The organism is Polaromonas sp. CG_9.11 (genome assembly GCF_015752225.1).
Taxonomy (GTDB): domain Bacteria; phylum Pseudomonadota; class Gammaproteobacteria; order Burkholderiales; family Burkholderiaceae_C; genus Polaromonas.
Genome location: NZ_JADOVE010000001.1, coordinates 224,771 through 281,465, shown reverse-complemented (window position 1 = coordinate 281,465; position 56,695 = coordinate 224,771). Strand labels below are relative to the sequence as shown.

Annotated in this window: 53 protein-coding genes (1 of these 53 only partly in view); 28 read left to right on the top strand and 25 right to left on the bottom strand. The window is 62.0% G+C overall.

The genetic code is table 11. From position 1 onward, the window contains the following. Both IWX85_RS01385 and IWX85_RS01380 read right to left on the bottom strand, forming a co-directional pair. On the bottom strand, window positions 1-693 hold the 5' portion of the coding sequence (locus tag IWX85_RS01385; protein ID WP_196868482.1) for a bifunctional (p)ppGpp synthetase/guanosine-3',5'-bis(diphosphate) 3'-pyrophosphohydrolase. The gene continues 1,578 nt to the left of window position 1, outside the view; only the first 693 of its 2,271 coding nucleotides appear in the window; its start codon is at window positions 691-693; its stop codon lies off the left edge, out of view. A gap of 28 nt (window positions 694-721) precedes the next feature. Continuing rightward, window positions 722-1,645, bottom strand: coding sequence for an alpha/beta fold hydrolase (locus tag IWX85_RS01380; RefSeq protein ID WP_196868481.1), 924 nt, complete (start codon window positions 1,643-1,645; stop codon window positions 722-724). A 124-nt stretch (window positions 1,646-1,769) separates the two neighbouring features. On the opposite strand from IWX85_RS01380, the gene IWX85_RS01375 reads away from it, so the two are divergent. Further along, a complete protein-coding gene (locus IWX85_RS01375) occupies window positions 1,770-2,552 on the top strand; it encodes a 3-hydroxybutyrate dehydrogenase (protein ID WP_196868480.1) in 783 nt (260 codons plus the stop codon). 115 nt (window positions 2,553-2,667) lie between these two features. Here the strand turns inward: IWX85_RS01375 and IWX85_RS01370 are convergent, their stop codons facing one another. From IWX85_RS01370 to IWX85_RS01360, 3 genes are all read right to left on the bottom strand, one after another. Then, a complete protein-coding gene (locus IWX85_RS01370) occupies window positions 2,668-3,771 on the bottom strand; it encodes an NAD(P)/FAD-dependent oxidoreductase (protein ID WP_196868479.1) in 1,104 nt (367 codons plus the stop codon). Further along, the gene (locus IWX85_RS01365; protein WP_196868478.1) at window positions 3,771-4,817 is read right to left on the bottom strand and encodes a histone deacetylase family protein; all 1,047 of its coding nucleotides are present in this window, start codon (window positions 4,815-4,817) and stop codon (window positions 3,771-3,773) included. The genes IWX85_RS01370 and IWX85_RS01365 overlap by 1 nt, the downstream gene beginning before the upstream one ends. A 73-nt stretch (window positions 4,818-4,890) precedes the next feature. Continuing rightward, window positions 4,891-5,736 carry an N-formylglutamate amidohydrolase gene (locus IWX85_RS01360; protein WP_036810776.1) on the bottom strand — a complete coding sequence of 282 codons (846 nt, stop codon included), beginning with the start codon at window positions 5,734-5,736 and terminating at the stop codon, window positions 4,891-4,893. 248 nt (window positions 5,737-5,984) lie between these two features. Between IWX85_RS01360 and IWX85_RS01355 the strand changes: the two genes are divergently transcribed. Next, window positions 5,985-6,575 (top strand): outer membrane beta-barrel protein, encoded by a 591-nt coding sequence (locus tag IWX85_RS01355; RefSeq protein ID WP_196868477.1) that lies wholly within the window; start codon window positions 5,985-5,987, stop codon window positions 6,573-6,575. A gap of 355 nt (window positions 6,576-6,930) precedes the next feature. Next, window positions 6,931-7,380 (top strand): multidrug/biocide efflux PACE transporter, encoded by a 450-nt coding sequence (locus IWX85_RS01350; protein WP_036810770.1) that lies wholly within the window; start codon window positions 6,931-6,933, stop codon window positions 7,378-7,380. 7 nt (window positions 7,381-7,387) lie between these two features. On the opposite strand, the gene IWX85_RS01345 is transcribed toward IWX85_RS01350, so the two are convergent. The 3 genes from IWX85_RS01345 to IWX85_RS01335 form a co-directional block, all read right to left on the bottom strand. Continuing rightward, window positions 7,388-8,209, bottom strand: a complete 822-nt coding sequence (locus IWX85_RS01345) for a metallophosphoesterase (protein ID WP_036810766.1) — start codon at window positions 8,207-8,209, stop codon at window positions 7,388-7,390. A 25-nt stretch (window positions 8,210-8,234) separates the two neighbouring features. Beyond that, window positions 8,235-9,194 carry a diacylglycerol kinase family protein gene (locus tag IWX85_RS01340; RefSeq protein WP_196868476.1) on the bottom strand — a complete coding sequence of 320 codons (960 nt, stop codon included), beginning with the start codon at window positions 9,192-9,194 and terminating at the stop codon, window positions 8,235-8,237. A gap of 89 nt (window positions 9,195-9,283) precedes the next feature. Continuing rightward, window positions 9,284-10,012, bottom strand: a complete 729-nt coding sequence (locus IWX85_RS01335) for an SIMPL domain-containing protein (protein ID WP_196868475.1) — start codon at window positions 10,010-10,012, stop codon at window positions 9,284-9,286. Window positions 10,013-10,398: 386 nt separating this feature from the next. On the opposite strand from IWX85_RS01335, the gene ompR reads away from it, so the two are divergent. Together ompR and IWX85_RS01325 are read left to right on the top strand one after the other, a co-directional pair. Next, complete coding sequence (ompR, locus tag IWX85_RS01330; RefSeq protein ID WP_036810756.1) at window positions 10,399-11,136, top strand: two-component system response regulator OmpR; 738 nt, start codon at window positions 10,399-10,401, stop codon at window positions 11,134-11,136. A 156-nt stretch (window positions 11,137-11,292) separates the two neighbouring features. Further along, window positions 11,293-12,669: an ATP-binding protein gene (locus IWX85_RS01325; protein ID WP_036810753.1), complete on the top strand. Its 1,377-nt coding sequence runs from the start codon at window positions 11,293-11,295 to the stop codon at window positions 12,667-12,669. A gap of 79 nt (window positions 12,670-12,748) precedes the next feature. Here IWX85_RS01325 and ispF read toward each other — a convergent pair whose 3' ends face one another. Together ispF and ispD are read right to left on the bottom strand one after the other, a co-directional pair. Beyond that, entirely contained in the window at window positions 12,749-13,249 is a 501-nt protein-coding gene (gene ispF, locus IWX85_RS01320; RefSeq protein ID WP_036810750.1) for a 2-C-methyl-D-erythritol 2,4-cyclodiphosphate synthase, read from the bottom strand. A gap of 57 nt (window positions 13,250-13,306) precedes the next feature. Beyond that, the gene (gene ispD / locus IWX85_RS01315; RefSeq protein ID WP_196868536.1) at window positions 13,307-14,035 is read right to left on the bottom strand and encodes a 2-C-methyl-D-erythritol 4-phosphate cytidylyltransferase; all 729 of its coding nucleotides are present in this window, start codon (window positions 14,033-14,035) and stop codon (window positions 13,307-13,309) included. Between the two features lie 33 nt (window positions 14,036-14,068). Between ispD and mfd the strand changes: the two genes are divergently transcribed. The 9 genes from mfd (at window position 14,069) to IWX85_RS01270 (ending at window position 27,250) form a co-directional block, all read left to right on the top strand. Continuing rightward, on the top strand, window positions 14,069-17,560 hold the full coding sequence (gene mfd, locus IWX85_RS01310; protein WP_196868474.1) for a transcription-repair coupling factor: 3,492 nt from the start codon (window positions 14,069-14,071) through the stop codon (window positions 17,558-17,560). After that, window positions 17,557-18,642, top strand: a complete 1,086-nt coding sequence (locus IWX85_RS01305) for a YhcG family protein (protein ID WP_196868473.1) — start codon at window positions 17,557-17,559, stop codon at window positions 18,640-18,642. The genes mfd and IWX85_RS01305 overlap by 4 nt, the downstream gene beginning before the upstream one ends. A gap of 101 nt (window positions 18,643-18,743) precedes the next feature. Next, window positions 18,744-18,938 (top strand): hypothetical protein, encoded by a 195-nt coding sequence (locus IWX85_RS01300; protein WP_196868472.1) that lies wholly within the window; start codon window positions 18,744-18,746, stop codon window positions 18,936-18,938. A gap of 39 nt (window positions 18,939-18,977) precedes the next feature. Continuing rightward, window positions 18,978-20,774 carry a site-specific DNA-methyltransferase gene (locus tag IWX85_RS01295; RefSeq protein ID WP_196868471.1) on the top strand — a complete coding sequence of 599 codons (1,797 nt, stop codon included), beginning with the start codon at window positions 18,978-18,980 and terminating at the stop codon, window positions 20,772-20,774. A gap of 39 nt (window positions 20,775-20,813) precedes the next feature. Then, on the top strand, window positions 20,814-21,104 hold the full coding sequence (locus tag IWX85_RS01290) for a nucleotidyltransferase family protein (RefSeq protein ID WP_036810747.1): 291 nt from the start codon (window positions 20,814-20,816) through the stop codon (window positions 21,102-21,104). Next, window positions 21,101-21,502 carry a DUF86 domain-containing protein gene (locus tag IWX85_RS01285; protein WP_196868470.1) on the top strand — a complete coding sequence of 134 codons (402 nt, stop codon included), beginning with the start codon at window positions 21,101-21,103 and terminating at the stop codon, window positions 21,500-21,502. The genes IWX85_RS01290 and IWX85_RS01285 overlap by 4 nt, the downstream gene beginning before the upstream one ends. 104 nt (window positions 21,503-21,606) lie before the next feature. Then, on the top strand, window positions 21,607-24,597 hold the full coding sequence (locus tag IWX85_RS01280) for a DEAD/DEAH box helicase family protein (protein WP_196868469.1): 2,991 nt from the start codon (window positions 21,607-21,609) through the stop codon (window positions 24,595-24,597). Window positions 24,598-24,655: 58 nt separating this feature from the next. Then, window positions 24,656-25,366, top strand: a complete 711-nt coding sequence (gene serB / locus IWX85_RS01275) for a phosphoserine phosphatase SerB (protein WP_196868468.1) — start codon at window positions 24,656-24,658, stop codon at window positions 25,364-25,366. Between the two features lie 39 nt (window positions 25,367-25,405). After that, window positions 25,406-27,250 carry an ABC transporter ATP-binding protein gene (locus IWX85_RS01270; protein ID WP_036810738.1) on the top strand — a complete coding sequence of 615 codons (1,845 nt, stop codon included), beginning with the start codon at window positions 25,406-25,408 and terminating at the stop codon, window positions 27,248-27,250. Between the two features lie 10 nt (window positions 27,251-27,260). On the opposite strand, the gene IWX85_RS01265 is transcribed toward IWX85_RS01270, so the two are convergent. Both IWX85_RS01265 and IWX85_RS01260 read right to left on the bottom strand, forming a co-directional pair. Next, the gene (locus IWX85_RS01265) at window positions 27,261-28,610 is read right to left on the bottom strand and encodes a DUF3422 family protein (RefSeq protein ID WP_196868467.1); all 1,350 of its coding nucleotides are present in this window, start codon (window positions 28,608-28,610) and stop codon (window positions 27,261-27,263) included. A gap of 19 nt (window positions 28,611-28,629) precedes the next feature. Next, window positions 28,630-29,001, bottom strand: coding sequence for an HNH endonuclease signature motif containing protein (locus IWX85_RS01260; protein WP_196868466.1), 372 nt, complete (start codon window positions 28,999-29,001; stop codon window positions 28,630-28,632). Window positions 29,002-29,133: 132 nt separating this feature from the next. On the opposite strand from IWX85_RS01260, the gene bfr reads away from it, so the two are divergent. The 8 genes from bfr to hemP all read left to right on the top strand — a co-directional run bounded on the left by bfr (window position 29,134) and on the right by hemP (window position 35,721). After that, window positions 29,134-29,610 (top strand): bacterioferritin, encoded by a 477-nt coding sequence (bfr, locus tag IWX85_RS01255; protein ID WP_196868465.1) that lies wholly within the window; start codon window positions 29,134-29,136, stop codon window positions 29,608-29,610. 276 nt (window positions 29,611-29,886) lie between these two features. After that, a complete protein-coding gene (locus IWX85_RS01250; protein ID WP_196868464.1) occupies window positions 29,887-32,175 on the top strand; it encodes a TonB-dependent siderophore receptor in 2,289 nt (762 codons plus the stop codon). A gap of 86 nt (window positions 32,176-32,261) precedes the next feature. After that, a complete protein-coding gene (locus IWX85_RS01245) occupies window positions 32,262-32,975 on the top strand; it encodes a Fe2+-dependent dioxygenase (protein ID WP_196868463.1) in 714 nt (237 codons plus the stop codon). Between the two features lie 219 nt (window positions 32,976-33,194). After that, window positions 33,195-33,428 (top strand): bacterioferritin-associated ferredoxin, encoded by a 234-nt coding sequence (locus IWX85_RS01240; RefSeq protein WP_036810726.1) that lies wholly within the window; start codon window positions 33,195-33,197, stop codon window positions 33,426-33,428. A gap of 144 nt (window positions 33,429-33,572) precedes the next feature. After that, window positions 33,573-34,319: an energy transducer TonB gene (locus IWX85_RS01235; protein ID WP_196868462.1), complete on the top strand. Its 747-nt coding sequence runs from the start codon at window positions 33,573-33,575 to the stop codon at window positions 34,317-34,319. A gap of 29 nt (window positions 34,320-34,348) precedes the next feature. Next, window positions 34,349-35,077, top strand: a complete 729-nt coding sequence (locus IWX85_RS01230; RefSeq protein ID WP_196868461.1) for a MotA/TolQ/ExbB proton channel family protein — start codon at window positions 34,349-34,351, stop codon at window positions 35,075-35,077. A 2-nt stretch (window positions 35,078-35,079) separates the two neighbouring features. Continuing rightward, a complete protein-coding gene (locus IWX85_RS01225) occupies window positions 35,080-35,490 on the top strand; it encodes a biopolymer transporter ExbD (RefSeq protein ID WP_196868460.1) in 411 nt (136 codons plus the stop codon). A 15-nt stretch (window positions 35,491-35,505) separates the two neighbouring features. After that, the gene (gene hemP, locus IWX85_RS01220; protein WP_196868459.1) at window positions 35,506-35,721 is read left to right on the top strand and encodes a hemin uptake protein HemP; all 216 of its coding nucleotides are present in this window, start codon (window positions 35,506-35,508) and stop codon (window positions 35,719-35,721) included. A 233-nt stretch (window positions 35,722-35,954) separates the two neighbouring features. On the opposite strand, the gene IWX85_RS01215 is transcribed toward hemP, so the two are convergent. Continuing rightward, entirely contained in the window at window positions 35,955-36,362 is a 408-nt protein-coding gene (locus tag IWX85_RS01215) for a heme-binding protein (protein WP_196868458.1), read from the bottom strand. A 205-nt stretch (window positions 36,363-36,567) separates the two neighbouring features. Here IWX85_RS01215 and IWX85_RS01210 point away from each other — a divergent pair, with 205 nt between their 5' ends. Then, the gene (locus IWX85_RS01210) at window positions 36,568-37,260 is read left to right on the top strand and encodes a Bax inhibitor-1 family protein (RefSeq protein WP_036810709.1); all 693 of its coding nucleotides are present in this window, start codon (window positions 36,568-36,570) and stop codon (window positions 37,258-37,260) included. A gap of 70 nt (window positions 37,261-37,330) precedes the next feature. Here the strand turns inward: IWX85_RS01210 and rlmD are convergent, their stop codons facing one another. The 4 genes from rlmD to surE all read right to left on the bottom strand — a co-directional run bounded on the left by rlmD (window position 37,331) and on the right by surE (window position 41,690). Further along, entirely contained in the window at window positions 37,331-38,803 is a 1,473-nt protein-coding gene (rlmD, locus tag IWX85_RS01205; protein WP_196868457.1) for a 23S rRNA (uracil(1939)-C(5))-methyltransferase RlmD, read from the bottom strand. A gap of 286 nt (window positions 38,804-39,089) precedes the next feature. Next, on the bottom strand, window positions 39,090-39,950 hold the full coding sequence (locus IWX85_RS01200) for a peptidoglycan DD-metalloendopeptidase family protein (protein ID WP_370584164.1): 861 nt from the start codon (window positions 39,948-39,950) through the stop codon (window positions 39,090-39,092). An 86-nt stretch (window positions 39,951-40,036) separates the two neighbouring features. Beyond that, window positions 40,037-40,891, bottom strand: a complete 855-nt coding sequence (locus tag IWX85_RS01195) for a protein-L-isoaspartate(D-aspartate) O-methyltransferase (protein WP_231379443.1) — start codon at window positions 40,889-40,891, stop codon at window positions 40,037-40,039. Window positions 40,892-40,904: 13 nt separating this feature from the next. Next, window positions 40,905-41,690, bottom strand: coding sequence for a 5'/3'-nucleotidase SurE (gene surE, locus IWX85_RS01190; protein ID WP_036810702.1), 786 nt, complete (start codon window positions 41,688-41,690; stop codon window positions 40,905-40,907). Window positions 41,691-41,845: 155 nt separating this feature from the next. On the opposite strand from surE, the gene IWX85_RS01185 reads away from it, so the two are divergent. Continuing rightward, on the top strand, window positions 41,846-42,820 hold the full coding sequence (locus tag IWX85_RS01185; protein WP_036810698.1) for an NADPH:quinone oxidoreductase family protein: 975 nt from the start codon (window positions 41,846-41,848) through the stop codon (window positions 42,818-42,820). Window positions 42,821-42,826: 6 nt separating this feature from the next. Here IWX85_RS01185 and IWX85_RS01180 read toward each other — a convergent pair whose 3' ends face one another. The 4 genes from IWX85_RS01180 to arsC all read right to left on the bottom strand — a co-directional run bounded on the left by IWX85_RS01180 (window position 42,827) and on the right by arsC (window position 45,367). After that, window positions 42,827-43,666, bottom strand: a complete 840-nt coding sequence (locus IWX85_RS01180; protein WP_036813760.1) for a GNAT family N-acetyltransferase — start codon at window positions 43,664-43,666, stop codon at window positions 42,827-42,829. 111 nt (window positions 43,667-43,777) lie between these two features. Then, window positions 43,778-44,026, bottom strand: coding sequence for a hypothetical protein (locus IWX85_RS01175; protein ID WP_196868455.1), 249 nt, complete (start codon window positions 44,024-44,026; stop codon window positions 43,778-43,780). A gap of 191 nt (window positions 44,027-44,217) precedes the next feature. Then, the gene (arsH, locus tag IWX85_RS01170) at window positions 44,218-44,967 is read right to left on the bottom strand and encodes an arsenical resistance protein ArsH (protein ID WP_196868454.1); all 750 of its coding nucleotides are present in this window, start codon (window positions 44,965-44,967) and stop codon (window positions 44,218-44,220) included. Further along, complete coding sequence (arsC, locus tag IWX85_RS01165; protein WP_196868534.1) at window positions 44,936-45,367, bottom strand: arsenate reductase (glutaredoxin); 432 nt, start codon at window positions 45,365-45,367, stop codon at window positions 44,936-44,938. Before arsC ends, arsH begins: the two co-directional genes overlap by 32 nt. A 121-nt stretch (window positions 45,368-45,488) precedes the next feature. Here arsC and IWX85_RS01160 point away from each other — a divergent pair, with 121 nt between their 5' ends. Together IWX85_RS01160 and IWX85_RS01155 are read left to right on the top strand one after the other, a co-directional pair. After that, window positions 45,489-45,839 (top strand): helix-turn-helix transcriptional regulator, encoded by a 351-nt coding sequence (locus IWX85_RS01160; protein ID WP_196868453.1) that lies wholly within the window; start codon window positions 45,489-45,491, stop codon window positions 45,837-45,839. Window positions 45,840-46,056: 217 nt separating this feature from the next. Beyond that, window positions 46,057-47,340, top strand: coding sequence for an arsenic transporter (locus IWX85_RS01155; protein WP_196868452.1), 1,284 nt, complete (start codon window positions 46,057-46,059; stop codon window positions 47,338-47,340). Between the two features lie 196 nt (window positions 47,341-47,536). Here the strand turns inward: IWX85_RS01155 and IWX85_RS01150 are convergent, their stop codons facing one another. The 4 genes from IWX85_RS01150 to IWX85_RS01135 all read right to left on the bottom strand — a co-directional run bounded on the left by IWX85_RS01150 (window position 47,537) and on the right by IWX85_RS01135 (window position 51,025). After that, entirely contained in the window at window positions 47,537-47,854 is a 318-nt protein-coding gene (locus IWX85_RS01150; RefSeq protein ID WP_036810682.1) for a YnfA family protein, read from the bottom strand. Window positions 47,855-47,857: 3 nt separating this feature from the next. Then, a complete protein-coding gene (locus IWX85_RS01145) occupies window positions 47,858-48,712 on the bottom strand; it encodes a universal stress protein (RefSeq protein WP_036810680.1) in 855 nt (284 codons plus the stop codon). Between the two features lie 38 nt (window positions 48,713-48,750). Continuing rightward, entirely contained in the window at window positions 48,751-50,226 is a 1,476-nt protein-coding gene (locus tag IWX85_RS01140; RefSeq protein WP_196868533.1) for a SulP family inorganic anion transporter, read from the bottom strand. Window positions 50,227-50,503: 277 nt separating this feature from the next. Beyond that, a complete protein-coding gene (locus tag IWX85_RS01135; RefSeq protein WP_370584154.1) occupies window positions 50,504-51,025 on the bottom strand; it encodes a GNAT family N-acetyltransferase in 522 nt (173 codons plus the stop codon). A gap of 289 nt (window positions 51,026-51,314) precedes the next feature. Here IWX85_RS01135 and IWX85_RS01130 point away from each other — a divergent pair, with 289 nt between their 5' ends. Next, window positions 51,315-52,694, top strand: coding sequence for an efflux RND transporter periplasmic adaptor subunit (locus IWX85_RS01130; RefSeq protein ID WP_196868450.1), 1,380 nt, complete (start codon window positions 51,315-51,317; stop codon window positions 52,692-52,694). A gap of 116 nt (window positions 52,695-52,810) precedes the next feature. Beyond that, window positions 52,811-56,053 (top strand): efflux RND transporter permease subunit, encoded by a 3,243-nt coding sequence (locus tag IWX85_RS01125; RefSeq protein ID WP_196868532.1) that lies wholly within the window; start codon window positions 52,811-52,813, stop codon window positions 56,051-56,053. Window positions 56,054-56,695 lie beyond the last annotated feature (642 nt).

Sequence of the window (56,695 nt, the reverse complement as noted above, 5' to 3'; positions counted from 1 at the left end):
GGCGCGTTTTTCATCGAGCAGCCTGGCGATCTGCCTGTAGGTTTCAGGTTCGAGGAAGCGAAAAGACAGGTCTTCCATCTCCCACTTGACCTGCCAGATGCCCAGACGGTTGGCCAGCGGTGCAAAAACATGCAACGACTCATGCGCCAATGCCCTCGGTGTGGCCTGCCGGCTGGCAGCGTAATAGCGCAGGGTCTGCAGACGGGAAGTCAGACGGAGCATGACCACCCGCAGGTCGCGGGAGAATGCCAGCAGCATCCTGCGCACGTTCTCGGTCTGGGCGGCGGGGTCGTCATGCAAATGGGACTTGCCGTCAACTGCACGCGTCTGCCGCTGCACATAGATCAGCTTGGTGGTTTCCACTGCCAGCGCGGCATAGCTGGGGCCAAAAGCCTTGGCAATCACGTCCAGCGGCTTGTTCAGGTGCTGGCAGGCGTGCACCAGGTAAGTGGCCGCCTGCATGGCCTCTGAGCCGCCAATGGATTTGAGAATCGCCACCACCGCGTCGGCATGCGCCAGAACGTTTTCGCCGGTGTCCATCACTTCGCAGGAAATCAGCGGTTCGGCAAAAGCGCGCGCGCGCGCTACCGCGTGCGGCTGATCGGCCAGGTTGTCCGCCGTGGCCATGACGATGGGACTGGGTGCGTCTGTGGAAGCCGAAAGGATATGCGTTCCGGCCGCTTTGTTTTTCATGAAATCTCTGTCGCCTTGTTGTCATTCCTCACCGGATCAGGAAACCTGTCACTGCAGCGACCTGGTCTTGCGCAAGCAGTGTTGGCGCATGCCCGACGCCGCCGAACTCGACCAGTCTGGCGCATGGCCCGCGCTGCGTCATGGACAGTGCAGTTTGCGGGCTCAGCAGATCGGATTGCGCTCCGCGCACCACCAGCGTTTCAGCCTGGATGGCATCGTAAAGCTGCCAGAGCATGGCCTCGCCCTGTTGCGCACCCTCTTCGTCAGCCAGCCTGAACGGAACGGCAATGGCCGGATCGTAGTGCAGCCGCAGCGGACTTGCGGCATCTGGCGCCACCGGCCTGACCATCGGCCGCGACAGTGCCAGCCATTGCTCGGGAGTGTGTGGGCCAAAACTGCTGGAGATGGTCCACATCGCATCGGCCGCTTCCTGAAGCGTATCGAAATGACCGGACTGCCCCAGGTAGGCACCAATGCGTTGAATCGCCCGCCATTGCAACGCGGGACCGACGTCGTTCAACACCAGTTTTCGCACCGGCGCCGGCAGCGGCAAGCCCGGCTGGCCACACACCACCATGCCGATCAACCCGCCCATGCTGGTGCCGACCCAATCGAGCGTGGCGATGGGCGCCTGCGCGTGAAGCTGCGCCAGCAACGCCAGCATGTCTGCCGCATAAGCGGGCACCTGGTAGCCCATCGGGTCTTTCAGCCACTCGCTTTCTCCCCGGCCTGCCACATCGGGACAGACAACGCGAACACCCGCCCCTTCCAATGCGCCGGCTTGCGCGCACAAAGCTTGCGCCAGCACGTCGAAGTCTCGGCCCTGGCGGGTCAGACCGTGCACGCACAACACCACATGCGGGCTGTCAGGTTGGCCCCATTGCCAATAGGCCATGCGGTGGCCGTCAGCGGCATCGGGACAGGTCACGTGGTTCAGGCTGGGCTGGGTCATGGTGTGGGTCTCAGGAAAAGGCTGGAGTAAGCTTGATGATTGTGTGTGCAGGTTTTGCGCCAACTGGCGCACCAAATGCGGTCCCGTTACAAGTCAACCATCGTAAATCATCCGGAGGAATTTCATGCTCAAAGGTAAAACAGCTCTTGTCACCGGCTCCACCAGCGGTATCGGCCTGGGCATTGCCAAGGCGCTGGCCGAACAGGGGGCCAACATTGTCCTCAACGGCTTTGGCGATGTAGACGGTCCCAAGGCCGAGATTGCCGCGCGGGGTGTCAAGGTCGCCTACCACGGTGCCGACATGAGCAAACCGGCCGAGATTGAAGCCATGATGAAGTTTGCCGCTGCCGAGTTTGGCCAGGTCGATATCCTGGTGAACAACGCCGGCATCCAGCATGTCGCCCGCATTGAAAATTTCCCGACTGAAAAGTGGGACGCAATCATCGCCATCAACCTGAACAGCGCCTTTCATGCCACGCGCCTGGCGTTGCCGGCCATGCAGGCAGCCGACGGCGGCAAGGGCTGGGGCCGCATCATCAATCTGGCATCGGTGCATGGTCTGGTGGGTTCGGCCGAAAAATCGGCCTATGTGGCGGCCAAGCACGGCCTTGTCGGGCTGACCAAGGTGACGGCGCTTGAAAACGCCACGTCCGGCGTGACCTGCAATGCCATCTGCCCGGGCTGGGTGCTCACGCCACTGGTGCAAAAACAGGTCGATGCCCGTGCCGAGGCGAGCGACATCAGCAACGAAGCGGCCAAGCAGCAATTGCTGGGCGAAAAAGAGCCTTCGATGCAGTTCACCACGCCCGAGGAACTGGGCGCGCTGGCGGTGTTTTTCTGCTCGCCCGCCGGCGCCAACATTCGCGGCGTGGCCTGGAACATGGACGGAGGCTGGGCCGCGCAATAAACCGGTTTGGTTGGTTGCCTCTCCTATTCAAGATAAAGATAGGAGCCCGCCACGAACAGGGCCGTAGTACGGCATGGCGGGCGCTGCCAACTGCGGCTTTATGGCAGAAATGGCATCACGCTTCCGACAGCATCCGGCTCACGTACTCGCCGATGGCCAGCGAACTCGTGAGTCCCGGCGACTCGATGCCGAACAGATTGACCAGCCCGGCCACGCCATGCGCGGCAGGCCCCTGGATCATGAAATCCTTTGCGGGCTCGTCTGGCGACTGGATTTTGGGACGCATGCCGGCATAGCCCGGCAACAAGGCGCCGTCTTTCAGGTCCGGCCAGTACTTGCGCACCTCGGCATAAAAGGCATCGCCGCGCGCCGGATCCACGACCAGATCATCGGCCGATTCAACCCACTGGACATCGGGTCCGAACTTGGCCTGTCCGCCCAGGTCGATGGTCAGGTGAACGCCCAGCCCTGCGGCCTCCGGTACCGGGTAGATGAGCCGGGAAAACGGCGAGCGGCCGGCCAGGGTGAAGTAATTCCCTTTGGCGTAATAGCTGGGAGGCACCGCCTGCGCAGGCAGTCCGGCAAAGCGCCGCGCCAGCGCCTGTGCCTGCAGTCCTGCCGAATTGACCACCCACCTGGCCTGCAATTCGGTGCCGTCCATTGCTACCAAAGTGATAGCGCCTGGTGCACATTGGGCTTGCGCCAGAGGCGAATTAAGCACCACAAGCCCGCCCGCATTCTCCAGGTCGCCCTGGTAGGCCAGCATGAGCGCATGGCTGTCGACGATACCGGTACTGGGCGAATGCACGGCAGCCACGCATTGCAGCGAAGGCTCCAAGGACTGGGCTTGCTCGCGCGACATCAGCACCAGGTCATGCACGCCGTTGGCTGCGGCTTTCCTGATGATGCCCTGCAACTGCGCCACCTGCTCGTCGCTGGTGGCCACCAGCAGCTTGCCGCAGCGGCTGTAGCCCACGCCACGCGCCGCGCAGTAGTCGTAGAGCATGGCCCGGCCCTGCACGCAGAGCAGGGCCTTGAGCGAGCCCTGCGGGTAATAGATTCCCGCATGAATGACTTCGCTGTTGCGCGAACTCGTACCGGTGCCGATGGCGTCGGCCGCTTCCAGCACCATTACCTCCCGGCCCTGCAAGGCCAGGGCACGCGCGACGGCCAGCCCCACCACGCCCGCACCAATCACCACGCATTCGATTTTTTCCATCAAGCCTCCTCAAAACCTTCAATCACATTGACCGCATTGACCCCCAGCGCGGCCGCCGCATAACCGCCTTCCAGCACAAAGACCGTGGGCAGGCCCAGCGCACCCAGTCGCCGGCCCAGCCGGCTGAAATCGCCTGACCGGAGCGCGAATTTCGAAATCGGGTCTTCTGCGAATGTGTCCAGACCCAGCGCGACCACCAGCGCATCGGCGCGGTAACGGCAGATGCGCTGGCACGCCTGCTCCAGCGCCTCGAACCAGCGCGATGCGGCGCAGCCGGCAGGCAAGGGCAGGTTCAGGTTGAAGCCTTCGCCCTCCCCTTGTCCGGTCTCGTCGGCATGGCCCAGAAAAAACGGGTACTCGGTCAGCGGGTCGCCATGCACGCTGATGCACAGTACATCGGGGCGCCCGTAGAAGATGCTTTGCGTGCCGTTGCCATGGTGGTAGTCAACGTCCAGGATCGCCACGCGCCCAGCCCCGGCGTCGCGCATTGACTGCGCCGCCGCTGCCGCGTTGTTCAGGAAACAGTAGCCGCCCATGAAATCGGCACCTGCATGGTGCCCGGGCGGGCGGCTGCAGCAAAAGGCCGCGCGTATGCCGCCGTGGCCCGCAGCCACCAGGGCCGCGGCGCTGGCCGCTGCATCGGCGCCAGCCTTCGCGGCCTGCCAGGTGCCCGCCGAAAGCGGCGAGCCGTTGTCCATGGAATACAGGCCAAGACGCGCGATGAAATTGAGCGGCTCAATGTCGCTGCGAAGGCTGCGAACCGGCCAGATGGAAGGAAAAGGCTGGCAGCGGTCATTGCCCGGTGCCAGTGCGAGCCAGTCACGCCAGGCATGCTCCAGGAAGTCCAGGTAGCGCGGCGCATGAACCGTACCCAGTACGGCGCGGCTGTCAACCTGGGCGCTCTGCAAATGATGGCCACGTTCGGTCAGCCGAGCCTTGACGTATTCGGCACGTTCCGGGGTTTCAAAGCAGGCCACGCGCTCGCCCCGGAAAAACTCAAATTCCGGTGCATGCGCCTGATGGCTGTCATTGAAAAAAGTGATCATCGGTTGTGATCCGGAAATGCGAACCCGCAACGCCCGCATGGAAAAAGACAGACTTTGCAGCAGCCTGGCACGGTCACAGCTGCCGGGGATCGGTCTTGAGCAGCATCTCGACCAATGACCGCAGATGCGTCTTCAGCGTGTCAAAACCGGCCGTCAACTCGAGTGTTTCCTCGTTCATGTAGAGCTTGCGGTTGATTTCAAGCTGAATGCTGTGGCGTTGTGATGCCGGGTCGCTGTAGCGCCGCACCAGTTCCACGCCTTTGTACGGATGGTTGTAGGCCACGCGGTAGCCCAGCGCCGTCAGATGCGCGCAGACCCGTTGAGACAAGGCCGGGATGGCAGTGCTGCCGTCGCGGTCGCCGACGACGAAGTCGGCGTGCTTTTCGCCCGGGAAATTGGTCGCGTGGCTGGAGGCGATCGCCGGCATCGAATGGCAGTTGACATGAAGGCTATAGCCGTGTCCAGCATGCGCCGCATCAATCGCCTCGGCCACGGCCGCATGGTAGGGCTTCCAGCAGTGTTCGATGCGATGCATCACTTCTTCCACCGACAGGCTGCGCTGGTAGATCGGCAAGCCGTCGTCCGTCGTGCGCCAGATCAGCCCCTTGCCGAGCCGTACCTTGGAAAGCACGACCGGATCAATTGCGACCGGGTCAGGCCAGGGCTCGTCCAGCAGGGAAACATCGAGCTCCGTGGTGTTGCGGTTGGCATCGAGGTAGCTGCGCGGAAAATGCGCCTCGATCCAGTGCGCGCCCAAACCGGGCGCAAAGTCGTAGAGCTTTTCAACATGCGTGTCTTCGGCCTTGCGCAGAATCGACGTTTCGCAGGTGTACAGGAAGTCCGGGGGATAAACGACACCACTGTGGGGTGAGTCAAGCACCAGCGCACTGTTGCCGGGAAGATAAGTGATGAGCTGCATGATGCGACTTTATCAGCAGCCTTCGCGCTGCGCACAAGCAGGTTGAAGGCAGTTGCGGAGGGTCGAAAAAAGGCGGGGTCAGCCAAAGGTTTTAGAAAATCCTCTTAAACCAGCCTTCTGTCCTACAAAGCTTTGCCTGTTGCCCCCACAGTCGCAACAGCCCGTTTCCCTAAAATTAATCAATAATTGTTGCCCGAAGTTCTGGTCACAACTCGGTGCCTGCCCCACTTACCCACCTAAGGAGCATCATGAAATTAACCAACCGTAGCTTTTCAGCCGCCATCCTGTCGGTCGCTGCGATCGCGGCCGCTGCGGGTGCACACGCCCAGAGCAATTACGCCTTGTATTCCCCCGGAGCGAGTTATGCGGGCCTGAACCTTGGTTCATCAAATTATTCGCTGGGCAGTGGAATCGGGCCTTTTGCATCGGATGACACCGACACGGTCTACAACATCTACACCGGCACGTTCTTTACCCCGAATTTCGGGTTTGAACTGGGTTACACCAATTTCGGCAAGATTCAGCGGGCCGGCGGCAACACCAAGGCCGAAGGCATCAACCTCAGCCTGGTCGGCCGGGCACCGATCACCCAGTCGTTCAACATTTTCGGCAAGCTTGGCACCACCTATGGCCGCACCGACGTGTCGGCGCTCCCGGGCTCGCGTGTCACCTCGGGCAAGGAAAACGGCTTTGGCGTTTCGTACGGCATCGGCGCGGAATATTCCTTCAATCCTCAGCTGTCGGCCGTATTGCAGTACGACGAGCACAAGCTGAAGTTCGCCGGCGACGGGCGCGACCGCGTCAATGCCACCACGGTTGGCCTGCGTTACCGTTTCTAAGCTTTTCGCCTCGGCTGGTGCCGGGAATCCAGGGCCTGTAAACCGTTGTTTGCAGGCTTTTCGCTTTTATACTTGCATTATTGCTATTGAATACATAGCATGCGCCCTTATGCATGCTGCAGAAATGGCAGATTCGGTTGCTAGTTAGTTTCCAAATCAATCCGGTATGACCTTGCCTGACCTTGTGGCCCGGTTGAACGGTCAAAGGCTTCACGCCAAGGTAAGGATTGATTCAAAGACGGAATCAAATCCGGCAGTCATGTCCACTTGGTCCGTTGCAATCCGGTGGCCCCCCGATCAGCGAAAATGCGTTTTTTTTGCGCTCTTGCTCGACTCCAGAACAGAATCCCGCCCCATGCATCCCGACAAGTCAGTCAGTGAACGTTTTTTCCAGGCTTTGCTGTTCGAGGTGCTGGCCATTTCCATTTGCGCGCCGCTCGGTGCCTGGCTTCTGGGTTACCCGCTGGCGCATATCGGATTGCTGACACTGATGATCTCGCTCATTGCGATGAGCTGGAACATGCTGTTTAATTTCCTGTTCGACCGCACCCAGCGCCGCCTGGGCTTTGACCGGACAATGGTGGCGCGCACCGTTCATGCCGTGCTGTTCGAGATCGGACTGGTGCTGGCGATCGTGCCACTGGCCGCTTGGTGGCTCAACATTGGCCTGTGGCAGGCTTTCGTGCTGGACATCGGCATTGCACTGTTTTTCCTGCCTTACACGTTTTTCTTCAACTGGACCTACGACGTGCTGCGGGCACGCCTGATTGCCCGAAAAATCCGGCGCGCCCAAGCGGGAGCATGACAGCGCATCAGCCCATGACAGCGCGCCCAAGCGGCAACTCGCTGGACTCGACGCATTCGAAACAGCCGCTGGCAGCCTGAAAATCCCAGCGCTCCAGGCGGCACGAAGGTGGCTCGCCAGGGCCTTGACAGCGCAACAGATTGACCGAATTGGGGATGCCCGCACGCACCCGGCTGGAAAGCGCAGTACCCGCCTGAACGCTCCAGAGCCGACGCTCCAGCCCGTCGAGGCGCGCCGACAGGTCGCACAGGGAGGGCAGGTGGATATGCCCTCCCATGACGATGTCTGCGCCCGCTTTTGACCATGCCCGCACGGCCGTTTCCCAGCCGCGCAGGCGGTCGTGCTGGTCCTCGGCATGCATCACATGCACCGGCTGGTGGACCACGACGATGCGCAGTTGACCCGGGTCGGAACGCTGCAATTCGGCCACCACCCGCTTGACTTGCGCGCCAGATACCTCGCCGTTCTTGTGCCGCCAGCGCCGCGTCGTCTTTACACCAATGACATGCAGCCAGGGTATCGACAGCACCGGCTCCAGCGCCGGGCCGAAAGCCTGGCGCAAGCGTGCATATGGCGTGAACAGACGCTGGTACAGGTTAAACAGTGGAATGTCGTGGTTGCCTGGTATGACCAGCCACTGCGGAATTGTCAGACTGTCGCAAAATGCACGCGCCTGAGCAAACTGCGACGCTCTTGCGCGTTGCGTGATGTCTCCAGACAGCACCAGCACATCGGGCCGCTGCTCCCTGGCAAGTTGCGCCAGCGCCTGCATCACTGCCGGCTGGACGGTGCCGAAATGCGGATCGGAAATTTGCAGCAGGCTGCTCACGGGCCAGCCCGGGTCAGGTCATCGCTCATGCAATCTGCGCCTCGTCTTGCGGCATTGGCACCAGCAGCAGCAAAGGCTCGGGCGCTACTTCAAAAACCAGCGGCGTCTGCATCCAGACGATTTCGCCATCGGTGGCCACCTTGATGCGTTTCATCCGGCGCGGCGTGACCGTCAGCCGGCGAAAGGAAAAACTGCGGATGTTCTCGGCTTCCCCGAGCCGCCCGAGAACGCCGCGCAACAGCAGGCCAAACAAGGCCAGCGTGCCTATCGGTCGAACCGCCACTGCAGCCAGTTGCCCCTGTTCCATTGCATCGGTTTGCTGCATATTGATGCCCGCCTGGACAAGCTGAAGGCGATTGTTGCCGACAAACAGCGTGGGCGTTCGCAAGGACACGGACTGGCCGGCCGACTCAATGCGCAGGTCAAGCTGGCCCCGGGCCTGCAGCAGCGTCGCCATGCCCGAGACAAACGCCACCAAGCGGCTGCGCCCGAACTGCTGTTTCCAGGCTTCACGGTCCTCCAGCAGCTTGGGATAAAGGCCAACGCTTGCATTGACCAGGAACAGCCGGCCATTGACTTTGCCGGCCTGGACCGGTGCGACGCGGCCCCTCAGCAGGACCTGGGCCGCCTGGCCGCTGTCCTGCGAAATCGCATTGTCCCGACCAAAATAATTGAAAGTGCCCTGGGGAATCACACCAAAAGGGCAGCCACTTCCGAGCACGGCATTGGCAACGGCATTGATGGTGCCATCGCCGCCTGCGGCCACCACTACGCCGCGGCGTGCCGTAGCTTGGTCCACAGCACGCCTTGCCAGCGTGTCAATTTTCTCGCTCCCTTCACATTGCAGGAATTCAAATTGACGTCCACCTTCCTGCAGCACGCGGCTGATGGTCTGCTTTTCCTCTTCGGCGTCGCGACGACCCGACCCCCCGTTGAATACGATGAACAGCGGCCCGTGGCGGGCGATTTCCTGGGTGTCGGTCATGCCGGAAGGATAAGCCGGCGTTACTGCCCCCGCTGTCAGCCAAATCCGCTTTTCAGGCCGGTCCCCGGGCTTGCCTTGCTACGCCAGGCCTAGGGACGGGCCGGCGAGGTCAGCATCTGCACGGATCCCGAAATATTGACAAGCACCGTGCTCTTTCCGGCCTCGACGGGCACCGGGGCGTCGGCCATCTCGGATTTGGCACTCATGGCCATCGCACGCGGACGCGGCATTGGGCCTTGGTCGTTGGTGTTGATCGAGACTTCGCGCAAGGCGTAGCCGCCAAAGCCGAAAGCGCTGGACACCTCGCTCGCCTTGGCCTTAAACCGCTCGATCGCCTGCGATTGGGCTTCGCCTTCGACCCGAGCGCGCTGCTCGCGGCTCAAGGCAAAGCTGACGCTGCCCAGGCTCAGTGTTTGTATTTTGCCGGCCGCACCAGTGATACGCGGAAAATCCTTGCCTTCAAGTACAAGTTCGGTTGATCCCTGCCAGCCGTTGATCTTGCCATCCTTGCCGTAACGCGGGTACAGGCTGAAATTGCCGGTGCGCACGTCCATCTGGCCGGGCGATGCGGCCATCCGGGCCTGCGTCAGCGCGGCGTCAAGCGCCTGCCTGAGCTGCGTTTGCACAGTGCCGGCATCCAGCCCATCGCGGCTCGTGGTCAGCGAAATCGACAACAGGTCCTGCTGTACCTCGACCGAACCACTTGCGGAAAGCTGAGCCACGTTCTTCAGCGCTTCATTCGGCATATTTTGAGCAAAACCGCCAGTTGCGCATATTGCAATTGCACATGCAGCTATTGATTTAGTAGCAGTCAGCATATTGGATTACCTTTGACTAAGACATAAAACGCACTCGAACCGTCAAAGACCGGTCTTCGGTCCAGGCCGAGACATAACGAGACCCAGACAACAAACTGCGGCTTCGCGCTCGTCATGCGTACAGCCGCTCAGCATAAGCCCACTAAAACCCGGTAGAGCCTTCCGGCCTGCAACGCCTTTTTTAAAACGAATCCTGTCAACGCGACCCTCCCACTACTGTCTTTACAGTAGCCATATTGGATAGAAGAAAGCAGCGATCCAGACCCCTGCCAGGGTAAATGGCATAAATAGAAATATTGGTAATAAAAAGTTTTATTGATAGAAAAAAGAGACATTGATTTTTTTCCGCCCTCAAAATGGCCTCTGTTACAAATTAAAAGACCACCATGCTCCAATCACAATCCAACGCCCGTGCCGACAAAATCCTGATTCTTGACGACGACGCACGCATTCGCGATCTGTTGCGCCGCTACCTGGCCCAAGAGGGATTTGACGTGATACTGGCTGAAGACAGCAAGGCGCTGAACCGCATCATGCTGCGTGACGCGGTGGACCTGATCGTGCTTGACCTGATGATGCCGGGCGAAGACGGCCTGTCGATCTGCCGGCGCCTGCGCGCGGCCAATGACCGCACACCGATCATCATGCTGACGGCCAAGGGCGAGGATGTGGACCGCATCGTCGGCCTTGAAGTCGGTGCCGACGACTATCTGGCCAAGCCCTTCAACCCGCGCGAACTGCTCGCCCGCATCCACGCCGTGCTGCGCCGCCGGCCCACCGCCGAAGTGCCGGGCGCGCCGTCGAGCGACCAGGAAGTCATCACCTTCGGCCCGTTCTCCTTCGACATGAGTTTGCGCACCCTGCAGAAAAATGGCGAGGAACTGCCGCTGACCACCGGCGAATTCGCCATGCTCAAGACCCTGGTCCGCCATCCTCGCCAGCCGCTGTCGCGTGAAAAGCTGGCGCAGCTGGCACGCGGCCGGGAATTCGAGCCCTTTGACCGCAGCCTGGACGTGCAGGTGTCGCGCCTGCGCAAGCTGATTGAAACCGATGCGGCGGTGCCGCGCTACATCCAGACCGTCTGGGGAATTGGCTACGTGTTCGTGCCGGACGGCAACAACTGAGCAACGTCCGGCTTTTTCCGGATTCCGGATTCAAACAAAGCCTGCCCCACGTCAAAAAGAGGCATGCCGGCCGGGTGATAATGGACAATTATCCTGCCAGCGCGCCGTTCCGGATTCAATGTTCCGTCTGAATTCCGAGGACGCCTGCCCTTTGCCATGCAAACTTCCCGCCCCTCCCCGCTTGAAACCGCACCTGCGCCGCTGGAAGTGCGCCCGCGCCGACGAATCAACCTGTTCTGGCGGACTTTTTTCTTTCTGGCGCTGCTGCTGTTCGGCTCGATCATTGCCTGGTTGCAGACATTTCGCTCGCTTGAGACCGAACCCCGGGCCATTCAAAGTGCACAACAGCTGGCGACTCTGGTCAACACCGCCCGGGTGGCGCTGCGCTATGCCGACCCGATCGGACGCGGCATGCTGATCAAGACGCTGGCCGAGGAAGAGCATGTGCGCATCTTGACGCGCGACCCGAAGGATGCCTTCGAGCCTTACGTCAGCGATGAATTCGGTGAGCGGATTGCCAATGAACTCACCCGTCGGCTTGGCAAAGGCACCGTGGTGGCCGGCGCCGTCAACCACAAGGAAGGTCTGTGGATCGGCTTCTCCATCGATAGCGAGGCATACTGGCTGTTGACCGATCCTTCCCAACTGGGACCGTCACGCACCAGTACCTGGGCGATCTGGCTGGTCACGGCGGCGGCGCTGTCGCTGGCCGGTGCCGCAGTGATTGCGCGCCTCATCAACCAGCCGCTCAAGCAACTGTCATTCGCCGCCAGCCGGATGCGCGACGGCGATTTTGACGCCAGCCGGCTTGACGAGCAGGTGGCAACCAGCGAAGTGCGCGAGGTCAACATCGGCTTCAACCGAATGGCCGCGCAACTCTCCAAAATCGAGCAGGACCGGGTGGTGATGCTGGCCGGCATTTCGCATGACCTGCGCACCCCGTTGGCACGGCTTCGGCTGGAAACCGAAATGAGTGTCGCAGACCCGGACGCGCGCCAGCACATGGTCGCCGACATTGCCCAGCTCGATGCCATCATCGACAAATTCCTCGATTACGCCCGGCCTGAACCGGCCCACCTGGAGCCCATCGTGCTCAACGACGTGATTGCGCAGTCGCTGTATGCGGTGGCCGACTACCCGGACATGAACGTCGCCATCAGCATTCCGGAAAACACCCGGGTGCTGGCCGACCGGGTCGATCTGTCGCGGGTGATAGCCAACCTGCTGGAGAATTCCAGGCGCTATGGCAAAAGCAGCGACACCGGCATGGCGCAGGTGGACATCTCGGCACGGGTCAGCGACGCCTGGGTGCTGCTGAAAATCCGCGACCATGGCAACGGCGTGGCATCCGAAGTGCTGTCCAGGCTCACCAATCCGTTTTTCAGGGGCGATGTCGCCCGTACCGAGGCGACCGGCGCAGGTCTGGGGCTGGCGATTGCCGAAAAAACCGTGCTGCGAATGGGCGGGCTGTTCAGCCTGTCCAATACCGGCTCCGGCGGACTGGCAGCGCACATCAAGCTGCGCCGGGGTTGAGCACAGGCGGCATCTTCAGGCATGGCATTTTTATAGTAAAAAAAGGCTTTTCCGCAGTATCCACGGGCATTCAAAGCTATCAATAAAGTAGCACTATGGCGCGAGCCTCCAGGCTCAGGCCCTGGCCGACAGGGCCGAGTTTCTCGGCGGTCTTGGCCTTCACGTTCACCCGGTCTTCCTGCAGACCCAGCGTCTGGGCGATCTGCAAGCGCATGGCCTGAATATGCGGTGCCAGCCGGGGAGCCTGGGCCACGATGGTGCTGTCAATGTTGCCGATACAGTGACCGCGTTCGGCCAGCAGCCGGCCGGTCTCGCGCAGCAGAACCATCGAATCGGCACCCTTGAAACGCGCATCGGTGTCCGGAAAATGGCTGCCGATGTCGCCCAGTCCGGCCGCGCCCAGCAGCGCATCAATGATGGCGTGGAGCAGCACGTCCGCATCCGAATGCCCGAGCAAGCCCAGCGTATGGCTGATTTCAACGCCGCCCAGAATCAGCTTGCGGCCGGGCACCAGTGCATGCGTGTCCCAGCCTTCGCCGATGCGAAAAGGGGGAAGTTGGGCGGGAGCGACTGAATTCATGGCGTGCGGCTTTCTTTGCAAAAATGGGTCAGAGGTTTGTGCAGCAGGCACCAAGACTCAAGCCGGCCGACGCCGGTTCAACAAAATGGCTTCGGCCAGCGCAAAGTCTTGCGGGTAGGTCACCTTGAAGTTTTGCGCGCTGCCGGACACAAGCTTCGGGGTCAGGCCGAGGGCTTCAATGGCGCTGGACTCGTCTGTGACTGCGCTGCCCGTACTTTCGGCGGTGTCCAGTGCCTGTAGCAAGGTACCCATCCGAAACATCTGCGGTGTTTGCGCCAGCCATTTGTCGCTGCGGTCCAGCGTGGCGGACACCCGGCCATCCACTTCGCATTTCAGCGTGTCCGGCAGTTTGTGCGCCAGCAGCCCGCCGACGTCATCGTGCTGGCAGGCGTCAATCAGCTGGTTGATCTGTTCCGGCGTCACCAGGCAGCGCGCCGCATCGTGGACCAGCACCCAGTCGCTCGCTTCAGCCCCGGCTTGGCGCAGCACGTCAAGCCCCTGGCGCACACTGTCGGCGCGGTGGGCGCCACCACAGGCCGCCACATCAAAACGCGCTCCGGCCCTTGATTCAAAAAAACGGTCGTCCTGGGCCACCACCACAAGTGTTCGAGCCAGCCGCCCGACGGCCTGGAACGCCGCCAGCGTGTGCAGCACCATCGGCAGGCCGTCGATGGCCTGGTATTGCTTGGCCTGTCCGCCCGCCATGCCGGCCCGGCTGCCCTGGCCAGCGCAGGGAATGAGTGCAAAAAAGCGGGCGCTGCAGCGGGTATCGGCGGGGTCAGTCATCATCGCCTCATCATAAATTCTAAAATCAGGACGATGCACCTTCCTTCACTTGTGACCGGCAAACGCTACACCCTGCCCCAACCCCTTGGCTCCGCCGACGCCCTGCTCCTGGCAAGCCTCGGGCAACGCGAAAAATCCGCTGGCAAGCTCACCGCCATCGTCACTTCGGATGCCGCCACCGCCCAGCGCCTGATGGACGAGATGGCGTTTTTTGCGCCTGACCTGCGTTGCGCGCTGTTTCCTGACTGGGAAACCCTGCCCTACGACGCTTTTTCGCCGCACCAGGACTTGATCAGTGAACGGCTGGCCACGCTGTGGCGCATCCAGCAGCGCAACAAGGACACCGGTGCTGACGTGGTCATCGTGCCGGCCACCACGGCACTGTACCGCCTGGCACCGCCCAGCTTTCTGGCCGGCTACACGTTTGAATTCAAGGTCAAGCAAAAGCTCGATGAAGCCAAGCTGAAAGGCCAGCTCACGCTGGCCGGCTACAGCCATGTCACGCAGGTCGTCAGCCCCGGTGAATACGCGGTGCGCGGCGGCCTGATTGACTTGTTTCCGATGGGCTCGCTGGTGCCCTACCGGGTGGACCTGTTCGACGACGAAATCGACAGCATCCGCACTTTTGACCCGGACAGCCAGCGCAGCCTGTACCCAGTGCCCGAAGTGCGCCTCCTGCCGGGACGCGAGTTTCCGATGGACAACGATGCGCGTGCCAAATTTCGCAACCGCTGGCGCGAACTGCTGGAGGGCGACCCGACCAAGAGCCGCATTTACAAGGACATGGGCAACGGCGTCGCCACGGCGGGCATCGAGTATTACCTGCCGCTGTTTTTTGAAGAAACCGCCACGGTGTTCGACTACCTCGGCAAGAACGCCACGGTGGTGCTGCACGGCGACCTGGAGCCGGCCTTTCAGCGCTTCTGGCAAGACACCAAGGACCGTTACCGGCTGGTCAAGGACGCGCCGGATCGCCCGGCCCTGCCGCCCGAGTCGCTGTTTTTAAGCGCCGAACAGTTTTATTCGCGCGCCAATGACTACGCCCAGCTGGCGCTGCGCGGCACGGTGGAAGACGTTGCCGACAACGCGCAGTTTCAAAAACTCAGCGAAATGGCCGTCGTGCGCGGTGCCGAAGACCCGCTGGCCGGCTTCAAGCGCCATGCCAAAAACACCGCCCACCGCGTGCTGGTGCTGGCCGAAAGTGACGGCCGGCGCGAAAGCCTGCTCGATTTTTTACGCGCCAGCAATGTCAGCCCGCCCGCCTTCGATTCGCTCGAAGACTTCCAGACGAGTGCCGAAAAAATCGGCATTGCCACGGCCGCGCTGAACACCGGTTTCAGCTGGCTTGAAGAAAGCATTGATTTCGTCACAGAGACCGAGCTGTTCGCCGCAGGCCCCACCACGCGCCGGCGCAACAAGCGGCAAGAGCAGGTCAGTGACGTCGAAGCGCTGATCAAGGACTTGTCCGAACTTCGCATCGGCGACCCGGTGGTGCACAGCGCCCACGGCATTGGCCGTTACCAGGGATTGATCAACCTGGACCTGGGCGAGAAAAATCCGGACGGCTCCCCTGCGGTACAGGAATTTTTGCACCTGGAATATGCCGACAAGGCGACGCTGTACGTGCCCGTCAGCCAGTTGCACCAGATCAGCCGCTACACCGGCGTCAGTGCCGAAGAAGCGCCATTGCACCGCCTGGGCAGCGGCCAGTGGGAAAAAGCCAAGCGCAAGGCCGCCGAGCAAATCCGCGATTCCGCCGCCGAACTGCTCAACATCTATGCCCGCCGCGCCGCGCGCGAAGGCCACGCCTTTCGCTATTCGCCGGGCGACTACGAGGTTTTTGCCAACGACTTCGGCTTTGACGAAACCCCCGACCAGCGCGCCGCGATTCATGCAGTGATTCAGGACATGATCAGCCCGCGACCCATGGACCGGCTGGTTTGCGGCGACGTGGGTTTCGGCAAGACCGAAGTCGCCCTGCGCGCCGCCTTCATTGCAATTACCGGCGGCAAGCAGGTCGCCCTGCTGGCCCCGACCACGTTGCTGGCCGAGCAGCATTACCAGACGCTGGTGGACCGCTTTGCCAAGTGGCCGGTCCGGGTCGCCGAAATGAGCCGTTTCCGTTCGGCCAAGGAAATCACCGCCGCCATCAAGGGCCTGGCCGACGGCACGGTCGATATCGTCGTGGGCACCCACAAGCTGCTGAGCCAGGACGTGAAGTTCAAGCAATTGGGCTTGCTGATCATTGACGAGGAACACCGTTTTGGTGTGCGCCACAAAGAGTCCATGAAAGCCATGCGCGCTGAAATCGACGTGTTGACGCTGACCGCTACGCCAATTCCGCGAACGTTGGGTATGGCGCTTGAAGGTTTGAGGGATTTAAGCGTGATTGCGACCGCCCCGCAACGCCGGCTTGCGATAAAAACCTTTGTGCGTACCGAAGGCAACGGCGTGATCCGCGAGGCCGTGCTGCGCGAGTTGAAACGCGGTGGTCAGGTTTATTTTCTGCACAACGAAGTCGACACGATTCAAAACCGCCGCGAAAAGCTCGAATTGCTGCTGCCTGAAGCGCGCATTGCCGTCGCCCACGGCCAGATGCCCGAGCGCGAACTGGAACGCGTGATGAAGGACTTCGTGGCCCAGCGCTTTAATGTGCTGCTGTGCTCGACCATCATCGAGACCGGCATTGACGTGCCCAGCGCCAACACCATTTTGATGAGCCGCGCCGACAAGTTCGGCCTGGCGCAGCTGCACCAGTTGCGCGGCCGTGTCGGCCGCAGCCACCACCAGGCCTATGCCTATTTGATGGTGCCCGACCTTGAAGGCCTGACCAAGCAGGCCAGCCAGCGCCTTGACGCCATCCAGCAGATGGAAGAGCTCGGCTCAGGCTTTTACCTGGCGATGCACGACCTGGAAATTCGCGGCACCGGCGAAGTGCTGGGTGAAAACCAGAGCGGCAACATGCTGGAAATCGGCTTTCAGCTCTACAACGAGATGCTGAGTGAAGCCGTGGCGTCGCTAAAGGCGGGCCACGAACCGGATTTGCTGTCGCCGCTTGGTGCCACGACCGAGATCAACCTGCATGCGCCGGCGTTGCTGCCGAACGACTTTTGCGGCGACGTGCATTTGCGCCTGTCGTTCTACAAAAAGCTCGCCACGGCGAAAAAGACTGAACAGATCGACGCGCTGCTGGAAGAAATCGTCGACCGCTTCGGCAAGCTGCCAACCCAGGCCCAGACGCTGATCGACGTGCACCGCCTGCGGGTGATTGCCAAGCCCTACGGCGTGGTCAAGGTCGATGCATCGCCCGCCGCCATCACCATCACCTTCAAGAAAGACCCACCCATCGAAGCCATGGCCATCATCCACCTGATCCAGAAAAACAAGCACATCAAGCTGGCCGGCAACGACAAGCTGCGCATCGAGCGCGCCTTGCCCGACGCCAAAGACCGGGCGCAGATGGTGCGCGACGTGCTGCGCAGTCTGGGGCAGCCGCAAAAAGAAGAAGCAATGCTGACACTATGACTGCGGAGGAAAACAATCTGGCGATTGTGCAAGCTGTCGACTCGGCCAGTCTGCCAGCGCAATCGCCAGGTTACGGCGAATTCCTTGTAGAAATCAAGTCACAGATTCGGCAGCGGCAATTTCAGGCTTTACGCGCGGCCAATCGAGAACTTCTGGCGCTGTATTGGTGGCTGGGTGAAAACATCAGCCAGCGCCAAGCCGCACTTGGCTGGGGCAAGGGCGTGGTGGAAAACCTGGCGCGTGACCTGCAGGTTGAGTTTCCGGGACGCAACGGATTTTCAGCGCAAAACCTCTGGTTGATGCGCCAGTTTTTCAACGAATACAGCGACAAGCCAAAACTCCAATCGCTGATTGGAGAAATCAGTTGGGCGAAAAATCTGCTTGTCATGGCGCGTTGCAAGGACGATCTCGAACGTGAGTTTTACCTGCGCGCTACGGCCCGCTTCGGATGGACCACCAACGTGCTGCGGCACCAGATCGACAACCACAGCTACGCCCAATACCTGAACCGACAGACCAACTTTGACGCCGCCGTACCGGACACCCTCAAGGCCCAGGCCCTGCTGGCGGTGAAGGATCACTACACTTTCGACTTTTTAGGGCTGGCTGAAGAACACTCCGAGCGGGAGTTGGAGCAAGCGCTGGTGCGCAACCTGCGCAGCTTTTTGAGTGAAATGGGCGGTGCCTTCACCTTTGTCGGCAACCAGTACCGACTGGAAGTCGATGGCAAGGAATACTTCATCGATCTGCTGCTGTTTCACCGCCGCCTGCGCTGCCTGGTCGCCATTGAGCTGAAAATTGGCGACTTCAAACCCGAGCACAAGGGACAGATTGAGTTTTACCTCGACACGCTGGATCAGCAGCACCGACTGGAAGGCGAAAACCCACCGATTGGCATCGTCATTTGCCGCAGTAAAACCAAAACGATGGTCGAATACGCCCTACGCACCATGACGCGGCCGCTGGGTATTGCCACCTATACCGTCACACCGCAGTTGCCCGCCAGTTACCGCAACGACCTGCCCAGCCCTGAGCAAATTGCTGCGCGCTTGCAAGGCTGGGCCGGGAACGACGACCAATAGATGCTTGCCGCCGGCTTTACAGCCTGAGATTTATATTAAATAAGCCTTTAGCGCACGCCAGCCTTGCGCCACCAGCTATCAAAATCGTAGTAACTAATCCCATGTCCACAACCATCCTGAACGCCCCGACCCCTGACCAGCGCAAGCTGGAGCTACTGCGCGAGCATTTTCCGCACGCCGTGGAAACCGACGCGCAAGGGCGCATCCGAATCAACGCCAGTGCGCTGCAACTTGCCCTTGACCCGACCAATCCGGCGGGGATTCAGGTGGAAGAAGACGGCTACGAGCTGCGCTAGGTTGGCAAGCGCGAGGCGTATCACAGCGCTTTTGAGAAGGTGAAAAAAATACTCAGCCCCCTGCCAGACGACAGCAAGCATTGGGACACCACCGGCAACCTGCTCATCAAGGGCGACAACCTGGACGCGCTGCGGCTGCTGCGCCAGAGCTACTTCGGCAAGGTCAAGCTGATCTACATTGACCCGCCCTACAACACGCAGAGCGACGCCTTCATTTACCGCGACGACTTTTCTGCCAAACAAAGCGAGGTGCTGGCGCAACTGGGCTACACGGCGGACAACATCGACTACATCAAGAACATCTACGGTGCCCGCACGCACAGCGGCTGGCTGTCGTTCATGTACCCGCGCCTGCTGCTGGCCAAGGACTTGTTGCGCGACGACGGCGTGATTTTTATCTCGATTGACGACAACGAGCAGGCGCAGTTGAAGCTGCTGTGCGATGAGGTGTTTGGGCAGGAGAATTTTGTCTGCACTTTGATTTGGAATAAACAGCATTCACAGCAACAAGGTCTTTTCAAAAAATACCATGAGCACGTCTTTTTGTATGGCGAGGACATAGAGGCTCATGAAAATATCTCGGGCGGGGAAGGGTTTATTGACGCAGGAGCAATGAAAAAAGTATCCAAGGCCAATCCAGCAAGTGATTTTTCTTTTCCTGCTGGTGTCAGGTTTGGTGCGCCAGATGGCACTGAGTTCAGCGGCACTTTTGGAGACGCTGAGAAGGTCACGGTCATCAAAGGTCGCTTGCTCGCCATCAACGGAAAAACTGCTGAGGAAGTTACTTTGTCGGCAGGCTGGACGCAGAGAAAACAAATGGAGAGCTTCTTCGCTGGAGAAGAAGTTTTAGATTCCAAAAACCAAAAGGTTGTTGAGTTCTATTTCAGCCCCACGGGGAAAATAAAGTGTTTGAAAGAGCGGTCGAAAGTTACCCCACCGACAATCCTTCCTCCCTACGGATTGGTCAGTGAACAATCCAGTTATCTAATGTCATTATTGGGCGCTAATGTTTTTGACACACCAAAGCCAGTTCAAATGATTCGTGACTTTGCCGATTGGCTTAGTGGAACTGACGATATTTGTCTGGACTTCTTCGCAGGCAGCGGCTCCACCGGCGAAGCCGTGATGCGCCTGAACGCTGAAGACGGCGGCAAGCGCCAGTTCATCCTCGTCCAGATTCCCCAGCCGATTGACCCCAAGGCACAAAAAGAAGCCCACACCTTCGTCACCGAAACCCTGGACAAACCTGACGCCACGATTTTCGAGATCACCGCCGAACGCCTGCGCCGCGCCGGTGCAAAAATCGAGGCCGAGCAAACCGAAAAAGCCAAAGCCCTCGCTTTGCTCCCGGCACAGCTTGAAGGTTTTTCGCCCGACACCGCAGCCAGTTCAGCCCCGGCGGCGCATGTCGATACCGGCTTTCGCGTCTTTGATCTGGTGGACGATCCCGATACGCTCATCCTGCAAAAACCGCTGCAGCAAGCCAGCCAGGCCGATGTGCTGGCCTTGCAAGCGTCCATTGCCACGCCCCAGCCGGCGCAACTGCCGCGCATTTTGTACAACCTGCTGCTGGCCGAGGGCTTGCCGCTGACGACCCCGATCCGCACGGTGATGGATGAACAGTTGTATGTGGCCACCAACGTGGCGTTTGTTGTGCGCGCCTTGCCGCTGGACGTGCTCACCGACACGCTGCGCGCCTTGCAGCAACACGCCGTGCCGCCCGCCTATCTGACGGTGTATGCGCCGTGGATTGCCGACGACAACTTCATGCTGGGCATCAAGACGATGGCCGAGACGCTGGGGTATTCAGAAGACAAACTGCGGCTGCGGGGCTGACAAATAAAATCGCTGCACCAACCAACCTGGACAACCTCTATGAAACCCTCTGAAGCTCTGGCAATCCATCGCAATGCGATTCGCAGCATTGTGCTGCGCCATCGTGCCTGCAATGCGCGTGTCTTTGGATCGGTTCTATACGGTGAAGATACGGATGCCAGCGACCTTGACATCTTGATTGACCCCACACCCGAAACAACGCTCTTTGACATTGGTGCCATTCGCCATGAATTGCTGTTGCTGCTGGGTGTTCAGGTCGATGTGCTGACGCCAAAAGCATTGCCTGAAAAATTTCGAGCATTGGTGATTGCCGAGGCGCAACCTATATGAGCCGCGACAAACAACGGCTTTCAGACTATCTGGGCCACATGCTGCAAGCGATTGAGCGCATCAACCGCTACACCGCCAACATGACGCATGCAGCGTTTCTTGACAACGAGATGGCCCAAGATGCGGTGATTCGCAACTTCGAGATCATGGGCGAAGCCAGCCACAACATTGAGGTGGACTACCCGGAATTCGCAGCCGCTCACCCCACACTGCCATTGTCATTTGCCTATCAAATGCGCAACGCCGTGTCGCACGGTTATTTCAGTGTTGACCTGGACATTGTGTGGAAAACAATTTCAAGCAATCTGCCCGCCTTGTACAAACAAGTACAAGACATCCGGCTGGTGCAGGAGCGCGCCGATGGCACGATGATTGAAGTGAAGCTCGATGACTTGTAGTTAATAGCTTAAAAGCTGCGATTTCACAAAAAAACCTGGGCCGAATGGCAAAAGCTGGACGACTCGGTACGCACCGTTTTCACACTCAAATTGGCTCAATGCCCATGACCGCCCAATTCCAGTACACCACCCTCGCCCACCAGACCCAGGCAGTGCAAAGCATTGCCGACGTTTTCAACGATGTGCGTTTTGCCGCGCCCACGAATGCGCAGAGCAACCCGTTCATGGCTCCTGCGGAAGCAGAGCTGGTCTTGCGTGGCAACATCGCTGCCATCCGCGAGCGCAACCATATCCATGCCGGTGAGGTGCAGGTGGCCGGCACGGCCACGCCCGCGCTGGGGCTGGATGTGCTGATGGAAACCGGCACCGGCAAGACGTTTACCTTCATCGAGACGATTCACCGGCTGCACAAGGACAAAAAGCTTGCCAAGTTCATCGTGCTGGTGCCGTCCAACGCCATCCGTCAGGGCACGCTGAAAAGCCTGCAAACCACGGCGGAATTTTTTGGCAAGCAGTACGGCCAGAAAATCAGCGTGTACAACTACTCGGCGCGCACGGTGCAGGGCTTCATTCACGCCGCCAATGCCGGGATTTCGGTGCTGGTCGCCACCTACCAGTCGTTTGCCGGCGACAGCAAAGTCCTCAACAAGCGGGGCGTGGAAGCCAACCTGTTTGGCCACGCCAAGAGTTTCATGGAAGCGCTGGCGGTGATTCGCCCGGTGCTCATCATTGACGAGCCGCACCGTTTCGAGGGCAAGCAGACGCAGGACTACCTGGCCAGGTTCAATCCGCTGCTGACGATTCGATTTGGCGCGACTTTCAAAGACAAGGCCGCCAGCGACGGCCTGAAATACAACAACCTGATCTACACGCTGGACAGCCTGGACGCCTTTCGCCAGCGGCTGGTGAAAGGCATCACCGTGGACACGGTGGGCACGGGCGCGGACATGGCGCAGGTGCTGTGCTTCGTCTCTAGCAGCGGCACGACCAAGGAGCGCGCCGCGCAAATAAGCTACCAGACGCTGGCGGGCAAGCATGCCAGCGCACAGCTGAAGGCCAAGGACAACTTGGGCGAGAAAACCGGCCTGGGCTTTCTGGACGGCCATGTGGTGGAAGCGGTGACGGCCAAGGAAGTGCGTTTTACCAACGATTTTGCGCTGCCGCTGGGCGAAGCCACGTCCTGCGGCATGCTGGCCGAGCAGATGCAGGCGTTGATCATCGAGCGCAGCATTTCAAACCACTTCGAGCGCGAGGAAGCACTGCATAAACGCGGCATCAAGGCGCTCAGCCTGTTCTTTATCGACTCGGTGGCCAAGTACCTGCCGGACGGCACCAAGCCAGCGGTGATCCGTGTGGCCTTTGAGCGCCATTACCGGGCGCAACTCACGCAGATGCTGGAAAAACCCGATCTGGACCCCGGCTACCGCGCGTATTTGGAACGCAGCGCAGCTGACATTGGCCGGGTTCACAAGGGGTACTTTGCCCGCTCGCACAGCGAAAAAGGCGAAGAAGAAGCCATCAAGCTGATCTTGCAGGAAAAGGAAAAACTGCTGTCGTTTGACACCGACTTGCGGTTTATCTTTTCAATGTGGGCGCTGCAGGAAGGCTGGGACAACCCGAACATTTTCACGTTGTGCAAGCTGGCCCCGAGCAACTCCAAAATCACCAAACTGCAGCAAATTGGCCGTGGCCTGCGGCTGGCCGTGAACCAGCAGTTAGAGCGCGTTCAGTACGACGACCCGGCGTTTGACGAAGTGAACGAGCTGGTGGTGGTGGTGCCCGCCAGCGAAGGGGATTTTGTCGAGGCGATTCAAAACGAGATTGCCGCGCACAGCGTGCAGCGCGTGGCGCGGGTGTTTGACGATGCGGTGCTGGCCGAATTTGGCGTGGCGCCCAGCACCCGCGTGGCCAACCGCGTGCTTGATGCATTGGCCGCGCTGGGGGTGATTTCGCTGGATGACGTGTCGGGTCAGGCAACCTTGCTCTTGGCCCGCACCGCCTATCTGGCACGGCGCGATGAAATTCTGGCGCGCCTGAAAACCATTAACGGCATTGAAGACCAGAACGCGGTCAACATGCAGGCGTATCTGGACACCTATTACGAAGGCTATGGAAAGGTCAAGCGCAAGGAAGACAAGGCAAAACCCACGCTGCGCCTGAACACGGGCAACTACCAGAAGTTCAGGGAACTGTGGGAAAACCTGAACCGCGATGCGGTGCTGCGCTATGAACTGGATGCGGCGCAGTTGACGGACAAAATCGTTACGCGGATTGCGACTGACTTTGAAGTGCGGCCGCTGACTATCAGCGTGACGCGCACCGAGTCAGTGCAAAGCCTGCACCAGGCCAAAAGCACGGAAACGCCTTATCTCATCTTGCCGCAGTCGGTCTATACGCTGTCGGAATTTGTGCGCGAACTGGCCAACCTGACCAAGCTGAGTTACCACACCGTCGCGCATATTTTGAGCCGCATGCCGGCGGACAAGTTTGCGCAGATTCGCCACAACGAGAACCGCGCCTTGAGCGCCCTGCGCGATGTGATGCTGGGTTGCATTTACGAATTGCTGGTCAACAAGGTGACATACGAGCTGCGCGAAGTGCGGGTTAAAACGTCGCTGACCGACAAGAAAGGAAACCTGCTTGAAACGCTGCCGGTGTCGCTGTGCGGGGTGGAAACGCACTCCATAGGCAATGCCGAAATTCAGGCGCGGTCGCTGTACGACGAGGCTTTCATGCCGGTGGACAGCCAGATCGAGCGCGTGACCGTAGACGAATCGAACCAGACGCGGGTGACGGTGTTTGCCAAGCTTCCCAAGATTGACATTCCCACGCCGGCGGGCAAATACAACCCGGATTTTGGCTATGCCATCACGCAGGACGGCACGCCGCAGGCGCTGTACCTGGTCGTGGAAACCAAGGACTACGACGACCGCAGTGAGATTCCGGTCAAGGAGAAATGGAAAATTGACAGCGCCCGGCAGTTTTTCAAGGAACTGCAGGCGTTGCCGGAACTGAAAGACAAAGGCGTGCAAATCCGCTTTGAAACCAAAATCAATGGCGAACGCCTTGCGCAGTTGATTTCAAGCATGAAATAAGTCTTTTGCGCACGCTCCATATGCGCAAGCAGCTATCAAAACCATAGTAACCAGAATTATGAACCCTATCGAACATTCCCAAGGCCTGATCGTGAAGATTGCCACGCCCGATCTCCAGCTCAGCGACTTCAAGCTGATTGCCTTTGACATGGACTCGACGCTCATCAACATCGAATGCATCGACGAGATTGCCGATGCCGTGGGCCGCAAGGCTGAAGTCGCGGCGATTACCGAGGCGGCGATGCGCGGCGAGATCACCGATTTCAAGGACAGCCTTCGCCGGCGCGTGGCGCTGCTCAAGGGCGTGAGCGTGGCCAGCATGGAAGCGGTTTACCGCGAGCGGCTCCAGCTCAACCCGGGTGCGGCGGAACTGGTGCACGCCTGCAAGGCCGCCGGCCTGAAGGTGCTGCTGGTCAGCGGTGGCTTCACCTTTTTTGCCGACCGGGTGCGTGACGAACTGGGCATCGACTACCTGCGCGCCAATGAACTGGAAATCGACCATGGTGTGCTGACCGGCCGTTTGGTGGATCAGCCCTGGGGCGACATCTGCGATGGCGAGGAAAAGCGCCGCACGCTGCTGGACACCTGCGCGCAACTGGGCATCAACCCGCTGCAGGCGATTGCCGTGGGCGACGGCGCCAACGACCTCTTGATGATGGGCGCGGCCGGCCTGTCGGTGGCCTACCATGCCAAGCCCAAGGTGCGCGAGCAGGCGATGGTGGCGATCAACGAAGGCGGGCTGGACCGGCTGCTGGAGCTGCTTCGCTGACGCGTTGAATTGATCAAGCGCTGAACGACCCTTGCTCCCATGAACCTGTTCCAAAAATTCGAAAGCCTGCTGCATTCCTACCCGGAAGCAGAACCGGCGCTGCCGCCCAAGGGCTTTATTGCCTTTATCTGGGCCTGCAGCCGGGGCGCACGCGGCTTCATCTTGGGGATGTCGCTGCTGTCCGGCCTGCTGGCGGCCTTCGAGGCCTTGCTGTTCGCCATGCTGGGGCGCATCGTGGACTGGCTGGGCCGCACGCCACCGGCCCGTTTGTGGATTGAACAGGGCACGACGCTGAAAGTACTGGCCGGTCTGGTGATTGGCAGCATTGCGGTGGTGGCCCTGCAAACCGTCATCAAGCACCAGACGCTGGCGATCAACCTGCCAATGCGTTTGCGCTGGAATTTCCACCGCCTGATGCTGGGCCAGAGCATGGCGTTCTACCAGGATGAATTTGCCGGCCGCCTGACCACCAAGGTCATGCAGACCGCCCTGGCGGTGCGCGACACGCTGTTTGTGCTGGCCGATGTGCTGGTGGCGATGGTGATTTACGTCGCCACCATGACGGTGCTGGCGGGCGCCTTTGACCTCAAGCTGGTGCTGCCCTTTTTGGTCTGGCTGCTGCTGTATATCGGCTCGCTCTTTTTCTTTGTGCCCCGGCTGGGCCATGTCGGCAAGCAGCAGGCCGATGCGCGCTCGCTGATGACCGGCCGCATCACCGACGCCTACACCAACATCACCACCGTCAAGCTGTTTTCCCACACCCACCGCGAAGCGGCCTTTGCCCGCTCGGCGATGCAGGAGTTCATGGACACCGGCCACAGCCAGATGCGGCTCGTCAGTGCGTTTGAGGTCGTCAACCATGCGCTGAGCATGGGCCTGATTCTCGGCATGGCCGGCACATCGCTGTGGTTGTGGCAGACAGGCGAGGTCGGCGTCGGAGCGGTCGCGGCGGCCACCGCCATGGCGCTCCGGCTGCAGGGCATGTCGCACTGGATCATGTGGGAAATGACCAGCCTGTTTGAAAGCGTGGGCACGGTGCAGGACGGCATCAACACGCTGTCAAGGCCGCGCGTGATCGAGGACGCCGCCCACGCCAGCGCGCTCAAGGTGCCGCACGGTGAAGTGCGCTTTGAAGACGTGAGCTTCAGCTACGGCCAGGGGACACGGGTGATTGAAAAGCTCAACCTGACGGTGAAGCCGGGCGAAAAAATCGGCTTGATTGGCCGTTCCGGGGCGGGCAAATCCACACTGGTCAACCTGTTGCTGCGCTTTCATGATGTCGAGGCCGGGCGGATTCTGATCGACGGCCAGAACATTGCCAACGTGACGCAAGACAGCCTGCGCAGCCACATTGGCATGGTCACGCAAGACACGTCGCTGCTGCACCGCTCGGTGCGCGACAACATCACCTACAGCCGGCCCGGTGCGACCGAGGACGCGATGCGGCTGGCGGCGCAGCAGGCCGAAGCCGACGGTTTCATTGCCGGCTTGACGGACTTGCAGGGGCGTACGGGCTTTGATGCGCATGTTGGCGAGCGCGGCGTGAAGCTTTCGGGCGGCCAGCGCCAGCGCGTGGCCATTGCCCGGGTGATGCTGAAAGACGCGCCCATCCTGCTGCTCGACGAAGCCACCAGCGCACTCGACTCGGAAGTGGAAATTGCCATCCAGACCAGCCTGAACACCCTGATGAAAGGCAAGACCGTGATTGCGATTGCCCACCGCCTGTCCACCATTGCGGCGATGGACCGGCTGATCGTGCTGGACCAGGGCCGCATCGTGGAAGAAGGCAATCACCGTGAACTGCTCGCCCTGAGCGGTGTGTACGCGCGGCTGTGGGCGCACCAGAGCGGCGGTTTTCTACCCGACGAGACCGACGAGGAATAGTCGCAGGCTGTCAATGCCCGCCATGCAGCTTGGCATGAATGCGCCGGATGTTGCGCCAGACAAACCACAGCACCAGCGGAATCAAGGCGCCGGCCAGCATTTCCGGATTCACCGGCGCGCCCGCCGCCTTGGCGGCCTTGCCGGCGTAAAGCAGCAGGCTGATCACGTAATACGAGATGGCGGCAATCGACAGGCCTTCCACCGTCGATTGCAGCCGCAGTTGCAGCTCCTGCCCGCGCGTGAGCTTTTCCAGCAGGATCTGGTTTTGCGTTTCGGTGGCAATGTCCACCCGCGTGCGCAGCAAGGCGCTGGTGCGCGTGATGCGCTCCGACAGCGACGTCAGGCGCTGCGCGGTGGCGGCCACCGTGGCAATGGCGGGCGAGAGCCGGCGCTGCATGAATTCGCTCAGCGTCTGGGTGCCGGAAATCGGCTTTTCGCGCAGTTCGGTCAGGCGCTGGCCGACCAGCGTGTTGTAGGCCCGGGTGGCTGAAAAGCGGTAGATATGCTCGGCCGTGGCGCGCTCGACCCGCGCGGCCAGCGACACCAGTGTGTCAAGCAGTTCCTGGTCGGACGCCGACTTGCCTTCCAGCCGGGCCGTGATGTCGGCCAACGCGCTTTCGGCTTCGGACAGCATGGGCGCGAGTTGTTTGACCACCGGCAGGCCGCGCAAGGCCATCAGCCGGTAAATCTCGACTTCCAGCAGGCGCTGTGAAATGCGGCCGGCGCGGCTTTGGCTGGTGCCGGGCGCGGCTATCACCAGCATGCGCTCGAAGCCGTCGGCGCCGATCTGGAAGTCGGTCACGGCCCAGGAATGCCCGTGGCCGAGCTGGGAAGCAATCACCGAGCGGCCACCGAACCAGGCCTGCGCCTGCGTCATGAGCGCAGGGGCATCGCCCAGGACGCCTTCCACCATCACCAGCAGGATGGCCGACACGGTGCGCCCCGGAATGCCGCGCAGCCATTCGGGCGCGACGGCCAGGCCGCTGAGCAGTTCGGGCTCCGACGCCCCAAGCAGTGCGCCGTCGGGCAGTGCCTGCACGATGGAATAGCGGGTGAATTCGGTATGCCGCTCCCATTTCACGGTGAAGTGGCCGCACGGCAGGCGCAGGAAATTGCCGCTCAGGCGCTCCAGCGGCAGCAGCGCCTGGCCGCTCAGCCGGCGCAGATGCGCGCACTCATCTTCGCGCGTGACACCGGCATTGAGCACGGCCACCTGGACGATCAGCGCCGGCAGCCGCACCCGGGCGGGCGGGCGGGCATGCACCTCGTTGTGCAACGCGCTGCGTTGCGGGTCGTCAGGCGGCAGGTAGCTGGCCGGTGTCAACAGCAACGGCGAAATGGAAGGCGGGCTGGAGGTCATGAATAAATACTACTTTTTTTTAACCGCTGGATTCGGCCTGCGCACATCCGGGCATGCGCAGGAAAACCTGTCCGGAACCAACTGGTGGGGTGCGCGTGACGCATGTGGTCCTGCTGGCCGGCGCACCGGTTTGCCGCCGCTGCACCTGCCCTGGCAAGGTGATGCTTACCGGAACCAGCCCGGTCGCGTGGCGCTGGCCGTTGCAGACTTCGTGGCTGATGGCAAGGTTGTCGGCATGGCTGTTGCCGCCGTCGCACAGGGCCTGGATGTGCTCCAGCGTGGCGGCCTCTGGCGAAACATGCTGACCGCAAACCCAGCACGGGACGACGCCATGCAGCTGGCGCGCCACGGCTCTGTACATCTTGATGCGGAGGTGTCTCAAACTGCTCATACGGGGATTCTCCTGCAAAAAATGCGCTTTCCGGACCCGTAGTGCCGACTGCGGTCTTGCAATTGGCCTTTGGGTTGCCTGATGCTGCGGGCATGCCGACAATAGCCCCTTTCAAAATATCAAAGGATTGCCATGAAAGGCGACGCACAAGTCATTTATTTCCTGCAGGCCCAGCTCAAGAATGAACTGACCGCCATCAACCAGTATTTCCTGCATTACCGCATGTACAAGCACTGGGGCCTGGACAAGCTGGCCAAGAAGGAATACGAAGAATCCATCGGTGAGATGAAACATGCCGACCGGCTGATGGACCGGCTGTTCATGCTCGACGCCCTGCCCAACCTGCAGGATCTGGGCAAGCTGATGATTGGCGAGGATGTGCTGGAAGTCCTGAACTGCGACCTGAAGCTGGAGTCGGCCGCGCAGGTCACGGTCAAGGACGGCATGGCGCATTGCGAAATCGTTCGCGACTATGTGTCGCGCGATTTGCTGCAGGACATCCTGAACGACACCGAAGAACACATCGATTTTCTGGAAACCCAGATCGAGCTGGCCGGCAAGGTTGGCATCCAGAACTACCTGCAGAGCCAGATGGGCGAGCTGCGCTGAAGGCGTAGCGCCAACTGCCGTTTCATTCAGGGCGGCTGCACTGACAACAAAGGGGCTTCGTGGCCCCTTTGTTGTTTCAAGTCATCAAAACCGGACAAATGATGCGTTTCAACTCCAAAATCAATTAAGAATCATTCTCATCTGATGTAAAATCTGTACTCAACCCACAAGCCAGCCAACTCGCTTCCCAGAGGGACAGGTTCGAGCACAGCCAAGCCATTTTCATGAAACCCGGTCCGCCGCTGATCCAGCCGGACCCTGCTTGGAGTCCTTCTTTTGGCACACCCTTCTGCACGTCCTGTGCGCACCAGGCGCATCGCAACGTCGCGCCCTGAAGGCATCACGAACCACTCATCCACCGCCCAGGCCAAATCGTCGTCCGAGCGGGCGCTGCTGCCGCTGGGTGCGCTGATGCTGGCCGCTTCCGTTTCAGGCTGGGCGCAAAGCCTGACGCCCGACACCCCTGCCCCTGCCACGGCAACGACAGGCGCAGCCCAGGTCGAAGGCAAATCCCTGGCGCCTGTCACCGTGACCGGAACCCGCGACCGTGCGGCGCAAACCTACCAGAGCGGCATCACCAGCGTCGGCAAAATGCCGGTGCCGGCCAAGGACATTGCGCAGTCGCTGACGGTGGTCAACGAAAAGCTGATTCACGACCAGGGCAAGGACAGCTTCAAGAGCGCACTCGAAAACGTTGTCGGCATCACCTTTGAAGCTGGCGAAGGCGGGCGGGTCGGCGACAACATCCGGCTGCGCGGCTTCAGTGCGGCGGGCGACATCTACCTCGATGGCATGCGCGACATTGCCCAGTACAACCGCGACGTGTTCAATGTCGAACGCATCGAGGTGCTGCGCGGCGCGGCATCGATGCTGTTCGGACGCGGCTCGACCGGCGGCATCATCAACCAGGTCAGCAAGCAGCCGCGCCTGATCACCGAGCACGAGGTCAACGCAACCATCGGCAGCCACAACTACCAGCGCTTGCAGGGCGACTTCAACTTCAAGCTTGAGGGCGATGCGGCCCTGCGCATCAATGCCATGGCGACTGACGGCGATGGACGCGGCGACAATGCCGGCGCAGCGACCCATCGCCGGGGCCTGGCGCTGGACTACCGGTTCGGCATCGGCGCGGCCAACGAATTTGAGATCAGCTACTACCACCTGCATTACAACGACAAGCCTGACTGGGGTTTCCAGTGGCTGGAAGGCAAGCCGGCGCCCTCGCCTACCAACCAATACTGGTACGGCCTGGACAGCGACTTCCAGAACGACAAGGCCGACGCACTGACGCTGGCCCACACACACCGCTGGGCTGACGGCAGCAGCCTGAAAACCACCCTGCGCGACGGCTACTACACGCGTGCCATGTGGGCGACGCAATCGAGCTTTGCCCTGGGCACGACCAGCCTGAACTTGAATCCGGCCACCGTTGTCAACCGCCGAACCAATGCCAAGTCGGGCGAAGAACACCACACCTTCCTGCAAACCGACTACCTGACCACAACGAACTGGTTCGGCCGCAAGAACCAGTTGCTGGTCGGGGCCGAATATGCGCTTGAAAAATCCAGCCGCTCGACCTATCCCCTGCTGGCTTCCGCAAAACCACCCACGACGGTCGGCAACCCAGGCAGCGCCGGCATCGCCGGTAACCTGACCAAGCGGCTGGCCACGGAATTCCAGGCCACCACGCTGGGCCTGTATGTGCAGGACACGGTCGAGATTGCCCCCGACTGGAAGCTGGTCGGCGGCCTGCGACTGGACCACTTCAAGGGCGACTACGAGCGCACCGGCAACGCCGCGCCCAACAACACGCCGCTGTCGCGCTCCGACACGCTGCTGAGCAAGCGGCTGGGCCTGATGTACCAGCCCACCGAGGAGGTCAGCTATTACGCGGCCTACGGCACCTCGTTCAACACCTCGGGCGACCTGTACCAGTTTGACCCCAGGTCGGCCAACACGCCGCCCGAGCGCAGCCGCAACATGGAAATCGGCGCCAAATGGGAACTCCATGGCGGCGACCTGTCGCTGCGAACCGCCCTGGCGCGCACCGAAAAGTACAACGAGCGCAACACCGACATTGACACGGCCAACAATTCCTACCTGCTGTCGGGCAAGCGCCATACCGATGTGCTGGAGTTTGAAATCGCCGGCCGCCTCACGCCGCAGTGGGATGTGTTCGCGGGCATCGGCTTCTTGCGCGCCGTCATCGACCAGTCCGGCTCGAACGCCGCCGGCCAGCTCGAAGTCGGCAAAAACCCCGGCCTGAGCCCCAGCCGCCAGGCCAACCTGTTCACCACCTACCGCAGGGGCGACAAATGGCGCGTGGGCGGCGGCTTCACGGCGGTCAGCCAGAACAAGCCGGCCAACAGCGTGATCAGCCTGAACCGGGCACCGGGCTATGTCAAGGCCGACGCCTTGGTCGAATACCGCGTCAACGAGGGCACCAGCTTGAAACTCAACCTCGACAACCTGTTTGACAAGGTCTACTACAACACGCTGTACCGGGGCTTTGCCGCGCCGGGCGACGAACGCAGTGTTCGGCTGACCCTGACCAGCCGTTTCTAACAACGCACCACCTGCCATCAGGCGCACTTGAACCCTCGGACATTTCGGCTTGACGCCGCAATGTCCGATTCCATTTGGAATTACCCATGCTGCTTCGCATTCCCCAGGTCCTTGCGCCCGAAGAACTCGCACAAGTCCGCCAGCTGATCCTGGGCGCGGACTGGGCCGACGGCCGGATCACCGCCGGCAGCCAGTCCGGCGGCGTCAAGAAAAACCTGCAATTGCCCGAGGAACTGCCTGCCGCCCTGCAGGCGCGTCATCTGGTCTGGGTGGCGCTGGCCCGCAACCCGATGTTCGTGACGGGCGCCCTGCCCCGGTCGGTCTATCCACCGCTTTTCAACCGCTACTGCGGTGGCGCCGACACCCACCATTTCGGCAACCACATCGACAACGCGGTGCGCACCCATGCGGCCACGGCCCGCCATGTGCGCACCGACATTTCCTGCACGCTGTTCCTGAGCGATCCGGCCAGCTACGACGGCGGAGAACTCGTGGTTCAGGACACCTACGGCGAGCAGCGCATCAAGTTCGAGGCGGGCGACCTGGTCATGTACCCCGGCACGTCGGTGCACCGGGTCGAGCCGGTCACGCGCGGCGAGCGGCTGGCCTGCTTTTTCTGGATCGAAAGCATGGTTCGCGCCGATGCCCAACGGCGGCTGCTGTATGACATGGACATGGCGATCACCTCGCTGCGCCACCAAGACCTGGCGCAGTCCGCACCAACAAGCGCCGAAAGCAGCGAGGTCATCAAGCTGACCGGCTGCTACCACAATCTGCTCCGCATGTGGGCCGACGTTTGACAGGCAGGCTGATGATCAGCACCCGTTTTTTGTCTGAAGCAAGCACATGCACTTTCGATGATTGCTATCAAATACAGAGCACAAACCTATCGACCAGCATGCGCAGCAGCCATTTCTTCGTCAAAAATAGCTTTCCTGATCAGGAAGCCATTGCAAATGCGACCCATTCTCATTTATAATCGACAGGCTTGATTAAACTCCTCAACCCCAAGGGTCTCTATGATCATCTGTGTCTGCCGCCGAATCTCTGACCGAGAAATTGCCCGCCATGCGCATGCCGGCATGGGCTTTGACGACATCCAGCTCGAGCTTGGCGTGGCCACGCAGTGCGGCCGTTGCGAAGGCAGCGCTCGCGACCTGGTGTCACAGTGCAGCGCCACCTGCCCGAGTGCCAACATTTCGCTGGCCGCAGACCTTGCGCTGGGCCCGTCATGGAACACTCAGGCAGCGTGATCGCCGCCCTTCCTGTCAGCCTGATTCTGGTGATCGGCTCTGCGTGGTGGGTCTTTCGCCGCTGAAAGCTGCCAAATACCTGTTGCGCACGGGTGTTCTGCTGCTCTGCTCTGCTCCGCTCCCTTTTTGAATATTCTTTCTTTCATGAACGCCACCTTTTCAGGTCTTCCCTACGATCCGCCCAAGCCGCCATCGTGCTTGAGCCGGCATGCGGTGATTGCCCTGGTTGTGGTGGCGTTGCATGTCGGCCTGATCTGGACACTGCAAACCGGCCTGCTGTTGCGCATGGCCGAATTGATCGTACCTGTCGAGGTGCTGGCCGAGTTGATCGAGTTGCCCCAGCCACAGCCGGAGCCCGCGTCACCAGCTCCACCGGCCCCGCCTACCCTGCCAAAGCGACCCGTAACGCCTGCGCCTGCGGTGCAGAAAAAAACCGTGCCCAAACCGGTCATCCGGCCGCAGGCGCAACCGCTGGTCACAGCCGACCCGACGCCCGCGCCCAATGCCCCTGCGGGCAGCCTGACCCCGGCGCCCGCGTTCACGCCGGCCCCGGTGGCCGAAGCGCCCGCAGGGCCTGCAGCACCGGGCGGTCCACCGGCATCGCCGTCCATCCAGCTGCCGTCAAGCAATGCCGATTACCTGCAAAACCCCAAGCCCGCTTATCCTGCGCTCAGCAAGCGCCTTGGCGAGCAGGGCAAGGTCGTGATCCGGGTGCTGATTGGCGCCGACGGCACGCCGCAAAAGGCCGAGCTTCGCCAGTCCAGCGGCTATGAGCGCCTGGACCAGGCCGCGCTGAACACCGTCCTTAAATGGCGCTACGTTCCCGGCAAGCGCGGCGGTGTGGCCGAGGACATGTGGTTTAACGTCCCGATCAATTTTGTACTTGAATAACTTTTTACCTTCCCTGGAGTTGCACGCAAATGGAAACCCAATTCGGCCTTGCCCATGTCTGGTCACAAGGCGACATCGTCACCAAAAGCGTCGCGGTGCTGTTGCTGCTCATGTCGCTGATGTCGTGGATGGTCATCATCACGAAGGCTCTGGACCTGCGTCGGCTGTCAAGTCTTGCCAAGGCAACCGAAAGCTTCTGGCACAGCGCCGACTTTGCCGATGGCCTGGCCAAATTCGGGACTGATCCCGCCAATCCGTTCCGCCTGCTGGCCGTCGCGGGCAGAGAGGCCACGGCCCACGTGCTGCACAAGGACGACAATGCCAAGCCCCAGTTGCACGATGCCTTGGACCTGAGCGAATGGGTCACGCGCAGCCTGCGCAATTCAATGGACGACATCAGCGCCAAGATGCAGTCCGGCCTGGCCGTGCTGGCCTCGGTTGGCTCGACCGCGCCTTTCGTCGGCCTGTTCGGCACGGTCTGGGGCATCTACCATGCGCTGCTGGCAATTGGACTGAATGGCCAGGCCAGCATCGACAAGGTGGCCGGCCCGGTGGGCGAATCCCTGATCATGACGGCGCTGGGCCTGGCCGTCGCCATTCCGGCGGTGCTGGGTTACAACGCCCTGGTGCGCGGCAACAAGTCGGTCAGCGGCAAGCTCAACCGCTTTGCCCATGACCTGCATGCCTATTTCGTGACCGGCGCCCGGGTCAGCGGACCGGCGTCCGTCAACGTCGTGGCAATGCGAAAAGGAAGCTGAACATGGCCTTCGGAACCCAGGACGACACCGACGAGGTGATGAACGAGATCAATATGACGCCGCTGGTCGATGTCATGCTGGTACTGCTGATCATCTTCATCATCACCGTGCCGGTGATGAAGCACTCGGTCAACATCGACCTGCCGCGTGCCAACAGCGAGCAGCAACTCATCAAGCCGGAAACGGTCCGGCTGAGCGTCGATGCCGATGGCAGCTATTACATCAACGACGCCAAGGTCGCCGACGACGCGCTGGCGCCCCGGCTACAGGCTGCGGCAGCGCAGAATCCGCAGCCCGACCTGCACATCCGCGGCGACAAGGCCGTCCGCTACGAGCGCGTGGCGCAGGCCATGGCGACGGCGCAACAGGCTGGCCTGCGCAAGATCGGCTTTATCACCGAACCGAAGAAATGAAACTCAGGAGCTTGCATGCACCAAACACCACCCCAACCGGCCAGTGCAGACGAGCACGCGACTGCCATAACACCAGTCAGGTCGACAATCCCTCAGGCCGTCAGCACGCATTCGGGCTGCGTGGACAGCATCGAGTTGCTGCGGGGGCAAAAAACGGTCGAGATCAGCCACAACGGCTCAACCTATCGCCTGCAGGCGACGCGACTGGGCAAGCTGATCCTGACCAAATAGGCAAGGCTTTCCCTGACCTCGATTTCATCTTAGTTAACCGTTTCATCGTGGGACGATCCGGGCTTCCTGCCCCAAGGTCGTTTTTGCCAGCCACGGGCCTTGAACAGGTCGAATAGCCAGGCTTTTTTTACCTTAAAGAAACGACGCCTTCATCACAGATGCCTAAAAGCCGACGATCATTGCGTCGGCTTTTTCCACGTCAGGCTGTAGCCTGATTGAAAGAGATACGCGTTTTACAGACCGATGGCGGCAATGCCGGCGCGGGCAACCTGCGCATCCTCGGTCGACTTCACGCCGCTGACGCCCACGGCGCCCAGGCAGTGGCCATCCTTGACGATGGGCACGCCGCCTTCAAGCAGGCCGGCCACATAAGGCGCCGACAGGAAGGACGTGCGGCCGCCATTGATCATGTCTTCATAGACCTTGGTCTCGCGCCGGCCCATGGCGGCGGTGTTGGCCTTGGCCGGGGCAATGTGCGCCGACAGCGGCGCCGCGCCATCCAGACGTTGCAGGTGCAGCAAATGGCCGCCATCATCGACGATGGCGATGGTCACGGCCCAGTTGTTCTTCAGCGCTTCGGCCTCGGCGGCGGCGGCGATGGCCTTGATGTCGGCATGTTCGAGCAGGGGTTTGGATTTCATTGTGCGCAGTGCTTTCCGGATTTTTGTAAAAGGTGTCGAGCATACGCACATTTGGGGAACCCCGGCGCCACGATTGACTCGAATACGGTCAAAAGAACCCTTACAAATAGTAGGAGCTGCACCGTGCCAATGGTTTGAAAAAACCGGCATGGCCCATAAAATGAAGACATCGCCCGCACACGCGGGTTTTAAAGGAGTTGAAATTATGACTGACAACGTACGGACCTTTGGCTACGGCGGAGTCGCACAGTCGGCCGAGCAGCGCAACAAGGTACTGCGCAACACCTACTGGCTGCTGGCGCTGAGCCTGCTGCCCACGGTGGCTGGCGCCTGGCTGGGCGTGGCTACCGGCATCACGCAGGCATTGACCGGCGGACTGGGACTGGTTGTGTTCCTGGGCGGTGCCTTCGGTTTCATGTATGCCATTGAAAAAACGAAGGATTCGGCTGCCGGCGTGCCGGTGCTGCTGGGCTTTACCTTCTTCATGGGCCTGATGCTTTCGCGCATGATTGGCGCGATCCTGGGTTTCAGCAACGGGTCGCAGCTGATCATGACGGCCATGGGCGGCACGGCCGGCGTGTTCTTTGTGATGGCGACGCTGGCCAGCGTCATCAAACGCGACATTTCCGGCATGGGCAAATGGCTGTTTGTCGGCGCGCTGGTGGTGATGGTGGGCGCCGTCGTCAATGTATTCGTTGGCTCAACCGCCGGCATGATGGCCATTTCAGTGGCCGTGATCGGCATCTTCAGCGCCTACATGCTGTATGACCTGAAGCAAATCCTGGACGGCGGCGAGACCAACTACATCAGCGCCACGTTGCGGCTCTACCTGGACATCTTCAACGTGTTCCAGGCGCTGCTGGCCCTGCTGGGCATCATGGGTGGCGAACGCGACTAAATTTCTCTTCAAGTAATAAAAAAGGGCCTTGACGGCCCTTTTTTCATGTCTGGACGACTCTGCTGCGCGTTCAGCCAATCCGTTCAAAAACCGCCATGGACTCGACATGCGCCGTATGCGGGAACATGTTGACCACGCCTGCCGCCGTGCAGCGGTAAGCACCGCTTTCGACCAGCACACCCGCATCGCGCGCCAGCGTGGCCGGGTTGCAGCTCACATACACGATGCGCTTGGGCAGGGTCCAGCCGTCAATCGCCAGGCTTTGCTGGTGCACGCCGTCATCACACGGCACGCCGGTCACGATCTGCTGGTGGAGCGCGACCAGCGACTTGAACAACTCAAACGCGCCTTCGCGCGGCGGATCGACCAGCCATTTTTCGGCGGCGCCGTCCCGCACCAGCATGGCCGGCGTCATCTCGAACAAGTTTCTTGCTACAAACTTCGTAGCTGCCAGCGGTTGCCGGACGGGCGATGAAGGCCTGTTTCGTTCGTAATTCTCGCGTGAACGGGCGACCAGCACCTCGCTGCCTTCAATGCCCAGCACCTCGCGCGCCTTGGTCGCCAGAGGCAGCGTGAAATTGCCCAGGCCGCAAAACCAGTCAATCACCCGCTCGCTCGGCTGCACGTCAAGCAGGCGCAGCGCGCGCGACACCAGCACCTGGTTGATGTGCGGGTTGACCTGGGTGAAATCGGTCGGCTTGAAGGGCATGGTGATGCCGTACTCGGGCAGGCCGTAGTTCAGTTCGCGGGCCGGCTGGTCAAGCAGTTTCACTGTGTCAAGGCCGCCCGGCTGCAGCCACCACTGCACGCCGGGATGTGCGCCGGCAAAGGCGCGCAGCCGCGCCAGGTCGGCATCGCTGAGCGGCTCCATGTGGCGCAGCACCATCGCCGTCACGTCGTCGCCGCAGGCCAGTTCGATCTGTGGAATGGATTCCCGCGCGTCCATGCTGCTGATCAGCCCGCGCAACGGCACCAGCATGTCGCTCACGTGCTGCGGCAGCACATGGCATTCGCGCATGTCGGCGACATAGGCGCTCTTGCGTTCATGAAAACCGACCAGCGCCGTGCCTTTCTTGCGCACGTAGCGCACCGACAGCCGCGCACGGTAGCGGTAGCGCCAGGCGGGGCCCTCAATTGGCCGCAGCAGGTTATCAGCCTTCACCTTGCCAATGAAACGCAGGTTGTCTTCGAGCACGCGCTGCTTGACGGCGACCTGCGCGCCGATGTGCAGGTGCTGCATCTTGCAGCCGCCGCAGGCGCCGGTGTGCATGCCAAAGTGCGGACAGGCCGGGCGCACGCGCTGGGCCGACTCGCGGTGAACCACCAGCAGCGTGGCCTTTTCAAAGCTGCTTTTCTTGCGGTACACGTTGGCCGTCACCTGCTCGAAAGGCAGTGCGCCTTCGATGAACACGACCTTGCCGTCGGCGCGGTGGGCGATGCCCTGGGCTTCGATGTCGAGCGATTCGACGGTCAGCAGGTCAATCGGATATTCCCTGGGTTCTGAAGGCGGCTGAAGGAGAGGGTCTGGTGTCTTTTCGGTCATTGCGCATTGTCTCAGGCTGCAGCACCCCTTTGGTGGACACGGCCCCGCCTGGAGACGGATTGCGGGCTGGCCAATCCGTTCGGCCACGGGATTGATCTGCTGGCGTTCAAGGGCCACAGCTGTGAGGAACTGCTGCTCGTCCGAGGCAGACCGACGCCGGTCAGCCTCCACCATTTACTCTGGTTTTTATAGCAAATGATGCAGAGGCATCAAGCGCAGGAAGGAGATTTAACCAAAAAAAGGAACCAAGCCGGGGCTTGGTTCCTTTTTTGCAGGCTTCGGCTGCTTAGCGCGCGGGCAGGTATTTGGCTGGATCGACCGGTTTGCCCTGGCGGCGGATTTCAAAATGCAGCTTGACCTTGTCGGCGTCACTGTTGCCCATTTCAGCGATCTTCTGGCCCCTCTTGACGGTCTGGTCTTCCTTGACCAGCAGCAGTTTGTTGTGCGCGTAGGCCGTCAGGAAGGTGTTGTTGTGCTTCAGGATGATCAGGTTGCCATAGCCGCGCAGGCCGGCGCCCGAATACACCACCCGGCCATCGGCCGAGGCCACCACCGGATCGCCGGCGTTGCCTGAAATGTCCAGCCCCTTGTTCTTGGCTTCGTCAAATCCGGCCACCAGCGTTCCCTGCGCCGGCCAGATCCAGCCCACATCCTCGTCGCTGCCCGAGGGCGCGGTGGAGCCGTTGGCGGGGACCGAACCCTGCCGTGCAGCGGTGGCGGACGGAACCGGTGCAATGCCGACGCTTCCCGGGTCGACCGGCCGGGTCACGACCGCAACGCCTTCGCTGACCGGAGGCACCACCCGCAGCACCTGTCCGACCTCGATCAGGTTCGGGTTTTCGAGGCTGTTCCAGCGGGCAACATCGCGCCAGTTCTGGCCATTTTCCAGACCGATGCGGATCATGGTGTCGCCCGGCTTGACCACGTAGTAGCCCGGTTTCCCGGCGTTCTCGGCACCGGGCAGGGGTTTGGCGGCGTCGGCTGGACGTGTCATGCCGGTACCGCGATCCTCGACCGGTGCACTGTTCAGCGTGCGGGATCCGCAGCCGGCCACCAGCAGCAGGGCTGCGGCGACTGCGCAGGGAAGCGCCAGGCGCGAAGTCCAGCCAGTGCGCTTGAGGGGTCCAGAGGCAGGAAAAGATTCCATGCGGTACGACCAGGTGCTGTTGCTCATTGATTCCTTCATCTTTAACCATTGCCTGATTGACATAGGGTCTGACGTGTCAGCCCAGCTCATCCGACTCCTGATTTTAAAGGGACAAAGTGCACCGCCTCCAGTAAAGTCTGGCGAATTCCCTGTGGCGTCCTGTCGATCACCACCAGCGCCTGGGCGCCGCTGGCATCCTGCAGCGGCGCGACCAGGCGCCCGCCCATGGCCAGCTGATCGGTCCAGGCCGGCGGAATCGCCTCGCCGCCCGCCGCCGCAATGATCGCGGCGTAGGGTGCGCCCCTGGCAAAGCCGTTCATGCCGTCGCCAAACAGCAGGTGCACATTGGCCAGCCGCAGGGTGCGCAGGTTTTCCCGGGCCTTGTCATGCAGGCCCCGCAGGCGCTCCATGCTGTAGACCTCGGTCGCCAGGTGGCTGAGCACGGCCGCCTGGTAACCGCAACCGGTGCCGATTTCCAGCACCCGCCCGAGCCTGCCGCTGGCGTCATGCCGCCCCTGCTGCAGCAATTCGAGCATGCGCGCCACCACGTTGGGCTTGGAAATGGTCTGACCGAATCCAATCGGCAGGCTGGTGTCTTCGTAGGCCATGTTGGCCAGCGCGGTATCGACAAAATGATGCCGGTGCACGGCACCCATGGCGGCCAGCACCTGCGCATCGACCACGCCCTGCTCGGCCAGGCGGCGCACCATGCGGGCGCGCACCGCCGCGTCGAGCCCCAGCCCGCTCGAAGCCCCTGGCTGAAACGCTCTTTTCAGGTCATTCTGGCCTGAACTGGTTGTTGCGCGGGCAGCTGCTGCTACGGTTTTTGCAGCAAATGGATTGCCCTTGTCGGGGTTGAGCTGCACCGGAAACGCAGGCCGGACGCCAGCAGAAGACAGTTTGCCGGCGGAATCAAGGCTCGGCTTCTGCGGTGTCTTCATGTCTCTACCTTTTTCAGTGCTGGTGGCTCAACCTGGCCGCCGTCTGTGCCCAGTAAGGCAGTCGTTCATGGTCTGTCAGGTCCACCTGCAGCGGCGTGATGGACACGTAGCCTTGCGCGGTGGCATGAAAGTCAGTGCCTTCGCCGGCTTCCTTGGCCGGGCCGGCGCCGCCGATCCAGTACATGGTCTCGCCGCGCGGGCTGGTCTGCATGATGACACGCTCGGCCGCATGGCGGCGTCCCAGCCGGCACACCTTGAAGCCTTCAACCATCCCGGCAGGCAGGTTGGGAATGTTCACGTTAAGCAGCCAGGGCGGCACGCTCGGCTGCGCGCCCTCGGCCACGGCTTCAAGCGACGGGATCAGCTGCTGGACCAGGTTGCGCGCCTGCTGCGCCGCCACGTCGATATGCGCCCAGCCTTTTTCGGTCTGCGAAAAGGCGATGGCCGGAATGCCGAAGAGATAGCCTTCCATGGCCGCCCCGACGGTACCGGAATAAATCGTGTCGTCGCCCATGTTGGCGCCATTGTTGATGCCCGACACCACCAGGTCCGGCCGGTAACCAAGCAGGCCGGTCAGGGCAATGTGCACGCAGTCGGCAGGCGTGCCGTTGATGTAGCGAAAGCCGTTGGCCGCCGTCTGCACATACATCGGCGTGTGCAGGCTCAGGGCGTTGGATTTGGCGCTGTTGTTCTGTTCGGGGGCGACCACCTCAACATCAGCAATGGTTTTCAGGGCTTCGTAAAGGGCCACGATGCCGCTGGCCTGGTAACCGTCGTCGTTGCAGATCAATATTTTCATGCTTTGATTCTACGGTCCCGGTCGGGACAGGCTATCGGGGTTTCCAGGAAGCCCGCGCCAGCGGCTTTGCCTATGATGAGGGCTTGAACCCCCTTCGCCGGGCTGCGCCCGAGCAGCGCGAACCCGGCTTCCCCCTTACTTCTGGAGACTTGTCCATGCATGCCTGGCTTTGTGAAAACCCCACCGGCGTTGACGCGCTGACCTGGAAAGAGCTGCCCACGCCTGAGCCCAAGGCCGGCGAAGTGCTGATCGAGATCAAGGCCGCCAGCCTGAATTTTCCCGACCTGCTGATCGTGCAAAACAAGTACCAGATGAAGCCGCCGCTGCCTTTCGTTCCGGGCTCGGAATATGCCGGCGTGGTGCAGGCCGTGGGCAACGGCGTGACGCAGCTGAAGGTCGGCCAGCATGTGGCTTGCCTGTCAGGCACTGGCGGATTTGCGACGCACACCATCGCGCCGGCTGCGCAGTGCATGCCGCTGCCTGAAGGTTTTCCATTTGTCGATGCGGCCGCCTTCATCATGATCTACGCCACTTCGCACCATGCGCTGGTCGACCGGGGGCAACTCAAGCCCGGCGAAACCGTGCTGGTGCTGGGCGCTGCCGGCGGTGTTGGCACGTCGGCCATCCAGATTGCCAAGGCGCTGGGCGCGCGCGTCATCGCCGCCGCGTCGAGCGATGAAAAATGCGAACTGTGCCGGTCCATTGGCGCCGACGCCACCATCAACTACAGCACGCAGGACCTCCGCGAAGCCCTCAAGCTGCTGACCGGCGGCAAAGGCCCGGACGTGGTCTATGACCCGGTGGGCGGCGACCTGGCCGAGCCGGCGTTCCGCTCGATTGCCTGGCGCGGCCGCTACCTGGTGGTCGGTTTCGCGGCCGGCGCGATTCCGGCGCTGCCGCTGAACCTCACGCTGCTCAAGGGCGCGTCCATCGTCGGTGTGTTCTGGGGCGGCTTTGCCAAGAACGAGCCCCAGGCCAACGCAGCCGCAATGGCCGAACTGGCCCAGTGGTATGCGCAGGGCAAGATCAAGCCGGTGATCGACAGCACCCTGCCGATGGCCGACCTCAAGGCCGCCTATGCGCGCATGGGGTCGCGAGCGGTCAAGGGCAAGCTGGTGATGGTGAACTGAGCGGCATCAAGCACCAGCCACGCTGGTGGAAAAATGCTTCAGATACCGTGCCGGCAGATCGGACACGCGCATCATCATCGGCAGGTCGGCCGAGTTGAAGTCCGGGTCCCACGCTGGCGCACCGAGCACCCGGGCACCCAGGCGCAGGTAGCCCCTGATCAGGGCCGGCGGCTCGACGACCAGCGAATCGTCCAGTTGCTCGACCGGCAAGGCCAGGCGCGGCGTGACCCGGTATTCGATGTCGGCCAGATGCGTCTGCCGGACTTGGCGCCAGATGCTGGCGGCCGCATGTCCCCCCAGCACGCCCTGGTGCTGCATCGGAATGCTGGCGCAGCCAATCATGGTGTCCAGCTGGTTGCGCCCCATGAACTCGGCCAGCGCACCCCACAACGCCAGAATCACACCGCCGTGCCGGTGGTCGGCATGCACGCAACTGCGGCCCAGCTCGACCATGCGCGCACGCAGGGAGCGCAGCCGGACCAGGTCGAATTCGGTGTCGCTGTAGGTGCCGCCGACGCGCCTGACCTGGGTTGGCGTCAGCACCCGGTAGGTGCCAATCACCTGCCCGCTGGCCGTGTCGCGCACCAGCAGATGCTCGCAGTAGTCATCGAACAGGTCGATGTCGTGGCCGGCCAGGATCTTGGGCAGGGTAGCGCCCATTTCCAGCGCAAACACCTGGTACCGCAGCCGCTGCGCTTCCCGGATTTCGTCCTGGTGCCGGGCCCAGCTGACCGAAATTTTTCCCCGCAGCGGAACTGCAGTGAGCGCATGAACGCCCGGATGAAGTGACCTCCGGGGCGTTGCGACCGGCGAAACCGCAAAGGTGGGCGTGGGCAGTTCTTTCATGGCGGCTTCCTGGTTATCCGGGTCGATCACACAACACCTGGCCCGCCCTGGGGTGCGGAGCGTGAGGGTTGTAAAAAAGCCCCTGTGAAGGGGCTTGGAACAGGTGGCGATTCAACAGATGGCGGGCCGCGGGCTGGCATCCGTGCGCCGGGGCTTGCCCCTGACAGGCGCCGACGGCAGGCCTTCGAGCCACGGCCGGGTGCCCGCCTTGAAGCGCAGGCCGCCGGGGCTGCTGGCCATGGCATGGGCGGTGCAGCGAAGAATGCGCAGCCGCTGCCAGTCCAGGTCGTGAAGCGGGGCGCAGGCGGCGCGGCCTGCGGTGGGTCCGGGCTCGCCGGCGGGGTTGGAATCGATGGCCATAGCATGCTCCTTCAAGCGGTCATGGCGCAATTCTGGGCACTGCGCGTGACGTGGCCGTGTCAGTTTGGTGGCAGTTGCGTGACAGCGGCGACGGCCCGGGTTCAGGCCGCCCGGTGCTATTGAATCAAGAGCTGCAAGCGCATGCTAGGTAAGCGCCGGCAGCCGATTTGATGCCTATTCCGGCGTGACGGCTAGAGCGAACGCTGGTTGACCCGCTGTGACAGCGCTTGGGCGCTTTCGCGGCGCTCGCTGTAGCGGTCCGTCAAGTACGACGACACGCCCCGGGTCAGCAGGGTGAACTTGACGAGTTCTTCCATGACATCGACCACCCGGTCGTAATAACTCGAAGGCTTCATGCGGCCAGCCTCGTCAAATTCGAGAAAGGCCTTGGCGACCGACGACTGGTTGGGAATCGTCAGCATGCGCATCCAGCGGCCCAGCACACGCAGCTGGTTGACCGCATTGAAGGACTGCGAGCCGCCCGACACCTGCATCACTGCCAGCGTCTTGCCCTGCGTGGGCCGCACCGCGCCGTCGGCCAGTGGAATCCAGTCGATCTGCGACTTCATGATGCCGGTCATGGCGCCGTGGCGTTCGGGCGAGGTCCAGACCATGCCTTCGGCCCATTGCGCCAGTTGCCGCAGTTCCTGCACCTTGGGATGCGTGTCGGGCGCATCGTCGGGCAGCGGCAGGCCGCGCGGGTCGAAGGTGCGGGTTTCGCAGCCCATGGCCTGCAGCAGCCGGGCGGCTTCTTCGCTCAGCAGCCGGCTGTAGGAGCGTTCGCGCACCGAACCGTAGAGCAGCAGGATGCGCGGCGCATGCGGGCTGGATGCTTGTGGCTGCAAGAGAACACTGGCGGGCGCGTCAAACTGTGCGATGTCGATGTTCGGCAGATCATGGAGGAAAGGTTTAACGGCCGGCAACACGCGCTCCCTGTTCATTGACGAGCACTTCGCCGTCTTCCTTGCTGAAGGCGGCACGCTGCGGCAGCGGCAGGATATCGAGCACCGCTTCCGATGGGCGGCACAGCCGGGTGCCCAGCGTTGTCACCACGATCGGCCGGTTGATCAGGATGGGATGGGCCAGCATGGCATCGAGCAGTGCGTCATCGCCAAGGGCCGGGTTGTCCAGCCCCAGCCCGGCGTAGAGCGCTTCCTTTTGCCGTACCGCGTCGCGGACAGGAATGCCCATCTGCGCGATCAGCTCGACCAGCTTTTCACGCGTCGGCGGCGTTTTCAGGTACGCGATGACCTCGGGCTCGGCGCCGGTGTTGCGGATCAGCGCCAGCACATTGCGCGAAGTGCCGCATGTCGGGTTGTGATAGATCGTGATGCCGGAAATGGGGGTGACTACCAAGGTAGGCAGAGGGTTGGGCATGGGGGCGAACTCCTGATTAAAAAAAATTTGACATGAAAGACTCGGAAAGGTGGAAACAATTCAATGTTTCAATTATAGTTGAATCATGGAAACAATAGCTTCTTCAGAACTTGTCTCACTGGACGAATCCGCCGCCGTCAAGGCACTGGCCGCACTGGCTCAGGCCCAGCGCCTGCGGGTGTTCCGGGCGCTGGTGGTGGCCGGCCCGGGCGGGCTGACGCCCGGCGTGATGGCCGAGCAACTGGCTGTGGCACCGAGCGCGCTGTCGTTTCACCTCAAGGAGCTGGCGCATTCCGGCCTGGTCAGCAGCGAGCCGCGCGGCCGCAACCTGATCTACCGTGCCGACATCGGCCACATGAATGCGTTGCTGGCCTACCTGACCGAGCATTGCTGCGAAGGCCAGGCTTGCAGCCCCGTTGCAGCGGTTGTTTGCTGATTTTTCAGGCTATTTCGGCCATTTGCGCAATGCCGGCCTGCTTAATTAGCTATTTTTTTCATAGCAAATACTTTTCATGCACCGAAGGCTGACGCTGCGGGTCAGCCTGCCCACTGAAAAACCCGAACGCACCCTGCTGCAAAGTACGGCCCACGACCTGACACAGTCCTGATCAAGCACTGAACCCGGCCTCAAGATTCATAAAAAACTGCCCGACATGCTCACCGCCCTGCTCATTTTCATAGTTACCCTGATCCTTGTCATCTGGCAGCCACGCGGCCTTGGAATTGGCTGGAGCGCCTCGCTCGGGGCGGTGCTTGCGCTGCTGACGGGCGCGGTGCAGGTCGGCGACATTGCGACGGTCTGGCACATCGTCTGGAACGCCACCGGCACCTTCATCGCCATCATCATCATCAGCCTGCTGCTCGACGAGGCCGGTTTTTTCGAGTGGGCCGCGCTGCATGTGGCGCGCTGGGGAAAAGGAAACGGCCGGCTGCTGTTTGCGCTGATCGTGCTGCTGGGCGCGGCGGTGTCGGCCCTGTTTGCCAATGACGGCGCGGCACTGATCCTCACACCCATCGTGATTTCGATGCTGCTGGCCCTCGGTTTCAGCGCCGGGGCGACGCTGGCGTTCGTGATGGCGGCCGGTTTCATTGCAGACACCGCCAGCTTGCCACTGGTGGTGTCCAACCTGGTCAACATTGTTTCAGCCGATTTTTTCAACATCGGCTTCGACCGCTACGCTTCGGTGATGGGATGGGTGAACCTGGCCGCGATTGCCGCCAGCCTGGGCATGCTGATGCGGTACTTCTGGCGCAGCATTCCGGCGCGCTACGACATGGCACAGATCAAACCGCCGCAGGACGCCATCCGCGACGCCGCCACCTTCAAGGCCGGCTGGGTGGTGCTGGCGCTGCTGCTGGTCGGCTTTTTCGGGCTGGAGCCGCTGGGCGTGCCGGTCAGCGTGGTGGCCGCAAGCGGTGCGCTGGTGTTGCTGGTCGTCGCCGGGCGGGGCCGTCTTATCTCCACGCCCAAGGTGATCCGGGGCGCACCCTGGCAGATCGTCATCTTTTCCCTGGGCATGTACCTGGTGGTGTACGGCCTGCGCAACGCCGGCCTGACACGCGAAATCGCTTCGCTGCTGAACCTGTTTGCGCAGGGCGGCGTCTGGGGCGCGGCCTTCGGCACCGGCCTGTTGGCCGCGTTGCTCTCCTCAGTAATGAACAACATGCCAACGGTACTGGTGGTTGCCTTGTCCATCGATGCCAGCAGCGCCACCGGGGTGGTGAAGGAGGCCATGGTGTATGCCAACGTGATCGGCTGCGACCTGGGGCCCAAGATCACCCCGATTGGCAGTCTGGCCACCCTGCTGTGGCTGCATGTGCTGGCGCGCAAAGGCACGATCATCACCTGGGGCTACTACTTCAAGGTCGGCATCGTGCTGACCGTTCCGGTGCTGCTGGTGACGCTGGCTGCGCTGGCGATTCGCATTGGCATCTGATGGCCGCCATGAATGACCACCGGGAAGCGGGAGACTTTTCAGGCGCTGGCGCATGCGCCAAAACCGCGGCCTGAACGTTGCGACTTCCTGTGGGACATCCTGGCGGTGCCCATGGTGCACGATCTGGCCGTCAGAGCCTGCACCATTTTTGGTGCTGCCGGTTGCCAGAGCGTTGTCCTGACCCTGCGCCTGCGGCTTATTTCGGCTGGTAAATGATCAGACCCATGCCGGCCAGGCTCAGGGCCACGCCGGCAACATCCCACGCCGTCGGACGCACCCCCTCCACGGCCCACAGCCAGGCCAGCGCCACGCTGATATACACGCCGCCGTATGCGGCGTAGACCCTGCCGGCGGCGGCCTCGTGCAGCGTCAGCAACCAGGCAAACAGGGCCAGGCTGAAAGCCGCCGGAACCAGCAGCCAGCTTGACGCTTGCCTGACCAGCCACAGGTACGGCAGGTAGCAGCCCACGATCTCGGCCAGCGCGGTCGCCAGAAACAGGAAAAAGGTTTTCACGCTTCAGCGCAGGATCAGCACCGGCACCTCGCTGAGCCGCAGCAGCGTGGTCGTCGTGCTGCCGACGAGCAACTGGCGAATGCGCGAATGGCCATAGGCGCCCATCACCAGCAGCGACGCGCCCTGCGCCTTGACGAAGCCCGGCAGCACGTCCTCAGGCTCGCCGGGCAGCAGTGCCCTGGACGCCTCAAAGCCCGCCGTCACCAGCGACTGCCAGGCTTCCTCCAGCTGCCGCTGGGCCTGCGCGGTGTCCTCACCCGCCATTGCCACGATCACCGGCAGGCCCTTGAGCATCGGGCTGTGCGCCACGGTCTCGACGGTTGTGCGCGACGTCGGACTGCCGTCAAAGGCGATGACGAAGCGCTTCGGCTCTTCAAACGCCGCGCCTGTCGAGACCAGCACCGGACGTTTCACGGACCGAATCACGCGCTCGACGTGGTGGTCCAAGTGAATCTTCACGGCCCCGCTGGCGTGGTGGTGCTCGCCCAGCACGAAAAGCCGCGCATCGGGCTCCATTTCGAGCACGGTATCGAGCAGTTCGCCATGGCGCAGCCGCACGTCGAGCCGCACCACGCCTGCAGCCGTTGCGCGCAGGCGGGCGTCAGCCAGCAATTGCCGGCCGGCTTCCTGCGCCAGCTTGCCGCGTTGCGCGTCCAGTGCGCTCAATTCAAAAAGCAGCGCGTCCTGCGCGCCCAGCCCGATGGCACCGCTGTAGTCGGTCAGCAAGGGGCGGTCGGTGCGCTCCAGCACATGCAGCATTTCCAGTGGGGCCTCCAGGCGCTGTGCGGACCAGGCGGCCCAGTCGATCACGGCAGTGCTGTTGGCCAGGCCGTCAATGCAGGCATAAACCTTGTTCATGGGGAATTCCTTTTGTCCAGTTGATGCGGATGATGCCGTCAGTGCATGAGTTTTTCAACAGCACCGGGTTTGTCGTGAATCGCAAAGCGGTCCATCATCGTCGTACTGGCTTCGTCCAGGCCCAGCACCTCCACCTCGGCGCCTTCGCGCTTGAACTTGAGCACCACCTTGTCCAGCGCGCCGACCGCCGTGATGTCCCAGAAATGGGCGCGGCTCACATCGATGCGGACCATTGGCACAGCTTCCTTGAAGTCAAAGCTGTTGAGGAAGGTTTCCGACGAGGCAAAAAACACCTGCCCCACCACGCGGTAGGTGCGCAGGCGGCCTTCGGCATCCAGGCTGCGGTCGATGCGCAGCACCTTGCCGACTTTGTGCGCAAAAAAGATGCCCGACAGCAGCACGCCGGCAAACACGCCCTTGGCCAGGTCATGCGTGGCCACCGTGATGACCACGGTGGCGATCATGACAAGGGTTGAACTGGGCGGATGCTGGCGCAGCTTGCGGATCGAGTCCCAGCTGAAGGTGCCGATGCTGACCATGATCATCACCGCCACCAGCGCCGCCATCGGAATCTGCCTGACCCAGGGGCCCAGGAACACGATCAGGACCAGCAGCGCGAGCCCCGCCACCAGCGTCGACAGCCGCCCGCGTCCGCCGGATTTCACATTGATCACCGACTGGCCAATCATGGCGCAGCCGGCCATGCCGCCAATGAAGCCGGTGGCGATGTTGGCCACGCCCTGCCCCATGCATTCGCGGTTCTTGTTGCTGTTGGTGTCGGTCAGCTCGTCAACAATCGAAGCGGTCATCATCGATTCCAGCAAACCCACCACAGCCATCGTCGCGGCATACGGGAAGATGATCCTGAGCGTTTCCAGCGTCAAAGGCACATCGGGCAGTAAAAAGATCGGCAGGCTGTCGGGCAACTGGCCCATGTCGCCCACGGTGCGAATGTCCAGCTTGAGCAGCATCGCCACGCCGGTGAGCACGACGATGGTGACCAGCGGCGACGGCACCGCCTTGGTGATGTAGGGAAAGCCGTAAATGATGATCAGGCCGGCCGCTGTCATGGCATACACCACCCAGCTCACGTCGGTCAGTTCGGGCAGTTGCGCCAGAAAGATCAGGATCGCCAGCGCATTGACAAAGCCGGTAATCACCGAGCGCGAGACAAAACGCATCAGCGCGCCGAGCTTGAGCAGCCCGGCAACAATCTGCAGCACGCCGGTCAGCACGGTGGCGGCCAGCAGGTATTGCAGGCCATGCTCTTTGACCAGCAGCACCATCACCAGCGCCATCGCGCCGGTGGCGGCCGAGATCATGCCGGGCCGGCCGCCGGTGAAGGCGATGATCACGGCGATGCTGAAGGACGCATACAGGCCGACCTTGGGATCAACCCCGGCAATGATGGAAAAAGCAATGGCTTCGGGAATCAGGGCCAGCGCAACCACCAGACCGGCCAGCAAGTCGCCCCGGATGTTGGAAAACCAGTCCTGGCGGAGGGATGAATAGATTTTTTTCAATGGATAAATGCGGCGCCAGGCGTGACCGGGCGGCCGTGAGTCAATGGGGAACGGGGAATGGGGCGTCGGGCAGGACCGACGAAAAGCGGTCTGACCCGGTGAACATGCAGGGCGATTTGCGCCCAACCTGAAGGCTCAGGGCGGTGTCACCGAGCAAAAGTAGCCGCGCGGCAACCCGCTGCCAGGGAAGGAACCCCGGAAAGTGGAGAGCGCGTTCAAAACCATTGGCATGCCGGGATTTTACCCATGCGGGTTTTCCCCTCGACCGTTACACCAGCCACTTCTGGAAAAACTGCGCCTGACCCATTGCCGGATCGAGCTGGTAGCCGGCAAAGCCGACGCGTTCATACAGCCGGATCGCGCGGGCGTTGCCGGCAAGCACTTCCAGCGTCAGCTTGCAGGCACCGCGCTCCCGGGAAATTTCCTCCACCAGCACCAGCATCTGCTCGCCCACCCGCTGGCCCCGGTGGCTGGCCAGCACCGCCACATCGTGAACATTGACCAACGGACGGCAGGCAAAGGTCGAAAAACCTTCGATGCAGTTGACCAGGCCGACGGGCTGATCGCCGTGATCTCCGGAAAAAGCCAGCACGCTGAAGGCCTGCGGCCGCGCGGCCAGTTCTTTCACCAGGTGGGCCTTGGCAAACGCGCTCAGGGCTTCGCCGCCGCCGGCCGGGTCCTGCGCATAGGCATCGAGCAGGCAAACCAGTGCGTCGGCGTGGACCGGGTTGCGGTAATCGGCCTGGCAGACATGCAGGCGGGGTGAAATCGATGCAGTGAGGTGGGTCACGAGGGGCTCTTTGGCGGTGTCTGGATGCATGGATTTTAAGGACCGGCCGGTCATCTTCCGGGCGATCGCCCGCAGCGATTTTGTTACAGCTTTTGCTTTACCGGACATTTACCGGCCTATTTCCAGAGCGACACCTGCGCCCGGGTGCTTGCAGGGATAATTATTCAGCGCAAGGCCTGCCGATGCGCCCCGGCCATTCGCCAGGGGCCGGACAGGGCGCCCGCCCCCTCCCTGTAGAAATGAAAATGCCGCCGCCAGCGTCCTGTCGCGGCATGCAAAAGGACCGCTGATGGACACCCGTGCCGAAACCCCGCCCATCCACAGCAACACCCCTCCCGCCCAACGCATGAGCCGCCGCGCACGCCTGCTCGGCAGCCTGCTGGCGCTGGCGTTGCTGGCCGGCACCGGCTGGCTGGCCTGGCACCTGACGCATCCCGATGCGCCAGCGGCGGGTGCGGCAGGCGGGCGGCGTGGCGCAGTGGCCAGCACGGTTGGCGTGGCGACCGCCGAAAGCAGCCGCATCCCGGTCATCCTGGACGCGCTGGGCACTGTCACGCCGCAGGCCACCGTCAAGGTTCGGCCGCAGGTGTCGGGCGTGATGGAAAAAGTGCTGTTCAAGGAAGGCCAGATGGTGCGCGCAGGCGACCTGATGGCGACCATCGACCCGCGCCAGTTCGAACTCGCGCTGATGCAGGCCAGCGGCCAGCGCCAGCGCGACGAGGCGCAGCTGGCCAGCGCCCGCGTCACGCTGGCGCGCTTTCAGACGCTGCTGGCGCAGGACTCGATTGCGCGGCAGGAAGTCGACACCCAGGCGGCGCTGGTCAAGCAGCTTGAAGGCACGGTGATGATCGACAAGGCCAACGAAGGCGTTGCCCGGCTCAACCTGGGCTATGCCCGCGTCGTCGCACCCATCAGCGGACGTGTCGGCCTGCGCACGGTCGATGTCGGCAATGTGGTCAGCAGCAGCGACGCCAACGGCATTGCGCTGATCACGCAGGTCACCCCGATCGACGTGGTGTTCGCCGTTCCGCAAGACCGCGCGGGCGAGTTGCAGCAGTCTGCGGTGGCCGGCCGGGCCATGAAGGTCACGGCGCTCGACCGGACGCGCTCCAGCGCGCTGGACACCGGCGTGTTCACGTCGCTGGACAACCAGGTCGATGTGCAGACCGGCACGGTCAAGGCCAAGGCACGCTTTGCCAACGCCCAGCTGGCGCTGTTTCCAAGCCAGTTCGTCAATGTGCAGCTGGAACTGCGAACCATTGAAAATGCTGTCACGGTGCCGGTGGCGGCGCTGCGCCATGGCAATGCCGGCGACTATGTCTATGTCGTGAATGCGGCCGAGCGCACGGTCAGCCTGCGGCCGGTCTTGCGCGGCCAGGCGACAGCGGACAAGATACAGATCGCTTCGGGCCTGAAGGCGGGCGAGCAGGTCATCACCGAAGGCGCCGACCGGCTCAAGGACGGCGCGCCGGTGGTGCTGCCCGGCGACAACCCCAGGGGCATGAACGGCGCAGGTACCGGCAAACGACAGCGTCCGGGCGCACCGGCCGATGGCGCCCGACCGGGCGCGTCAGCCGCTGGCGATGCAATGGCGCCAGCAACCGTGCCGGCTTCGGGCGCCGCCAGCGCACCACGCCGCCGCCGCGCGTCTGAAGCCGAGGGCGCATGAACCCGCGCGCGCCAGCCAGTGCGCCGGATGTCCCCCCCGGCGATGGCGGACCTGACGGCCAGCGGGATGACATCGGACCTTCGGGCGCCTTTGGCGACAACGCGCCAGCCTCGACCCTGAGCCCGTCGCGGCCCTTCATCATGCGGCCGGTGGCCACCGCGCTGCTGATGCTGGCCATCGTGCTGGCCGGCCTGGTCGGCTTCAGGCTGCTGCCGCTGTCGGCGCTGCCGCAGGTCGACTACCCGACCATCCAGGTGCAGACGCTCTACCCCGGCGCCAGTCCCGAAGTGATGGCGCAAACCGTCACCGCGCCGCTGGAGCGCCAGTTCGGCCAGATGGCCGGCTTGAGCCGCATGAGCTCGACCAGCACGGCGGGCGTGTCCATCGTCACATTGCAATTCGGCCTGGGGCTGGCGCTGGACGTGGCCGAGCAGCAGGTGCAGGCGGCGATCAACGCCGGCGGCTCGCTGCTGCCAGCCGACCTGCCGGCGCCGCCGGTATATGCCAAGGTCAATCCGGCCGACGCGCCGGTGCTCACGCTGGCCATCACATCGGACACGCTGCCGCTGACCGAAGTACAGAACATTGTCAACACCCGGCTGGCGTTGAAGATCAGCCAGGTGAACGGCGTCGGGCTGGTGGCCCTCAGCGGCGGCCAGCGCCCGGCCGTGCGCATCCAGGCCGACACGCGGGCGCTGGCGTCGTATGGCCTGGGGCTCGACGCGCTGCGCACGGCGATCAGCGCCGCCAACGCCAACGGCGCAAAAGGCAGCATCGATGGCCCGACGCGTTCGTATTCCATCAATTCCAACGACCAGCTGCTGGCCGCCCAGGACTACCAAAAGCTCATCATTGCCTACCGCAATGGCGCGGCGGTGCGCGTGTCGGACGTGGCGCGGGTCGTGGAGAGCGCCGAGAACACCCAGCTCGGCGCCTGGGCCAGCATCGCCTGCACGCCGGGCGCGTCACCCGCCTCAAAGAATGAAGAAGATTGCCTCGGCACACCCGGCCGGCGGCTGGTTCCCGCCATTATTTTGAACGTGCAGCGCCAGCCCGGCGCGAATGTGATTGCCACGGTGGACGCCATCAAGGCACGCCTGCCCGAGTTGCAGGCTGGCCTGCCGACCTCGATGCGCGTCGATGTGCTGAGCGACCGCACCACCGGCATCCGCGCCTCCGTGCTGCATGTCGAGATCGAGCTGCTGCTGGCGGTGCTGATGGTGGTGCTGGTGATCTTTGCGTTTTTGCACAACGTTCGCGCCACGGTGATTGCCAGTTTGTCGGTGCCGATCTCGCTGATCGGCACCTGCGGCGCGATGTACCTGCTCGGCTACAGCCTGAACAACCTGAGCCTGATGGCGTTGACGATTGCCACCGGCTTCGTCGTCGATGACGCCATCGTGATGATCGAGAACATCTCGCGCTACATCGAGGAAGGCGAGTCGCCGATGCTGGCCGCGCTCAAGGGCGCCAAGCAGATCGGCTTCACCATCATCTCACTGACGGTGTCGCTGATCGCGGTGCTGATTCCGCTGCTCTTCATGGGCGACGTGGTGGGCCGGCTGTTCCGCGAATTCGCCATCACACTGGCCATCACGATTTTGATTTCGGCCGTCGTCTCTCTCACGCTCGTTCCGATGATGTCGGCCAGGTGGCTGAAAGAAAAAGCCCCCACGCTCCCCGCTGCGCGTGGTTCGCTGCCCCCCGGGGGGGCCGCTGCGCCTGCGGTCTGGCAAAGCCAGTCCCGCGGCCCTGGCTGGGCTGGGACAAGCGACCCCACGCTTGGCGAGCGGCTGCAGCGCTTCTTTGACCGCGTCATCGTTCGTTATGACCAGTCGCTGACCTGGGTGCTCCGGCACCAGGGCGCGACGCGGGTGGTGGCGCTGGCGACCTTGGTGCTGACCGTCGTGCTGTATGTGCTGATTCCCAAGGGCCTGTTCCCGACGCAGGACACCGGCCAGTTGCAGGCGCGCGTCGAAACCGCCCAGTCGGTGTCGTATGCGCGCATGTCGGCGTTGCAGCAGGCGGCGGCACGCGAGATTTTGCAAGACCCGGACGTGGACGCGCTGAGTTCCTTCGTCGGCGTCGATGCGGCCAACAACACCATGCTGCACACCGGCCGCATGCTGATCAACCTGAAAAAAGAGCGCATTGGCAGCCAGCAGGACACCATGGACCGGCTGCGCCAGCGCGCCAGCCAGGTCGCCGGCGTGTCGCTGTACCTCCAGCCGACGCAGGATCTGACGATTGACGCCGAAACCGGCCCGACGCAGTTCCGCGTGTCGGTGGAAGGCGCGAGCAACGCCGTGGTGGTGCAGTGGGCCAACCAGCTGGCCGAGCGCATGGCGCAGTCCGCCAGCCTGCGCAACGTGGTGTCGGACGCCGGCGCCCAGGGCACGGCGGCTTTCATCAACGTAGACCGCGACACGGCGTCGCGCCTGGGCATTTCTGCTTCGGTGATTGACGATGCGCTGTACAACGCGTTCGGTCAGCGCATCGTCTCGACGATCTTCACCGAGACCAACCAGTACCGCGTGATCCTCGAAGCGCTGCCCGACGCGCGCGCCACGCCGGCCTCGCTGGGCAGCCTGCCGCTGAAAACCAGTGGGGGCACGACCACGCCGCTGTCGTCGATAGCCACCATCACCGAGCAGCCCGCGCCGCTGCAGATCACCCACGTCGCGCAGTTCCCGGCGACGACCCTGGGCTTTGACACCGCGCCCGGCGTGTCGCTGGGCAAGGCGGTCGACGAGATCCGGCAGGCCGCGAAAGACATCGCCCTGCCGTCGAGCGTGACGCTGACCTTTTTGGGCGCTGCGGCGGCTTACCAGTCGTCGCTTTCCAGCCAGCTGTGGCTGATTTTGGCGGCGGTGGTCTGCGTGTACATCGTGCTGGGTGTGCTGTATGAAAGCTATGTGCACCCGATGACGATTCTCTCGACGCTGCCATCGGCCGGCGTGGGGGCGCTGCTGATGCTGATGCTGAGCGGCTCGGACCTCGGGGTGATTGGCATCATCGGCATCATCTTGCTGATCGGCATCGTGAAGAAGAACGCCATCATGATGATTGACTTTGCGATTGACGCCGAGCGCAACGAGGGCAAGTCGCCGCAGGAGGCAATTCACCAGGCGGCGCTGCTGCGCTTTCGGCCGATTCTGATGACGACGCTGGCGGCGCTGTTTGCCGCCGTTCCCTTGATGCTGGGGTTTGGCGAGGGGGCGGAGTTGCGGCGGCCGCTGGGCTTGGCGATTTTTGGCGGCTTGATCGTCAGTCAGGTGTTGACGCTGTTCACGACGCCCGTTATCTATCTGGCGTTTGACCGGCTGGGGCGGCGGTTTGGGCGAAAGGAGCGGGGTTGATGCTTCTTTTTTATGCTTTTTCTGCCGCTTGCGCTTGCTCTGCTTGCGCTGGTAGCTATTTAATTGGTAGCGGTTTTCGCTGGTTGCACCTGCTGGCCGGGGGTAGCCCGGCGGCTAGTAACTTTCTTTTGCTTCGCCAAAAGAAAGTCACCAAAGAAAAGGCGACCCGACTGTCCGGGTCCCTGCGCTTCGCTTCGGGCAACCTGCGCTGCCCCGAAAAAACGGGGGTCGGCGCAAACTCGCTGCGCTGCGCTACGCTCAAACAGCGCGCCGCCCTGATCCCGTTTTTCCGGGGCATCACAGGCCCAGACAGAACGGGACTGTCGGGGAATGAAGTCCGAACGGCCGAACAGGCTAACGGCGACCACGACCACGACCACGACTGGTATTTGGTTCTTTATGCTATTCATTCGATAGCTGGCTGTGCAAGTTCTATATGCGCCAATGGCACTTTTCATGCCCAAGCGCCTAAAGATTCAGGTTATTGGCGGCGGGCGTTTATTCTTTTGCGTGTTTCTTACTCCCTCTCCCTCTGGGAGAGGGCTGGGGTGAGGGCTCCCCGATGCCGATTTTCTGTGGCAGTTCTCACGCCCGCCAGCCCCCATCCCAGCCTTCCCCCAGCGGGGGAAGGAGAAATTCAGG

Bases quoted from the DNA above. Each gene is read 5' to 3' on its own strand.
- IWX85_RS01380 (WP_196868481.1), bottom strand. From the start codon at position 1,645: ATGACCCAGCCCAGCCTGAACCACGTGACCTGTCCCGATGCCGCTGAC.
- IWX85_RS01375 (WP_196868480.1), top strand. From the start codon at position 1,770: ATGCTCAAAGGTAAAACAGCTCTTGTCACCGGCTCCACCAGCGGTATC.
- IWX85_RS01370 (WP_196868479.1), bottom strand. From the start codon at position 3,771: ATGGAAAAAATCGAATGCGTGGTGATTGGTGCGGGCGTGGTGGGGCTG.
- IWX85_RS01365 (WP_196868478.1), bottom strand. From the start codon at position 4,817: ATGATCACTTTTTTCAATGACAGCCATCAGGCGCATGCACCGGAATTT.
- IWX85_RS01360 (WP_036810776.1), bottom strand. From the start codon at position 5,736: ATGCAGCTCATCACTTATCTTCCCGGCAACAGTGCGCTGGTGCTTGAC.
- IWX85_RS01355 (WP_196868477.1), top strand. From the start codon at position 5,985: ATGAAATTAACCAACCGTAGCTTTTCAGCCGCCATCCTGTCGGTCGCT.
- IWX85_RS01350 (WP_036810770.1), top strand. From the start codon at position 6,931: ATGCATCCCGACAAGTCAGTCAGTGAACGTTTTTTCCAGGCTTTGCTG.
- IWX85_RS01340 (WP_196868476.1), bottom strand. From the start codon at position 9,194: ATGACCGACACCCAGGAAATCGCCCGCCACGGGCCGCTGTTCATCGTA.
- IWX85_RS01335 (WP_196868475.1), bottom strand. From the start codon at position 10,012: ATGCTGACTGCTACTAAATCAATAGCTGCATGTGCAATTGCAATATGC.
- ompR (WP_036810756.1), top strand. From the start codon at position 10,399: ATGCTCCAATCACAATCCAACGCCCGTGCCGACAAAATCCTGATTCTT.
- IWX85_RS01325 (WP_036810753.1), top strand. From the start codon at position 11,293: ATGCAAACTTCCCGCCCCTCCCCGCTTGAAACCGCACCTGCGCCGCTG.
- ispF (WP_036810750.1), bottom strand. From the start codon at position 13,249: ATGAATTCAGTCGCTCCCGCCCAACTTCCCCCTTTTCGCATCGGCGAA.
- ispD (WP_196868536.1), bottom strand. From the start codon at position 14,035: ATGACTGACCCCGCCGATACCCGCTGCAGCGCCCGCTTTTTTGCACTC.
- mfd (WP_196868474.1), top strand. From the start codon at position 14,069: ATGCACCTTCCTTCACTTGTGACCGGCAAACGCTACACCCTGCCCCAA.
- IWX85_RS01305 (WP_196868473.1), top strand. From the start codon at position 17,557: ATGACTGCGGAGGAAAACAATCTGGCGATTGTGCAAGCTGTCGACTCG.
- IWX85_RS01300 (WP_196868472.1), top strand. From the start codon at position 18,744: ATGTCCACAACCATCCTGAACGCCCCGACCCCTGACCAGCGCAAGCTG.
- IWX85_RS01290 (WP_036810747.1), top strand. From the start codon at position 20,814: ATGAAACCCTCTGAAGCTCTGGCAATCCATCGCAATGCGATTCGCAGC.
- IWX85_RS01285 (WP_196868470.1), top strand. From the start codon at position 21,101: ATGAGCCGCGACAAACAACGGCTTTCAGACTATCTGGGCCACATGCTG.
- IWX85_RS01280 (WP_196868469.1), top strand. From the start codon at position 21,607: ATGACCGCCCAATTCCAGTACACCACCCTCGCCCACCAGACCCAGGCA.
- serB (WP_196868468.1), top strand. From the start codon at position 24,656: ATGAACCCTATCGAACATTCCCAAGGCCTGATCGTGAAGATTGCCACG.
- IWX85_RS01270 (WP_036810738.1), top strand. From the start codon at position 25,406: ATGAACCTGTTCCAAAAATTCGAAAGCCTGCTGCATTCCTACCCGGAA.
- IWX85_RS01265 (WP_196868467.1), bottom strand. From the start codon at position 28,610: ATGACCTCCAGCCCGCCTTCCATTTCGCCGTTGCTGTTGACACCGGCC.
- IWX85_RS01260 (WP_196868466.1), bottom strand. From the start codon at position 29,001: ATGAGCAGTTTGAGACACCTCCGCATCAAGATGTACAGAGCCGTGGCG.
- bfr (WP_196868465.1), top strand. From the start codon at position 29,134: ATGAAAGGCGACGCACAAGTCATTTATTTCCTGCAGGCCCAGCTCAAG.
- IWX85_RS01245 (WP_196868463.1), top strand. From the start codon at position 32,262: ATGCTGCTTCGCATTCCCCAGGTCCTTGCGCCCGAAGAACTCGCACAA.
- IWX85_RS01240 (WP_036810726.1), top strand. From the start codon at position 33,195: ATGATCATCTGTGTCTGCCGCCGAATCTCTGACCGAGAAATTGCCCGC.
- IWX85_RS01235 (WP_196868462.1), top strand. From the start codon at position 33,573: ATGAACGCCACCTTTTCAGGTCTTCCCTACGATCCGCCCAAGCCGCCA.
- IWX85_RS01230 (WP_196868461.1), top strand. From the start codon at position 34,349: ATGGAAACCCAATTCGGCCTTGCCCATGTCTGGTCACAAGGCGACATC.
- IWX85_RS01225 (WP_196868460.1), top strand. From the start codon at position 35,080: ATGGCCTTCGGAACCCAGGACGACACCGACGAGGTGATGAACGAGATC.
- hemP (WP_196868459.1), top strand. From the start codon at position 35,506: ATGCACCAAACACCACCCCAACCGGCCAGTGCAGACGAGCACGCGACT.
- IWX85_RS01215 (WP_196868458.1), bottom strand. From the start codon at position 36,362: ATGAAATCCAAACCCCTGCTCGAACATGCCGACATCAAGGCCATCGCC.
- IWX85_RS01210 (WP_036810709.1), top strand. From the start codon at position 36,568: ATGACTGACAACGTACGGACCTTTGGCTACGGCGGAGTCGCACAGTCG.
- rlmD (WP_196868457.1), bottom strand. From the start codon at position 38,803: ATGACCGAAAAGACACCAGACCCTCTCCTTCAGCCGCCTTCAGAACCC.
- IWX85_RS01200 (WP_370584164.1), bottom strand. From the start codon at position 39,950: ATGGAATCTTTTCCTGCCTCTGGACCCCTCAAGCGCACTGGCTGGACT.
- IWX85_RS01195 (WP_231379443.1), bottom strand. From the start codon at position 40,891: ATGAAGACACCGCAGAAGCCGAGCCTTGATTCCGCCGGCAAACTGTCT.
- surE (WP_036810702.1), bottom strand. From the start codon at position 41,690: ATGAAAATATTGATCTGCAACGACGACGGTTACCAGGCCAGCGGCATC.
- IWX85_RS01185 (WP_036810698.1), top strand. From the start codon at position 41,846: ATGCATGCCTGGCTTTGTGAAAACCCCACCGGCGTTGACGCGCTGACC.
- IWX85_RS01180 (WP_036813760.1), bottom strand. From the start codon at position 43,666: ATGAAAGAACTGCCCACGCCCACCTTTGCGGTTTCGCCGGTCGCAACG.
- IWX85_RS01175 (WP_196868455.1), bottom strand. From the start codon at position 44,026: ATGGCCATCGATTCCAACCCCGCCGGCGAGCCCGGACCCACCGCAGGC.
- arsH (WP_196868454.1), bottom strand. From the start codon at position 44,967: ATGAACAGGGAGCGCGTGTTGCCGGCCGTTAAACCTTTCCTCCATGAT.
- IWX85_RS01160 (WP_196868453.1), top strand. From the start codon at position 45,489: ATGGAAACAATAGCTTCTTCAGAACTTGTCTCACTGGACGAATCCGCC.
- IWX85_RS01155 (WP_196868452.1), top strand. From the start codon at position 46,057: ATGCTCACCGCCCTGCTCATTTTCATAGTTACCCTGATCCTTGTCATC.
- IWX85_RS01145 (WP_036810680.1), bottom strand. From the start codon at position 48,712: ATGAACAAGGTTTATGCCTGCATTGACGGCCTGGCCAACAGCACTGCC.
- IWX85_RS01130 (WP_196868450.1), top strand. From the start codon at position 51,315: ATGGACACCCGTGCCGAAACCCCGCCCATCCACAGCAACACCCCTCCC.